Source organism: Terrabacter sp. FW104-15G4B (assembly GCF_058790095.1).
This window is the reverse complement of record NZ_JBYTCI010000018.1, coordinates 1-47634: the sequence shown is the minus strand read 5'-3', so window position 1 is coordinate 47634 and position 47634 is coordinate 1. Positions and strand designations below refer to the sequence as shown.

General features: G+C 72.3%; 42 protein-coding genes. 21 read left to right on the top strand and 21 right to left on the bottom strand.

Features of this window, described 5'->3' with window-relative positions; translation table 11 throughout:
• Window positions 1-1134, bottom strand: a 1134-nt coding sequence (locus tag AC3WRT_RS14295) for a hypothetical protein (RefSeq protein WP_492722972.1), incomplete at its 3' end; no start/stop codon positions are given.
• A 114-nt stretch (window positions 1135-1248) separates the two neighbouring features.
• Window positions 1249-2277: a hypothetical protein gene (locus AC3WRT_RS14290; RefSeq protein ID WP_492722971.1), complete on the bottom strand. Its 1029-nt coding sequence runs from the start codon at window positions 2275-2277 to the stop codon at window positions 1249-1251.
• 220 nt (window positions 2278-2497) lie between these two features.
• Here AC3WRT_RS14290 and AC3WRT_RS14285 point away from each other — a divergent pair, with 220 nt between their 5' ends.
• From AC3WRT_RS14285 to AC3WRT_RS14255, 7 genes are all read left to right on the top strand, one after another.
• Window positions 2498-2698, top strand: coding sequence for a helix-turn-helix domain-containing protein (locus tag AC3WRT_RS14285; protein WP_492722969.1), 201 nt, complete (start codon window positions 2498-2500; stop codon window positions 2696-2698).
• Window positions 2699-2771: 73 nt separating this feature from the next.
• Window positions 2772-4088 carry an SWIM zinc finger family protein gene (locus tag AC3WRT_RS14280; protein WP_492722967.1) on the top strand — a complete coding sequence of 439 codons (1317 nt, stop codon included), beginning with the start codon at window positions 2772-2774 and terminating at the stop codon, window positions 4086-4088.
• Entirely contained in the window at window positions 4085-5605 is a 1521-nt protein-coding gene (locus tag AC3WRT_RS14275) for a DUF5691 domain-containing protein (RefSeq protein ID WP_492722965.1), read from the top strand. Before AC3WRT_RS14280 ends, AC3WRT_RS14275 begins: the two co-directional genes overlap by 4 nt.
• Window positions 5602-6699, top strand: a complete 1098-nt coding sequence (locus AC3WRT_RS14270) for an ATP-binding protein (protein ID WP_492722963.1) — start codon at window positions 5602-5604, stop codon at window positions 6697-6699. The genes AC3WRT_RS14275 and AC3WRT_RS14270 overlap by 4 nt, the downstream gene beginning before the upstream one ends.
• Before the next feature lie 2 nt (window positions 6700-6701).
• A complete protein-coding gene (locus AC3WRT_RS14265; RefSeq protein WP_492722961.1) occupies window positions 6702-8924 on the top strand; it encodes a DUF5682 family protein in 2223 nt (740 codons plus the stop codon).
• Window positions 8921-10087 (top strand): VWA domain-containing protein, encoded by a 1167-nt coding sequence (locus tag AC3WRT_RS14260; RefSeq protein ID WP_492722959.1) that lies wholly within the window; start codon window positions 8921-8923, stop codon window positions 10085-10087. Before AC3WRT_RS14265 ends, AC3WRT_RS14260 begins: the two co-directional genes overlap by 4 nt.
• A gap of 43 nt (window positions 10088-10130) precedes the next feature.
• Window positions 10131-10790, top strand: a complete 660-nt coding sequence (locus AC3WRT_RS14255; protein ID WP_492722957.1) for a uridine kinase family protein — start codon at window positions 10131-10133, stop codon at window positions 10788-10790.
• On the opposite strand, the gene AC3WRT_RS14250 is transcribed toward AC3WRT_RS14255, so the two are convergent.
• The 3 genes from AC3WRT_RS14250 to AC3WRT_RS14240 form a co-directional block, all read right to left on the bottom strand.
• Window positions 10771-11277, bottom strand: a complete 507-nt coding sequence (locus AC3WRT_RS14250) for a DinB family protein (protein ID WP_492722955.1) — start codon at window positions 11275-11277, stop codon at window positions 10771-10773. The two genes, AC3WRT_RS14255 and AC3WRT_RS14250, sit on opposite strands and share 20 nt — an antisense overlap.
• The gene (locus tag AC3WRT_RS14245) at window positions 11274-11906 is read right to left on the bottom strand and encodes a thymidine kinase (protein WP_492722953.1); all 633 of its coding nucleotides are present in this window, start codon (window positions 11904-11906) and stop codon (window positions 11274-11276) included. Before AC3WRT_RS14245 ends, AC3WRT_RS14250 begins: the two co-directional genes overlap by 4 nt.
• A 155-nt stretch (window positions 11907-12061) precedes the next feature.
• On the bottom strand, window positions 12062-12514 hold the full coding sequence (locus AC3WRT_RS14240) for an SRPBCC family protein (RefSeq protein WP_492722951.1): 453 nt from the start codon (window positions 12512-12514) through the stop codon (window positions 12062-12064).
• Window positions 12515-12809: 295 nt separating this feature from the next.
• Between AC3WRT_RS14240 and AC3WRT_RS14235 the strand changes: the two genes are divergently transcribed.
• A complete protein-coding gene (locus AC3WRT_RS14235; protein WP_492723034.1) occupies window positions 12810-18347 on the top strand; it encodes an ATP-binding protein in 5538 nt (1845 codons plus the stop codon).
• 152 nt (window positions 18348-18499) lie between these two features.
• Window positions 18500-18658 carry a hypothetical protein gene (locus AC3WRT_RS14230; protein WP_492722949.1) on the top strand — a complete coding sequence of 53 codons (159 nt, stop codon included), beginning with the start codon at window positions 18500-18502 and terminating at the stop codon, window positions 18656-18658.
• 151 nt (window positions 18659-18809) lie between these two features.
• On the opposite strand, the gene AC3WRT_RS14225 is transcribed toward AC3WRT_RS14230, so the two are convergent.
• From AC3WRT_RS14225 to AC3WRT_RS14200, 6 genes are all read right to left on the bottom strand, one after another.
• Complete coding sequence (locus AC3WRT_RS14225) at window positions 18810-18947, bottom strand: hypothetical protein (protein ID WP_492722948.1); 138 nt, start codon at window positions 18945-18947, stop codon at window positions 18810-18812.
• An 82-nt stretch (window positions 18948-19029) separates the two neighbouring features.
• Window positions 19030-19875 (bottom strand): hypothetical protein, encoded by an 846-nt coding sequence (locus AC3WRT_RS14220; protein WP_492722946.1) that lies wholly within the window; start codon window positions 19873-19875, stop codon window positions 19030-19032.
• A gap of 100 nt (window positions 19876-19975) precedes the next feature.
• Window positions 19976-20545: an RNA polymerase sigma factor gene (locus AC3WRT_RS14215; protein ID WP_492722944.1), complete on the bottom strand. Its 570-nt coding sequence runs from the start codon at window positions 20543-20545 to the stop codon at window positions 19976-19978.
• A 51-nt stretch (window positions 20546-20596) separates the two neighbouring features.
• Complete coding sequence (locus tag AC3WRT_RS14210; RefSeq protein ID WP_492722942.1) at window positions 20597-20926, bottom strand: DUF6510 family protein; 330 nt, start codon at window positions 20924-20926, stop codon at window positions 20597-20599.
• Window positions 20927-20939: 13 nt separating this feature from the next.
• On the bottom strand, window positions 20940-21602 hold the full coding sequence (locus AC3WRT_RS14205) for an FAD-binding oxidoreductase (protein WP_492722941.1): 663 nt from the start codon (window positions 21600-21602) through the stop codon (window positions 20940-20942).
• Window positions 21603-21664: 62 nt separating this feature from the next.
• Complete coding sequence (locus AC3WRT_RS14200; RefSeq protein WP_492722939.1) at window positions 21665-22264, bottom strand: sulfite oxidase-like oxidoreductase; 600 nt, start codon at window positions 22262-22264, stop codon at window positions 21665-21667.
• A gap of 121 nt (window positions 22265-22385) precedes the next feature.
• Between AC3WRT_RS14200 and AC3WRT_RS14195 the strand changes: the two genes are divergently transcribed.
• Together AC3WRT_RS14195 and AC3WRT_RS14190 are read left to right on the top strand one after the other, a co-directional pair.
• Window positions 22386-23183: an enoyl-CoA hydratase/isomerase family protein gene (locus tag AC3WRT_RS14195; RefSeq protein WP_492722937.1), complete on the top strand. Its 798-nt coding sequence runs from the start codon at window positions 22386-22388 to the stop codon at window positions 23181-23183.
• Window positions 23180-24718, top strand: a complete 1539-nt coding sequence (locus tag AC3WRT_RS14190) for a fatty acyl-CoA synthetase (protein WP_492722935.1) — start codon at window positions 23180-23182, stop codon at window positions 24716-24718. Before AC3WRT_RS14195 ends, AC3WRT_RS14190 begins: the two co-directional genes overlap by 4 nt.
• 30 nt (window positions 24719-24748) lie before the next feature.
• Here AC3WRT_RS14190 and AC3WRT_RS14185 read toward each other — a convergent pair whose 3' ends face one another.
• Window positions 24749-25729, bottom strand: coding sequence for a YdcF family protein (locus tag AC3WRT_RS14185; protein ID WP_492722933.1), 981 nt, complete (start codon window positions 25727-25729; stop codon window positions 24749-24751).
• 79 nt (window positions 25730-25808) lie between these two features.
• Between AC3WRT_RS14185 and AC3WRT_RS14180 the strand changes: the two genes are divergently transcribed.
• Window positions 25809-27212 (top strand): alanine--tRNA ligase-related protein, encoded by a 1404-nt coding sequence (locus AC3WRT_RS14180; protein ID WP_492722932.1) that lies wholly within the window; start codon window positions 25809-25811, stop codon window positions 27210-27212.
• A gap of 16 nt (window positions 27213-27228) precedes the next feature.
• Here AC3WRT_RS14180 and AC3WRT_RS14175 read toward each other — a convergent pair whose 3' ends face one another.
• From AC3WRT_RS14175 to AC3WRT_RS14160, 4 genes are all read right to left on the bottom strand, one after another.
• Complete coding sequence (locus AC3WRT_RS14175) at window positions 27229-29193, bottom strand: acyltransferase family protein (RefSeq protein ID WP_492722930.1); 1965 nt, start codon at window positions 29191-29193, stop codon at window positions 27229-27231.
• A 198-nt stretch (window positions 29194-29391) separates the two neighbouring features.
• On the bottom strand, window positions 29392-31887 hold the full coding sequence (locus AC3WRT_RS14170) for a hypothetical protein (RefSeq protein WP_492722928.1): 2496 nt from the start codon (window positions 31885-31887) through the stop codon (window positions 29392-29394).
• 6 nt (window positions 31888-31893) lie between these two features.
• Window positions 31894-32682 (bottom strand): peptidoglycan-binding protein, encoded by a 789-nt coding sequence (locus AC3WRT_RS14165; RefSeq protein WP_492722927.1) that lies wholly within the window; start codon window positions 32680-32682, stop codon window positions 31894-31896.
• A gap of 631 nt (window positions 32683-33313) precedes the next feature.
• Window positions 33314-33781, bottom strand: coding sequence for a P-loop nucleotide/nucleoside kinase family protein (locus AC3WRT_RS14160; RefSeq protein ID WP_492723032.1), 468 nt, complete (start codon window positions 33779-33781; stop codon window positions 33314-33316).
• A 250-nt stretch (window positions 33782-34031) separates the two neighbouring features.
• Between AC3WRT_RS14160 and AC3WRT_RS14155 the strand changes: the two genes are divergently transcribed.
• Window positions 34032-34391, top strand: a complete 360-nt coding sequence (locus AC3WRT_RS14155; protein ID WP_492722925.1) for a YciI family protein — start codon at window positions 34032-34034, stop codon at window positions 34389-34391.
• Between the two features lie 69 nt (window positions 34392-34460).
• The gene (locus AC3WRT_RS14150) at window positions 34461-35570 is read left to right on the top strand and encodes an AI-2E family transporter (protein WP_492722923.1); all 1110 of its coding nucleotides are present in this window, start codon (window positions 34461-34463) and stop codon (window positions 35568-35570) included.
• Window positions 35571-35594: 24 nt separating this feature from the next.
• On the opposite strand, the gene AC3WRT_RS14145 is transcribed toward AC3WRT_RS14150, so the two are convergent.
• Together AC3WRT_RS14145 and pdxY are read right to left on the bottom strand one after the other, a co-directional pair.
• The gene (locus tag AC3WRT_RS14145; protein WP_492722921.1) at window positions 35595-36863 is read right to left on the bottom strand and encodes an ATP-binding protein; all 1269 of its coding nucleotides are present in this window, start codon (window positions 36861-36863) and stop codon (window positions 35595-35597) included.
• A 219-nt stretch (window positions 36864-37082) separates the two neighbouring features.
• Window positions 37083-37931 (bottom strand): pyridoxal kinase PdxY, encoded by an 849-nt coding sequence (pdxY, locus tag AC3WRT_RS14140; protein WP_492722919.1) that lies wholly within the window; start codon window positions 37929-37931, stop codon window positions 37083-37085.
• 53 nt (window positions 37932-37984) lie between these two features.
• On the opposite strand from pdxY, the gene AC3WRT_RS14135 reads away from it, so the two are divergent.
• The 4 genes from AC3WRT_RS14135 to AC3WRT_RS14120 all read left to right on the top strand — a co-directional run bounded on the left by AC3WRT_RS14135 (window position 37985) and on the right by AC3WRT_RS14120 (window position 40229).
• Window positions 37985-38341: a GntR family transcriptional regulator gene (locus AC3WRT_RS14135; protein ID WP_492722917.1), complete on the top strand. Its 357-nt coding sequence runs from the start codon at window positions 37985-37987 to the stop codon at window positions 38339-38341.
• Window positions 38338-39297, top strand: a complete 960-nt coding sequence (locus AC3WRT_RS14130) for a DUF1648 domain-containing protein (protein ID WP_492722915.1) — start codon at window positions 38338-38340, stop codon at window positions 39295-39297. The genes AC3WRT_RS14135 and AC3WRT_RS14130 overlap by 4 nt, the downstream gene beginning before the upstream one ends.
• A 133-nt stretch (window positions 39298-39430) precedes the next feature.
• Entirely contained in the window at window positions 39431-39754 is a 324-nt protein-coding gene (locus AC3WRT_RS14125; RefSeq protein WP_492722913.1) for a rhodanese-like domain-containing protein, read from the top strand.
• A 13-nt stretch (window positions 39755-39767) separates the two neighbouring features.
• Window positions 39768-40229, top strand: a complete 462-nt coding sequence (locus AC3WRT_RS14120; RefSeq protein WP_492722911.1) for a CD225/dispanin family protein — start codon at window positions 39768-39770, stop codon at window positions 40227-40229.
• A gap of 36 nt (window positions 40230-40265) precedes the next feature.
• Here AC3WRT_RS14120 and AC3WRT_RS14115 read toward each other — a convergent pair whose 3' ends face one another.
• Window positions 40266-40841, bottom strand: coding sequence for a hypothetical protein (locus AC3WRT_RS14115; RefSeq protein ID WP_492722909.1), 576 nt, complete (start codon window positions 40839-40841; stop codon window positions 40266-40268).
• Between the two features lie 380 nt (window positions 40842-41221).
• Between AC3WRT_RS14115 and AC3WRT_RS14110 the strand changes: the two genes are divergently transcribed.
• A complete protein-coding gene (locus AC3WRT_RS14110) occupies window positions 41222-42898 on the top strand; it encodes a phospholipase C (RefSeq protein ID WP_492722907.1) in 1677 nt (558 codons plus the stop codon).
• Between the two features lie 54 nt (window positions 42899-42952).
• Here AC3WRT_RS14110 and AC3WRT_RS14105 read toward each other — a convergent pair whose 3' ends face one another.
• On the bottom strand, window positions 42953-43813 hold the full coding sequence (locus tag AC3WRT_RS14105; protein WP_492722906.1) for an Fpg/Nei family DNA glycosylase: 861 nt from the start codon (window positions 43811-43813) through the stop codon (window positions 42953-42955).
• Window positions 43814-43825: 12 nt separating this feature from the next.
• On the bottom strand, window positions 43826-44929 hold the full coding sequence (locus tag AC3WRT_RS14100) for an App1 family protein phosphatidate phosphatase (protein WP_492722904.1): 1104 nt from the start codon (window positions 44927-44929) through the stop codon (window positions 43826-43828).
• A gap of 90 nt (window positions 44930-45019) precedes the next feature.
• On the opposite strand from AC3WRT_RS14100, the gene AC3WRT_RS14095 reads away from it, so the two are divergent.
• Both AC3WRT_RS14095 and AC3WRT_RS14090 read left to right on the top strand, forming a co-directional pair.
• Window positions 45020-45652 (top strand): N-acetyltransferase, encoded by a 633-nt coding sequence (locus tag AC3WRT_RS14095; protein ID WP_492722902.1) that lies wholly within the window; start codon window positions 45020-45022, stop codon window positions 45650-45652.
• Window positions 45653-45687: 35 nt separating this feature from the next.
• Window positions 45688-47613 (top strand): penicillin-binding transpeptidase domain-containing protein, encoded by a 1926-nt coding sequence (locus tag AC3WRT_RS14090; protein ID WP_492722901.1) that lies wholly within the window; start codon window positions 45688-45690, stop codon window positions 47611-47613.
• Window positions 47614-47634: the final 21 nt, after the last annotated feature.

The following is a 47634-nucleotide window of genomic DNA, read 5'->3' as shown; positions in this document are numbered from 1 at the left end:
GGGCACCGTCTGCCCGGCGACGAAGTTGAGGTTGGACGAGGCCGGCCGAGCCGAACCGCTGGCGTATGCCGTCACGAAGCCCTTCGTCGCGGGCTGGGTCACCGTGACGTTGAGGACCACCGCCGACACCCCGGACGACGGCACCCCACCACGACCGGCCACCTGCAGCGAGACCGTGGTGGACGGCGCGACCGCCGCGGCCGGAGCCCCGATGCCTGACCGGGTGTCGAGCAGCCTGGCGGGGGTGAGCGACCGGAAGGCTCCGGCCAGCGTCGGCGTCCCCGCGAGGTGGTAGCCGGAGACGTCGGCCAGCAGCTGGACCGTGCCCGCCGAGTCGTTGTAGAGCGCGACCTGGCCGTCGGCTCCGACCGGCGCCACGACGAGGTTGGGCACCGTCTGCCCGGCGACGAAGTTGAGGTTGGACGTCGCGGGCCGCGCGGCGCCGTCGGCGTAGACCGTGAGATGACCCTTGTCGGCCGGGTCGGTCACCGTGACGTTGAGGACGACCGACGAGACGCCGGATGCCGGCACCCCACCTCGACCGGCCACCTGCAGGCGGACCACGCCACGCGCGGCGACCCTCGCCGCCGGAGCGCCGACGCCCGACCGGGTGTCGAGGAGCCGCTGCGGTGCCAGCGACCGGAAGGCCCCGGCCGCCGTCGGCGTCCCCGAGACGTAGTAGCCCGAGACGTCGGCCAGCAGGTGCACCGTGCCGCCCGACCCGTTGTAGAGCGCCACCCTCCCGTCGGCCCCCACCGGCGCCACGACGAGGTTGGGCACCGTCTGCCCGGCGACGAAGTTGAGGTTGGACGAGGCCGGCCGAGCCGAACCGCTGGCGTATGCCGTCACGAACCCCTTCGTCGCCGGCTGGGTCACCGTCACGTTGAGGACCACCGCCGACACCCCGGACGACGGCACCCCACCACGACCGGCCACCTGCAGCGAGACCGCGGTCGACGGTGCCACCGCCGAGGCCGGCGCGCCGAACCCCGACCGCGTGTCGAGCAGCCTGGCGGGGGGCAGCGAGGTCAGGGTCCCTGGCGCGGTGGTGGCTGCTGCCGCCTCCAGGGGGGCGGCGGGCACGGCACCGGACGCTGCGGGGTCGAGGACCGGGAGCCCGATCAGCAGGGCCACGGTCAACAGCGAGGCGGGGAGGACGGCGCGAGGAGACCACGGGATTCGCATGACTGCACAACTTCCCTGGAAGGGCCGGGGTCGGCGTCACCGCCGCCCCCTTTCTCCCGAAAACTACCGGTTGTGGCAGTTCGCGTCCTGTTCAAGTGGAGGAGCGGCGGCCACCACGACGGGCTTCGTGCGGCCCGGCGGCTCCGCGGTGACGGGCCAGTGACCGAGCCAGGTGGAGCGGTCACTGACGTAGGGCGCGACCAGCTCGACGAGTCCTGGGTCTGCCGTCCCGGCAAGCGCCCCCGCGGCGATCCGGCGAGCGGCGCCGGCGAGGAAGTCGGCGAGCTGCACCCTTGGGTCGTCCTGGGAGTCGACGAAGCTGATGCCCTCGAGCAGGTGGGAGGACGCGTGGGCGGACGCGGCGACCGCGGTCCGGATCGCTGCGTCCGTGAGGGTGGCCTGCACGTCGTGCACGATCCAGAGCGGCCGCCCGACCGCTCCCCAGTGGCGCAGGACGTCCGTGAGCGCCGGCACGATCGGGTCCAGCCCGCCACGGCCGCGTGCGACGAGCGCCAGCAGACCCTCGGCGTCGGCAGGGACGGCGTGCGCCAGGACTGTGGCCACGCCGGCCACCCTCGCCAACCCCCGCCGCAGGGCTGCTGCGCTCGCCGTCGCCTGGTCGAGGGAGCGCGCTCGCACCAGGTCGTTGAAGTCCGCGAGGACGACCTCCCACGCCTCCCGACCCACCCGCTCCGTCGACCACCGGTGCAGCGCCTTCGCCTGCGCCTCGAGCTGCGAGCCCGGGGCCAGCCCGTCGAGGAGGGCGATCATCCGACCGGTCAGGTGGAGCGCCTTGTCCGTGAGGTGCACGTGGGCCCGTCCCAGCAGGGGGCCGTCCGCCCCCAGGAGCCACTCGAGCAGACGCCGGTTCTGCGGGCGGAGGACGACGCTGGCCTTGACCTCCGTCGCGGGCGACCGGGCCTCGAGGCGCACCCGCTCGATCGTCCCCAGGGCCGCCGTCGTGGACACGTCGACGCTCGCATGCGCGAAGGTGTCGGTGCTGCCCCGGACGAGTTTCTCGCCCTCCGAGCCCGACTCGTCGCACGCCACCTCCAGGAGGGTGTCGGGGTGCGGGAGGGCAGCGGGCGGCATACCCCCATCCTGCGTCGGGCGGGCCGAGGCGCAACCGACTTTGCCCGCGTGGCGATCCGGCACCCGGCCTGTGCCGTCGTGCGCCCGAAGGATCCGGCCGCAACGACCCTGCGACGCGCCCGGAGCCGCTAGGTTGGCGAGGACCGCGCGGGGGCGCGGGACAGGGGGCGACACCATGGCGGCGACAGGCTCATCCCGCAGCGACCGCGACAGCGAGCACATGGCACCGTACGAGGTGGCTCGGATCTTCCGGGTCTCGCCCGCCACCGTCACGCGCTGGGCGCGCGTCGGCCTGCTGCCCTCGACCCGCACGGCCGGCGGCCACCGCCGCTTCGAGCGGACCCACGTGATGGCGCACCTCGAGCGGCTCCTCCGCGAGGGCGACGCCGACCGCCTGCGCAGCGCGATCGGCGACGGCTGAGCGGGTCCGCGCCGACACCGCACACGCCGGTCGGCCCGTGAGTGTGGGACGTGTCGGTCATGATGTGCGAGTCATGACGCGATCGACCCGATGGACCGCAGCCCAGGTGGCCGGCCTGGCCCCCGACGCCTCGTCGCTGGCTGCTGCCCGCAGGCTCGCCCGCCCGGGTCCGTGGTCCGACACCGGGTCGACCGAGACGTTGCTCTGGGGCAAGTGCCAGGGGTCGGGCAAGACGCCCTACCAGGTGAGCATCGACCTCGCCGGGCCCGACTTCCGGTGCTCGTGCCCCAGCCGCAAGTTCCCCTGCAAGCACGGGCTGGCACTCCTGCTGCTCTGGGTCGACGGCGCGGGGTCGGTGGCCGATGCCGCCGAGGCAGCCGGCTTCGCGCAGGAGTGGGCGGCCGAGCGGTCGGCCCGCGCCGAGGCGAAGGCGGCGGGCGACGCCGCCCGCCCCACGCGTACGCCCGACCCCGCCGCGGCGGCCAGGCGGCTCGAGGAGCGCCTCGCCCTCATGGACGGCGGCATGGACGACTTCGCCCGCTGGCTCACCGACCTGGCCCGCAGCGGCACGGCGTCGGCGCGCTCGCAGTCCTACGCGTGGTGGGACGGCACCGCCGCGCGCCTCGTCGACGCCCAGCTGCCGGGACTGGCCGACGACGTGCGCTCGGTCGGCGGCGCTGTCAGCGGGCGACCCGACTGGGCCGAGCGGCTGCTTGTCGCGATGGGTCGCTGGTGGACGGCCACGCGGGCGTGGGCCGCGCGCGAGGTGCTCGGAGAGGCGCAGCTGGGAGACCTGCGGGCCTACCTCGGGTGGGCGATGACCACCGAGTCCGTACGCGCGGCCGACGCGGTCACCGACCGCTGGCTCGTTCTCGGCGCCCACCGCAGTGACGACGGGCGCCTGCAGCAGCAGCGCACGTGGGTGCGTGGCGCGGCGACCGGCGAGACACTCCAGGTGCTCGACTTCGCTGCGGGTGGGCAGGTGCTGCCCGTGGCGCGCGTGGTGGGTTCGAGCCTCGACGCGACGGTGGCCCGCTACCCGGGCGCCGCGGTGCGGCGCGCCCTGTTCGTCGACGAGCCGGCCGTGGCCGACGACAGCGTGCGTATGCCGTCCGGTGCGACCCTGCAGGACGCCCGGTCCGTCGCCGCGCAGGCCTGGGGCCTCAACCCGTGGGCCCGCCGGGTGCCGGTCATCCTGGACGACCTGTGCGTCGGCGTCGACCGCGTCGTCGACTCCGAGGGGTCGAGCATGGCGCTCACCGACGACGCCGACGTGTGGCCGCTGCTGGCCCTGACCGGCGGCCGGCCGGGCCGGGTCTTCGGCGAGCTCGAGGAGTCGCGGCTGCGACCGCTCACCGTGGTCGTCGACGACGAGGTGGTGGGCCTGTGAGCGACGTCGACACGTGGTGGCGCGACGTCGGCAAGGCCGCGCTGCTCGGCACGGGCCGCCGACCGGTCCCGCCCCTGCCCGACCTCGGCCGAGCCGGCGTCCATCAGCGGCCTTCCGAGGGGCAGCGGGAGCAGGCGCTGCTCGACGCCGCTGCCCTGGGCTGGGCGGCCGTTCGCGCCGGACGGCGACTGGACCGGGACGAGCCACCGGACCCGGCCCCCGACGACCGGCGTCCGGCCGCCCCGCGGCGCGCCGTCCAGCTGCTCGAGCTCGTCATGACGCAACCGCCGGCGGGGGCCCAGCAGCGCACGGCCCTGCTCGTCCACTGGCTGCGGGCCGCCGACGACGCCGTCTGCCGGGTGCCGCACCTCCTGCTGCCGACACTGCTGGCGCTGGCCACCGCGAGCCGCGAGCTGCGCCGGCCGACGGCGGCGGTGCTCGGAGAGCGCGGGCTCTGGCTCGCGGGGCTGCGCGCCGAGTGGTCGTGGGTGGCCGACGTGGCGTCGGGCGCCGAGGCGCGCACGGCGTCGCACGGCCACGGCACCGCTCCGACCCTGGAGGAGTGGGCTCGCCTGCCCTCGCAGGATCGTCTCGTGGTGCTGGCCGAGGTGCGCGCCGACGACCCGGCACTGGCCCGCCAGCTCGTGGCCGGCACGTGGTCCACGGACCCCGCGCGCGACCGGCGCGACCACCTCGAGGCCCTGCGCATCGGGCTGGGGCCGGAGGACGAGCCGCTCCTCGAGGCCGGCCTCGACGACCGCGCCGGGGCCGTGCGCGAGATGGCCGCGACGCTGCTCGACGCGCTGCCCGGCTCGGCCCGCGCCGCCCGGATGGCCGAGCGGCTGCGTCCCCTCGTCCGGCGCACCGGCCTGCTCGGTCGCGGCCTCGAGGTGGCCCTTCCGGACGAGCCCGACCCGAGCGGCGTCCGCGACGGCCTGGGCAAGCCGCCACCGCGGCGCTCGGCCCGCGGGTGGTGGCTCGAGCAGATCTGCGTCGGCGCCCCGCTCGAGACCTGGGCCGAGCTGGCCGGCGCCGAGCCGGCGGCCGTGGTCAAGCGTCTCACCGACGCGCAGGCGACGGACGCGCTGGCCGGCATACGACGTGCCGTGCGGGCCCGACGCGACCCCGAGTGGGCTGCAGCCCTGCTCGAGCGGGGCTGGGACCCGACGATCGTGCCCGCTCTCCCCCGCGAGTCCCGCGAGCGCGCCGTACTGGCCCGACTGGACGCGACGAGCCACCTGCCACCCCACGCCGCCTCCATCATCGCGGCCTTCGAGGCCCCGTGGTCCCCGGACTTCAGCGTCGCGCTCGTGTCCCGGCTGCGCTCCTACCAGGCCGGCTCGACGATCGTGAGCGGGACGATGCCCTACCTCGTCGCCGGACTGCACCCCGCGGCCCTCGACCCCCTCCAACGCTGGATCGAGTCGACCGGCGCCGACCAGACCCTCACGACCAACCTGCGCAACCTGCTCCAGTTCCACTCCGTCAAGCGATCGATCACCGAGGCCTTCAGATGAGCGATTCACCTTCTCCCACCACGGTTCTGCGCGCCCACGCCGAGGACGCGTATGCCGCCGAGCTCACCGCACTGGCTGCCTCCGACGACCGGCCGCGGCCCCCGCGCTGGCGTCTCTCGCCGTGGGCCGTCACGACGTACCTGCTCGGTGGCATCCTCGAGGACGGCACCGAGATCACGCCGAAGTACCTCGGGTCGCGCCGGCTCATGGAGGTCGCGGTGGCTTCGCTCGCCACCGACCGCGCCCTGCTGCTCCTCGGCGTCCCGGGGACGGCGAAGACGTGGGTCAGCGAGCACCTCGCGGCTGCCGTCAGCGGCTCGTCGAGGCTCGTCGTCCAAGGCACGGCCGGCACGCCCGAGGAGTCGCTCCGCTACGGCTGGAACTACGCGCGGCTGCTCGCCGAGGGCCCGACCCGGGGGGCCCTCGTACCGAGCCCCGTCATGCGAGCCATGGAGACGGGCACCCTCGTGCGCATCGAGGAGCTGACCCGGATCCCGGCCGACGTGCAGGACGCCCTGATCACGATCCTGTCCGAGAAGCACCTTCCGATCCCCGAGCTCGACTCGGAGGTGCAGGCGCAGCAGGGCTTCAACGTCATCGCCACCGCAAACAACCGCGACAAGGGCGTCAACGACCTGTCGTCGGCGCTCAAGCGCCGCTTCAACACCCTCGTCCTGCCGCTGCCCGACACCCTCGAGCAGGAGGTCGAGATCGTCCGCACCCGGGTCGACTCCGTCGGCCGCTCCCTCGAGCTGCCGCCCGGCCTCGAGTCGCTCGCCGAGATCGAGCGCGTCGTCACGATCTTCCGTGAGCTGCGCTCGGGCGTCACGGCAGACCAGCGCACGACGGTGAAGTCTCCCTCCGCGACGCTCTCGACGGCCGAGGCCATCTCGGTGATGACCAACGGACTGTCCCTCGCCGCCCACTTCGGCGACGGCGTCGTGCGGGCCGACGACGTCGCGGCCGGCCTCGTCGGCGCGGTCGTCAAGGACCCGGTCCAGGACCGCATCGTCTGGCACGAGTACCTCGAGACCGTTGTCAAGGACCGCAGCGAGTGGACCGACCTCTACCGCGCGTGCCGCGAGCTGGGCTGAGCGTGAGCAGCCCTCTCGAGCAGGTGCGGGTCGAGGTGCTCGGTGTCCGGCACCACGGACCGGGCTCCGCGCGCTCAGTTGCGCGCGCCCTCGACGAGCTGGTGCCCGACCTCGTCGTCATCGAGGGTCCACCCGAGCTCGACGCACTCGTCCCGCTCGCCGCCGACCCCGACCTCGTGCCCCCGGTGGCCGGGCTCGTGTATGCCGTCGACGAGCCGAGGAGGGCGGCGTTCTACCCCTTCGCCGCCTTCTCCCCCGAGTGGGTGGCGCTGCGGTGGGCCGTCGAGCACGGGGTCGACGTCCGCTTCGCAGACCTGCCGGCGACGCACTACCTCGCCGACGACCCCGAGCAGGCACCCCGCCGTCCGGGCCGGCGCGTCGACCCGATCACCGCCCTCGCCTCGGCCGCCGGCTACGACGACCCCGAGCGCTGGTGGGAGGACGCCGTCGAGCACCGGCGCACCTCGTCCCTCGCCCACTTCGCCCACCTGCGCGAGGCCATGGAGGGCGTACGCGGCAACCTCGAGGTCGACGACGACGACCGACGAGAAGCCTTCATGCGCAGGGTGATCCGCGCCGAGATGCGCGGCGGGCGCGAGCGCATCGCCGTCGTGTGCGGCGCGTACCACGCCCCCGCGCTCGACCCCGCGGCGTTCCCCCCGGTCAGCCGCGACAACGCCCTCCTCAGCAAGCTGCCCAAGGTCAAGGTCGCCGCCACGTGGGCACCGTGGAGCTCGGAGCGGTTGTCGTATGCCAGTGGCTACGGCGCCGGGGTCCGCTCGCCGGGGTGGTACCACCACCTCTTCGTCACGCCCGACGAGGAGGTCGTGCCCTCGTGGTTCGTCCGGGTGGCGCGGGCGCTGCGCGGCGAGAACCTCGACGCGTCGACCGCCTCGGTCGTCGAGGCGACGCGGCTGGCCGGGGCGCTGGCGGCCGTGCGCGGGCGCCCCTCCGTCGGCCTTGCGGAGCTGACCGATGCGGCGCGGGCAGTGCTGACCGAGGGCGCCGACCTGCCCCTGCGGATGGTCGACCGCACCCTCGTCATCGGCGAGGAGCTGGGCCGGGTGCCCGACTCGACCCCGATGGTGCCGCTCGCGAGCGATCTGGCGAAGCAACAGAAGTCCTTGCGCCTCAAGGCATCCGCCACCGCGGCCGTCGTCCAGCTCGACCTGCGCCGCGAGTCGCAGCTCGCCCGGTCGGTGCTGCTGCACCGGCTGACGGTCCTCGGCGTGCCGTGGGGCACCGAGGTCGACGCGGGCCGCACGACCGGCACGTTCAAGGAGGCCTGGGAGCTCGAGTGGACCCCCGAGCTGGCCGTGGCCGTCATCGAGGCGAGCCTCTACGGCACGACGGTCCGCGGCGCCGCCGAGTCCCGCATCGCCGAGGAGGCGCGAGAGGCCGCCGACCTCGGGGTGCTCGGGCGGCTCATCGAGGAGTGCCTGCTCGCCGACCTTCCGGAGGGGCTGCGCGCCGTCGTGGCGGCCCTCGCCGACCGCACCGCCCGGCAGCACGACACCCGGGCCCTGCTCGAGACGGTCGAGCCGCTGGCCCGCACCTGCCGCTACGGCGACGTGCGCGGCGTCGACGTCGCGGGCGTCGCCCACGTGCTGCATACCGTCGTCGTGCGGGCCTCGGTGGGGCTGCGCGCCGCCTGCTCCAGCCTCGACGACGACGGCGCAGCCGCCATGCGCACGGCCCTCGAGGCCGCCGACCGGGGCGTCGCGCTCCTCGACCGCGACGACCTGCGCACCCCTTGGACCGAGGCGCTCGTCGCTGTCGGCCGGGACGAGTCGATCCATGGCGCCGTGGCGGGGCGCGTCAACCGGCTGCTCCTCGACGGCGGCCAGCTCACGCACGAGCAGGCAGCGGCGCGGCTCAGCCGGCGCCTTTCACCCGGCACGCCGGCACCTGCTGCGGCGGCCTGGCTCGACGGCTTCCTCACCGGCGAGGCGCTCCTGCTCGTCCACGGCGACGACCTCCTCTCGATCATCGACGAGTGGCTGGTCGGGGCGACGGAGGAGGCGTTCGAGGACCTCCTGCCCCTCGTGCGCCGCACGTTCTCGCGCTACCAGCCCGCGGAACGCCGCCTCATCGGGACGCACCTTCGAGACCTCGCTAGCGGTACGCATTCACAAGCGGCGACGGGTAGCTCCCTCGACCTCGACAAGGCAGCCCCCGCGATCGCGGCGGTCGCCCGCCTGCTCGGCCTGGAGGTGGCGTCATGACCGACCGCGACCGGCTGACCCGGTGGCGCCTCGTCCTCGGCGGCGAGCAGTCCGACGGCATCGGCGAGGCGGCCGGGCTCGACGCCGACGACCTCAAGAGGGACGAGGCGCTGAGGGAGCTGTACGACGGCGAGCGCCGCAGCGGCCTCGGGGCGTCGGCACCCAGGGTCGCACGGTGGCTCGGCGACATCCGCGGCTACTTCCCGTCGTCGATCGTGCAGGTCATGCAGCACGACGCGATGGACCGCCTCGGGCTGACACAGCTGCTCCTCGAGCCAGAGCTGATGGAGGCCGTTCAGCCCGACGTCAACCTCGTCGCGACGCTGGTCGGCCTCGGCCGGGTCATCCCGGAGCGGTCCCGCGCGACAGCGCGCGCCGTCGTCCGCGTCGTCACCGACCAGCTCGAGGAGCGGCTGCGAGCCGAGACGGTGCAGGCCGTCACCGGCGCCCTCAACCGGGCGGCCCGCACCCGGCGCCCCAGGTCGTCCGACATCGACTGGAACCGCACCATCGCGGCGAACCTCAAGCACTACCAGCCCGAGCACGGCACCGTCGTGCCCGAGCGCCTCGTCGGCTACGCCCGGCGGGCCCACCGCGTCGAGCGGCGGATCATCCTCTGCATCGACCAGTCCGGCTCGATGGCCGAGTCGGTCGTCTACTCCAGCGTCTTCGGCGCGGTGCTCGCCTCGCTGCGGTCGGTCGAGACGAGGCTCGTCGTCTTCGACACGGCCGTCGTCGACCTCACCGACGAGCTCGACGACCCCGTCGACGTGCTCTTCGGCGTGCAGCTCGGCGGCGGCACCGACATCAACCAGGCTCTCGCCTACTGCGAGGGCCTGGTCGAACAGCCCGGCGAGACGATCCTCGTGCTCATCAGCGACCTCTACGAGGGCGGCATCGCCGAGGAGATGGTGCGCCGCGCGTCCTCGATCGTCGCGTCCGGTGCCACCATGGTCGCCCTCCTCGCCCTCAGCGACTCGGGCCGCCCGAGCTTCGACGCCGAGCACGCAGCGGCGCTCGCGGCCGTCGGGGTGCCCGCCTTCGCCTGCACACCCGACCAGTTCCCCGGGCTCATGGCGACCGCCATCGAGAAGGGCGACATCGCCGCCTGGGCTGCCTCCCACGACATCGTCACGACCCACGAGTCCGCCCCGGAAGGCTGACCGCGGCTCGTCCTCGCGAGCAGCCGGACGGCATACTCGCGCCATGCGACTGCACCCCGAGGAGCCCGAGGCAGGGCCGTGGCGCCCTGTCGACGACGACGAGCTCGGGGCGCTGCTCCGCCGGCTGCTGCCGGACGGGCGTGGCGTGGTGCTCGTGGACGGCAGGTCGGGCAGCGGCAAGACCACCTTCGCCACGCGGCTGGCCGACCTGCTCGATGGCGCCGTCGTGCACAGCGACGACCTGTCGTGGAACCACGACGCGGTCGCCTGGGACGACCTCGCCGTCGCCCACGTCATCGAGCCGTGGAGCCGGCACGAGGCGGTCGAGTTCCGTCCGCCGGCGTGGGTCGAGCGAGGTCGTGATGGCGCCGTCCGGCTGCCCGCGGGCGTACGCGTTCTCGTCCTCGAAGGGGTCGGCGCGGGTCGCGCGTCGCTCGCCGCCCACGCCGACGCGGTGGTGTGGGTGCAGTCGGACCGTGACGAGGCCCGCGAGCGCGGGCTCCGTCGGGACGTCGAGCTGGGTCGCACCCCCGAGGAGGCCGTGCGGTTCTGGGACGAGTGGATGGGCACCGAGGAGCCCTTCCTCGCGCAGGACCGTCCGTGGGAGCGGGCCGACCTGGTCGTGGGATCGAGCGATGCCGTGCCGGCGCCGGAGTCCACGACGGTGGCGCCCGGCCCGGCGGTCAGGACGCTTCGGCGCTGAGGATCTGCTCGCGCAGGATGTCGGCGTGCCCGCAGTGCTGAGCGAGCTCGCGCAGGACGTGCAGGTAGACCCAGCGCAGCGGCAGGGGGCCACGGCGGTTGCCGTGCAGCAGGTCGTCGAGATCCAGGGCTGCGACCGCCTGGCGAGATGCCTCGCACGCCTGCGCGTGCGCCGCCCGGACCGAGGCGATGGTGTCGCGGTCGTGCAGGTCGAAGGACTCGTCAGGACTGGCCACCAGGCCCAGCTGCTCTCGGGAGCGGCAGGTGACGGCCTCGTCGAACCACACCCGCTCGACGAACGTCGCGTGCTTGAGGAGTCCGAGCAGCGTGGTCTTCGACGGCACCAGCGAGCGGCGGGCCTGCTCCTCGGTCAGTCCTTCCATAGAGTCGCCCAGGGCGATGCGGTGCTCGTCGAGAAACGCCTCGAACTGCACCTTCGCCGGTGCGTCGATCACGGCCTCGAAGCCCGGTGCAGCGGAGTGGGTCACTCGCGGATCATGGCAGAGGTGGCCCCGGGTGCGGGCCGGACGAAGCACGAGCGGCATCGAGCCTCGTAGGTGAAGGTGCCGTCGTCGGGGAGCGCCTCCGAGCCACCGAGGTGCTCGAGGAACGGCTCTCCCGCGCGGAGCACCTGGGTGTGCGTGGCGCTGAAGTCGCGGCACTGGTCACACACCGCGCGCCGGTAGCTCACGGTGTCGGGTCCGAGCTCGAGGAGGGCTCGCACGGGCGCGAAGAGCTCACCCCGGTGGTCGAGATCGATGCCGGCCAGCACGACGCGGGTGCCGCGGCGCAGCAGCTGGCCGATGACCTCGACGTCGGCGAGGCCGAACATGTGCACCTCGTCGACGGCCACGACGTCGAGCTGCTCGTCGAGAGCGGCGTGCAGGCTGGCGACCTTCGTCGTCGCGAGCTCGCCACCGCTGCGGGAGGTGACGCCCGTGTCGCGCACGTGCCGCTCGGACTGGTAGACGCGGTGGCGCACCCGCGTGAACTGCAGTGGCGACAGCATCGAGATGAGGGCGAGGCTCTTGCCCGACTTCATCGGGCCGAGGACGACGTCGAGCGACACCTGCGAAGCGGTGCGGGCGGCTGGTCTGACGTCGTCGATCGTGGTCACGGATGGCAACGCTATCGGCCGCCGGTGTCAGTCCTGGCGGCCCGGGTCAGCGCCCGCAGCCGTTCCGGCCGCTCACACGCGTCGTGCCCGCCGGGTCTGCTTGACCCGACGGGCACGACGACTGGATGGAACGAGTACGCGGGGATCGCGCGTGCTCAGACTTCCCCGCGCCAGGCGCCGGTCTCGGTGCCGCGCTCCTCGATGAACCGCTTGAAGTCCTTGGCCGAGGCGTCGACCTGGCGCTGGTCGATGCCGGCGGCCGCGCCGGCTTTCTCGACGACGCCGGCCGGCTCCCAGCCGAGGGCGATGTCCACGCGGGTGCGGTCCGGGCCCAGGGGCTCGAACGTGACGCGACCGGTGTGGCCGTCGGTGTCACCGCCGGTGCTGCGCCAGGCGATGACCTGGTCCGGCACCTGCTCGGTGATCTCCGTGTCGAACTCGCGCTGCACGCCGCCGACCTTGACCACCCAGTGGGTCTGCGTGTCCGTGGTCTGGGTGATCGACTCGACGCCGTCCATGAAGTGGGGGAAGGACTCGAACTGGGTCCACTGGTCGTATGCCGTGCTCACCGGGACGTCGACCTCGATGGACTTGGTGACCGTGCTCATTCTGTGCTGGTCCTCTCCGTGCTGACGCGACGGGCGTGTCCCGTCACTCGTCATGCAATTCCCTACCCCGCCGCTTCGCGCCGTAGACGCAGCGCACCCAACGTTGGACAGCACCGTTCCGGAGCCCGATCGCACGCGGTCCGCGCTCCCCCCGCTGTCGGTCCGCGCATCGACCCCGGCACAATCGCAGCCACGTCTACTCGCGGGTCGCCACCTTTGAGTGGAAGGCTGCGGGTGTGGCGTGACGAAAGCCACTCGCCCACCGGGCGTCGGCACGACGAAGGAGACCTGCTCGATGATCTCGCGGATCGCGATCGTCAACCGCGGCGAGGCTGCCATGCGCCTCATCCACGCCGTACGCGACCTCAACGCCGCTGCGGGCCCGGACGGCCACCGCATCGAGACGATCGCCCTGCACACCGAGGGTGAGCGGCGGGCGATGTTCGTCCGCGAGAGCGACCACGCATACGACCTCGGGCCGGCATCGGCGCGGCCCTACCTCGACCTCGCGGTCCTCGAGCGGGCCCTGCGCGAGACGAAGGCCGACGCGGCCTGGGTCGGCTGGGGTTTCGTCGCCGAGGACCCCGCCTTCGCGGAGCTGTGCGAGCGCGTCGGCGTCACCTTCATCGGCCCGAGCCCGGACGCCATGCGCAAGCTCGGCGACAAGATCGGCAGCAAGCTCATCGCCGAGGAGGTCGGCGTGCCCGTCGCGCCGTGGAGCCGCGGCGGCGTCGACACCCTCGAGGACGCGAAGGCCGCGGCCGCTCTCATCGGCTACCCGCTGATGCTCAAGGCGACTGCCGGCGGTGGCGGCCGCGGCATCCGCCGCGTCGACTCCGACGCCGACCTCACCGACGCCTACGAGCGCACCCGCGACGAGGCACAGCGGGCCTTCGGCTCGGGCGTGGTCTTCCTCGAGAAGCTCGTCACCGGAGCCCGCCACATCGAGGTCCAGGTCATCGCCGACACCCACGGCACGGCGTGGGCCGTCGGCGTGCGCGACTGCTCGGTGCAGCGCCGCAACCAGAAGGTCATCGAGGAGTCCGCCTCCCCGGTGCTCACCCTCGAGCAGGCCGACGAGGTGCGGGCGAGCGCCGAGCGCCTCGCCGTCGCCGTCGGCTACGCCGGCGCCGGCACCGTCGAGTTCCTCTACCACCCGGGCGAGCAGTTCTTCGCCTTCCTCGAGGTCAACACCCGCCTGCAGGTCGAGCACCCGATCACCGAGGTCGTCACCGACACCGACCTCGTCAAGCTGCAGATCCACGTCGCGAACGGCGGGCGCCTCGACGAGCTGCCCGGGGGCCGGCCCACCCAGCGCGGGCACGCCGTCGAGGCCCGACTCAACGCCGAGGACCCCGACCGCGACTTCGCCCCGTCACCCGGTCGGATCAGCCTGCTCGACTTCCCTGCCGGCCCGGGCATCCGCGTGGACACCGGTGTGGGAGAAGGCGACTCGATCCCCGCCGACTTCGACTCGATGATCGCCAAGATCATCGCGCACGGCCGCGACCGCGACGAGGCGCTCGCCCGCCTGCGCCGCGCCATGGCCGAGACGACCGTCGTCATCGACGGCGGCTCGACGAACAAGAGCTTCATCCTCGACCTGCTCGAACAGCCGGAGATCATCGACGGCTCGGCGGATACCGGCTGGATCGACCGCGTCCGCGCCGAGGGCCGCCTCGTCCTGCACCGCCACTCGGGCGTCGCGCTCGTCGCCGCCGGCATCGAGGCCTACGAGGACGCCGAGGCCATCGAGCGGGCGCGCCTGTTCGAGTCTGCGCGCGGCGGCCGTCCGCAGGTGCAGCACACGGTCGGCCGCGCCATCGACCTCAAGCTGCGCGGCACGGCCTACAAGGTCATGGTCCTGCGCACCGCGTCGCACCGCTACCGGGTCGCCATCACCAACGGCGGCGAGGCGCACGTCGTCGACGCGACGCTCGACCGCATCGACGAGTATGCCGGCCGCATCGTCGTCGAGGGACGCGCGCACCGCCTCGTCACCGCCACGCACGGTCCCGTGCACCTCGTCGAGGTCGACGGCGTCACGCACCGCGTCTCCCGCGACGAGGGCGGCGTCGTGCGCTCCCCCGCACCCGCGCTCGTCGTGGCGACGCCCGCCCGGGTCGGCGACGAGGTGGCCGCCGGCGCTCCGGTGCTCGTCCTCGAGTCGATGAAGATGGAGACGGTGCTGCCGGCCCCGTTCCCGGCGCGGGTGCGTGAGCTGCTCGTTTCCGTCGGCAGCCAGGTCGAGACCGGAGCCCCGCTCGTGCGGCTGGAGCCGACCGGCGAGGGCGCCGAGGTCGCGGAGGTTGCCGCCACCGAGAGTGTCGACCTCGACCTGCCCGACTCGAGCGCCGGCCGCGCGACCGTGCGCGAGCGCGTCGACCGCGGCATCGATGACCTCTCCGCCAGCGTGCTCGGGTTCGACGGTGACCCGAGCGGCGACCGGCAGGTGCTCAACGGCTACCTGACGGCTCGAGACGAGCTGGCCGCCGGGGGCACGATCCCGCTCGAGGAGGAGATCGCGGTCCTCGAGCTGCTCACCGACTTCGCCGAGCTGAGCCGCAACCGGCCGGCCGCCGAGGAGCGCCACACCGAGCTGCTCGTGCACAGCCCGCGCGAGCACTTCCACTCCTACCTGCAGAGCCTCGACGTCGACCGGGCCGGACTGTCGGCGGACTTCCGCGACAAGCTCGCCCGCGTGCTGCGCCACTACGGCGTGGCGGACTTCGAGCGCACCCCGGACCTGGAGGAGGCGGTCTTCCGCATCTTCCTGGCCCAGCAGCGCACGGCGCCGGAGGTGCAGGTCGCGACGTCGGTCCTGCAGCGCTGGCTCGCCGAGCCGATCCCGGCGCCCCCGCTCGATGCCTCCGCCCGCGACGCGCTCGACCGTCTCGTCGTCGCGACACAGCTGCGCTTCCCTGTCATCGGCGACCTCGCCCGCAGCGTCCGCTTCCGCTGGTTCGACCAGCCGCTCGTCGACGAGGAGCGCGAGAGCGTCCTGGCCGGGGTGCGTGACAAGCTCGCCTCCCTCGCGGCCGAGCCGGATGCACCCGACCACGCCGAGCGGGTCGACGAGCTCGCCGCCATCCCGGAGCAGATCGTGCGCTTCCTCGCCGAACGGCTGCACGACGGCGCCCCGCAGCGCCTGCCCGAGCACGAGCCGATGCTCGAGGTGCTCATCAAGCGGCACTACCGCGAGCACGAGCTGCACGGCCTGCACACCTTCACCGAGGGCGGCCGTCCGTTCGCGACGGCCGACTACACTCTCGACGGCCGTCCGACCCACCTGACCTCGACCATCGGGGCCGTCGACGAGCTGGTGCCCGACAGCGCCCTTGACGCCGCGGTGTCCAACGACGTCTGGGCGCGCCCCGAGCGCCACCAGTCCGTCGTCGACCTCTACCTGCGTTGGCCGCAGGAGCCCGAGTCGCCCGACGTCGCGAGTGAGCAGCTCGCGGCGCAGCTCCAGCAGCTCCCCTTCGCCCAGGACGTACGCCGGGTGGCCGTCGCCGTGAGCGCCGGGCACGGGCGACCGGTCGGCTACTTCACCTTCCGTCCGGTGGGCGGCACGCTTGTCGAGGACCGGCTCGTCCGTGGCGTCCACCCCATGGTGGGGCGCCGGCTCAACCTGTGGCGACTGACGGCATTCGACGTCACCCGGCTCGCCGCTCCTGATGACGTCCTGCTCTACGAGTGCGTGGCCAGGGACAACCCCGACGACCACCGTCTCGTCGCCCTCGCCCAGGTGCGCCAGATCGTCGTGGTGCGCGACGAGTCCGGCCAGGTGACGGGGCTGCCGCACGTGGAGCGCGCGATCACCAACTGCCTGGAGGCGATCCGCCGCGTCCGGGCCGGCCGGGGCCTGCGGGCCTCCAAGCTCGACATGAACCACGTCTGGGTGCAGATCTGGCCGACCATCGAGGCAGACCTCGGCCAGCTGACGGCGCTGCAGGGCAAGATCGCCCCCGTCACCGCCGGTGCGGGCATCGAGGAGGTGCTGGTGCAGGCCAACGTGGCGGGCGCCCCCGGTGAGGCCCCGATGCCGATCGCGGGCCGCTTCTTCTACCAGCCCGGCTCCGGGGTCACGAGCACCCTCGGGACACCGCCCACCGAGCCGCTCAAGCCGCTCGACGACTACGCCTCCAAGGTGGTGCGAGCCCGCCGCCGCGGCCTCGTCTACCCCTACGAGCTGCAGTCGATGATCGCCGGCGACGGTGGCTCGGTCGTCGAGCACGACCTCGACGACACGGGCGCGCTTGTGCCGGTCGACCGTCCCCAGGGCCTCAACAAGGCCGGCATCATCGTCGCGGTCGTGAGCTCGCCGACGGTGCGCCACCCCGAGGGCGTCCGCCGAGTCGTGCTGTCCGGTGACCCCCTGCGCTCGCTCGGCTCGGTCGCCGAGGCCGAGTGCGCCCGCATCATCGCCGCCATCGACCTCGCGGAGTCGATGCAGGTGCCTCTTGAGTGGTACTCCCTGTCCGCCGGTGCCCGGATCTCGATGGACTCCGGCACCGAGAACATGGACTGGGTCGCTCGGGCCCTCAAGCGGATCATCGAGTTCACGCAGACCGGCGGCGAGATCAACATCGTCGTCGCCGGCATCAACGTCGGCGCCCAGCCCTACTGGAACGCCGAGGCGACGATGCTCATGCACACCAAGGGCATCCTCGTCATGACGCCCGACAGCGCCATGGTCCTCACCGGCAAGCAGTCGCTCGACTTCTCCGGCGGCGTCTCGGCCGAGGACAACTTCGGCATCGGCGGCTACGACCGCGTCATGGGCCCGAACGGCCAGGCGCAGTACTGGGCCAAGGACCTCGCCGGCGCCCGCGCCATCCTGATGGCCCACTACGAGCACGCGTACGTCAGCCCGGGCGAGTCCGGGCCGCGGCGCGTCTCGACGAACGACCCGTCCGATCGTGACGTGACGACCTACCCGCACACCCTGCCGGACTCGGGGTTCACGACGGTCGGCGACATCTTCTCGCCGCTGACCAACCCGGACCGCAAGAAGCCGTTCGACATCCGCACCCTGATGCGGGCCGTCTCCGACCAGGACCACGAGCCGCTCGAGCGCTGGGCCGGCATGGCCGACGCCGAGACGGCCGTCGTGCAGGACGCCCACCTCGGCGGCATCCCGGTGTGCCTCATCGGCATCGAGTCCAAGTCGGTGCCGCGCCGCGGCTTCCCGCCCACCGACGGGCCCGACACCTACACGGCCGGCACGCTCTTCCCGCGGTCGAGCAAGAAGGTGGCGCGCGCCATCAACGCGGCGAGCGCCAACCGGCCGGTCGTCGTGCTCGCGAACCTGTCCGGCTTCGACGGCTCACCCGAGTCGATGCGCAGCCTGCAGCTCGAGTACGGCGCCGAGATCGGCCGGGCCATCGTCAACTTCGAGGGCCCGATCGTCTTCACCGTCGTCTCCCGCTACCACGGTGGCGCGTTCGTCGTCTTCTCCAAGACGCTCAACCCGCGCATGACGGTGCTCGCCATCGAGGGGTCGTTCGCGTCGGTGCTCGGCGGCGCTCCCGCCGCGGCCGTCGTCTTCTCCCGTGACGTCGACGCCCGCACGGCGTCCGACCCGCGGGTGACCGAGCTCGAGGGCCGGCTCGCGGCGTCCTCGGGAGTCGAGCGCGCGCGCCTCGCCACCGAGCTGGCCGAGCTGCGCAGCTCGGTGCGGTCGGAGAAGCTCGGCCAGGTCGCCGCCGAGTTCGACGCGGTGCACAGCATCCACCGAGCCGTCTCCGTCGGCTCGGTCGACGCCGTCATCGACCCGCACGAGATGCGTCCGCGCATCATCGCTGCCATCGAGGAGCGGTTGAGGCCCTGACAACGCCGCACCGAGCGTAGGGCTAGCCCAACCCGTCGAAGACGTCCGTGAGCGTGGCCGCACCCGGATCCCGGGGCGGCCACGCGACTACCACGTCTCCCGGGCCATGACGCCCATCCACTCGTCGTCGGGCCGTCGGGGTCGAACATGACGTGACGCTGGCTCCGGTGCTCCTCGATGGCGGCGAGCATGCGCGGCAGGTCCTCGTGGGTGCGCACCGTGATGCCGATGAGCTCGTCGGGGATGCCCCGGAGATGATGGACGCGGGTCGGGTCCCCGGGCTCGAGGCCGGCACGGAGCGCCGACGCTGACCCAACGCGTACTCCCGCATGGGGACGCCGCCGAAAAGAAGGCGTCGGAGCCCCCGGCCTCCCTCTTCGCGCACGAGGCGGAACGCCTCGGCGGTCACCTCGCCGAGCACGACGTGGTCGGGGTGACCCGTGACCCCGTCCGGGCCGAACGTCACGACGACGGGCCGCTCGTCGCGCAGGAAGTCCGCGAGCGGAAACCCGGTGCGGCGGCGTGACGCGCCACCGTGCCGTACATCGCATAGCACTCGTCGTCCGGGTGCGCCCAGACCCCGGCCAGCGTCATGCCCATGCGTCGATGGTGACAGACCGGGTCCGGCGTGGCACCGGTTGCGGCACGAGGGGCAGAGCGGTCGGCGTCTCCCAGCCGCGTGTCAGCGCACGACGGTCTGGCTGGGGTCGGCAGTCGGCGAGGTCCCGGGCACCGGCGTACCCGTGCCGGGCACTGGGGTCGATGGACTCGTCGACGGCGACGAGGGCTGGTGGCTCGGTCCGCCGGTCGGCCCGTCCGACGGCTCGTCGTTCGCGTCGTCCGACGGCTTGCCGGTCGGGTGGCCGGTCGGGTGGCCGTTCGGTGCGTCGCTCTGCTTGCCCGTGGCGTGGTCCGTCGGCTTGCCGCCGGGGTGGTCCGTCGCCTTGTCCGTCGGCTTGCCATGACCGTTGCCACCACCCTTGTTGCCCTTGGCTCCCGGCGCGAGGACGTCGGCGCAGAACGCCGCGACGTGGTTCGCACCACCGGCGGCCTTGACGAGGTTGGTGAAGGCGACGGACGTGTCGGCGTTGCCCTGCGTGCCGGGATGCTTGGAATGTGCCTGCCAGGCCGTGCACAGGCCGTGCTTGGCCGGCCCACTGGCGTCGGGTCCCTCAGGCGTCGCGGTCGTGCTGACCTGAGGCGCCGCCACCGTGCTGACCGCAGCCGGTCGTGGCTGGACAGCACCGGGCACGCCGGAGCCCGCCGGGACCGCGCCGCCGTTCGGCACGTGGGCGGAGACCAGCACCACCGTGCCGACGCCGACGAGGCCGGCCGCCACTCCACCGAGCGTGGCGCCGAGCTTGGCGCCGAAGGCGGTCGCGAACATGGTGTGTCTCCTTGGTCTCGCCGGCTGGTGTGCGGCACGGGCCCGGAACTCGGCGAGCGCCGGGCCCATGCCGTCGAGCTCGCGCTCGCTCGGCGGGGCCGTCAGCGCCCGGGTCACCGGGGCGAGGGACGGGTCGCGCATCGGGTCGCGCCCCGGCTCGCCCCGGTGGTGCCCGGAGGGAGAGCCGGTAGCGCCGTCAGAGCGCCCTCGGACCCTCTCCTGCCGCCAGTACGTGCCCATGTCACTCACGAAGCGCAGCCACGTCGGCCAGCGTTACACCCGCAGGGGCGACCAGACTCGCCAGCGTGCGCAGGCCCCGGTGGGCGGCAACCCGGACGGCGCCGGGCGTGCGCCCCAGCACGTCCGCCACCTCGCCCACGGACAGGCCGCCCAGGACCCGCAGCAGCACCACCTCCGCCTGAAGCGGCGGCAGCCGGCGCACGAGGGCCACGGCCTCCTGCGTCGACAGCGTGTCGACGACGTCGTCCGCGCAGTCCCGGACCGTCGCGACCCAGCTCGTGGCATGCCGGCCGAGCCGAGCTTCGCGTTCCCGTCTTCGGGCAGCATCGACTGCCCTGCGACGTGCGGTCGTGAAGACCCAGGCCCGCCACGCCATCTCGTCACCCCGAAAGGTGCCGAGCCCTCTGACGACGGTCAACCACGTCTCCGCGGCCACCTCGTCAGCGGTGTCTCCCCCGAGACCCAGGTAGCGCAGCAGGGGTGGGTTGAGGTCGCGCCACAGCTGGGCGAACGCGGCCTCGTCACCGTTCTGTGCGCCGGCGAGGGCGGTCTCGAACTCCGCGCCGATCACGGCCCCAGTCTGGACCGCTTCGGTTCGCCGTGACCGGGTTTCGTCGGTATGTCAGGTCTGGGCGGAGGCGTCCTGCTGCTCCTCGCCTACCACGGGCGGAGCGGGCACGCGCAGCGAGGTGACGCCGCCGAGGTCCAGCCACACGGCGTCTGGGGTGCGCACGACGCGGAGCAGCACGTCGTCGCAGCCGGGGCACCGGCCGACCAGGCCGGGCTCAGGCCCGTAGACGTGCAGCGCAGCAACCGCGGTCGTCGAGCCGCACCCCCTGCAACGTGCCAGGGCGGCCGTGACGTCGAGGGCGAAGAGCTCAGAGAGCGGCCCGGCCATGAGGTTGCCGTCCCAGTCCGCAGGTGCGCGCTTGGTGTCGTCGGGATTGGTCATGGTGCGAGCCTCCTCACGGGCCGCTCGGCCCGAATCGCTCTGTCCTGATGTGGTCGGCCGGGTGGCCGAGCCCGACGAGCAGGTCCGCAGCGGCCTCGACGAAGCCGGTCGGTCCGCAGACGTAGCAGGTGGGCTGGTCCGCCGGGAGCCAGCCGGGCGTGAGGAGGTCGTCCTCGTGCAGCCGCCCGGCGGGTCGCGGGCCGGCCTCGGGCGCACGTCGCGTGTGGACGAGGTGCACGTCGACGCCGTCCGCCGCAGCAAGGGCCGCGAGCTCGTCGTGGTAGAGCACGTCGTCGGGCGCACGCACCGAGTAGACGAGCCGGAAGGGTGGCGCCGAGCCGTCCCGCGCGCGGAGCATCGACATCAGGGGCACGAGGCCGGACCCACCGGCGACGAGCAGCACCGGACCGGATTGCACTGTGCGCCAGACGAACCAGCCACCGACAGGTCCGCGCAGCTGCACCGAGTCACCGACCGCGAGACCGTCGGCGAGGAAGCTCGAGACCTCGCCGTCCCGGATACGCTGCACGGTCAGCTCGACGCGGTCGCCGAGCGCCGGGGCCGCGACGGAGTAGCTGCGGGTCGCTGTGTAGCCGTCCGGCGCGGTGAGCCGCACGTCGACGTGCTGCCCCGGCAGGTGCCCGGGCCAGCCGTCGACGTCGAGCACGAGGGTCACGGCGCTGTCCGTCTCGGGACGGCGCTCGACGAGCGTCGCCGCCCGCCATGCGCGCCGGGCGCTCAGTCCCCCTGGTACCGCTGCTCGCGCCATGGGTCGCCGTAGTCGTGGTAGCCGAGCTGCTCCCAGAAGCCGGGTGAGTCCTCGAGCGTCAGCTCGATGCCGCGCACCCACTTGGCCGACTTCCAGAAGTAGAGGTGCGGCACGAGCAGCCTTGCGGGGCCGCCGTGCTCCGGGTGCAGGTCCTCGCCGTCGTAGGAGTAGGCGATCCAGGCCCGGCCGTCGAGGAGGTCCTCGAGCGGGAGGTTCGTGGTGTAGCCGCCGTAGCTGTGCACCATGGCGAAGTCGGCGGCCGTCTCGACGTCCACGAGGAGGGTCTCGAGCGAGACGCCGCGCCACTCGGTGCCGATCTTCGACCAGCTCGTGACGCAGTGGATGTCGACGGTCACCGTGTCCGCCGGCAGCGCCAGCAGCTCCTGCCACGACCACGTGTGCCGTGTGCCGTCCTCCGTGGCGACCCACAGCTCCCACTCGTCGTGGTCGACCTGCGGCGTCGGTCCGGCCGAGAGCACCGGGAAGTCGCCGGTGAGGTGCTGACCGGGGGGAAGCCGTTCGTCACGGTCGCGTGGACGGCCTTGGAAGCCTCGCGTCACGAAGTCCATGCCCAGTGACTGTACGGGCCAACGGGCCCCGTGCACACGGCATACGCCACATGGGAGTCAGCGGCGACGCGACCTCCCACGGTTGTCCCCAATCCGGGGACTCGGGAGGCAGGATGAACTCGTGACGACGACGGTGCCGATGATGTCGGTGTCGGACGGCGTGGCCACGATCCGGCTGTCGCGCCCCGACGCGGGCAACGCCGTGGACCTGCCGGCCGCGATCGCGCTGCGCGAGGCGGTCGGTGAGCTCGCGAACGGCCTCGACCGGGTCCACGTCGTCGTGCTGCGGGCGGAGGGCCGGCTCTTCTGCGCGGGCGGCGACGTCCGAGCCATGGCCGCGGCCCACGACCGGCCGGCCTTCGTGACGGAGCTCGCCGGCGTCCTGCACGAGGCGCTCGAGGCGCTGCGCTCGCTGCCGGTCCCGGTGGTCGCCGTCGTGCAGGGTGCCACGGCTGGAGCGGGGATCGGTCTCGTCCTGGCTGCGGACGTCGTGCTGGCCGCCGACCGCGCGACGTTCGTGGCGGCCTACCCCTCGGTCGGTCTGTCTCCCGACTGCGGCGTCAGCGCGCTGCTCCCTGCGGTGGTCGGGGCCCGACGCGCCGCGCTCTTCCTCCTCACCGGCACGCCCGTCGACGCGGCCACGGCCCTCGACTGGGGGCTCGTGACCGAGGTGTGCCCGGCGGAGACCCTCGACGCCCGCGCGGGCGAGGTCGTCGCCGCCATCGCCGCTCTTCCGCGCCAGGCGGTCGGCGAGGCAGCCCGCCTGCTGCGCCGGTCGGGCGAGCGCACGTATGCCGCGCAGCTCGCCGACGAGGCCGACACCATCGCGCGCCTCTCCGGGGGCGCCGAGACGGGCGCCCTCCTCCAGTCCTTCCCCAGCCCAGCCCCCCGCCGGCCGACCAATGGAGCCACGCCATGAGCGTCACCACCTCGAGCACCGTCGACGGCATCGTCCGCCGCAGCGCAGCCCGTCACCCCGACCGGGTGGCGCTCGTCTTCGACGACCGCACGTGGACGTATGCAGCCGTGGACGACGCCGTGTCCCGTGCGGCCGCCCACCTGCTGGGTCTCGGGCTGGTCCGCGGTGACCGGGTCGCCACCGTGGGGCTCAACTCCGATGCCTACCTGCTCGCCTACCTCGGCTGCGCCCGGGCGGGACTGGTCCACGTGCCGATCAACTACGCACTCACCGGACCCGAGCTCACCTACCTGCTGCGCGACTCGGGGGCCCGGGTGGCGCTGGTGGACGTGGCGCTGCGGGAGTCGGTCGAGGCGGTCCGCGGTGACACCGCCCTCGAGCAGGTGCTGCTGCTCCACGGCGGCGACGACGCGGTGCTCCCCCTATGGAGCGAGGGAGACGTGCCGGCCATCGATGCCGAGAGCGACGACACCGACCTCGTCCAGCTGCTCTACACCTCCGGCACGACGTCGCAGCCGAAGGGCGCGATGATGACGCACCGTGCCCTCGTCCACGAGTACGCCTCGTGCATCGTCGGCCTCGACCTGCAAGAGGACGACGCGCCGCTGCACTCGATGCCGCTCTACCACTCCGCCCAGATGCACGTCTTCCTGCTGCCCTACCTCGCCGTGGGCGCGACGAACCACCTGCTGACCCGGCCCGACGTCGCGACCATCCTCGACCGCGTCGAGGAGGACGGCATCGGTTCGCTCTTCCTCGCCCCGACGGTCTGGGTCCCGCTGTCGAACCACCCGGCCCTCGAGACCGCCGACCTGTCCTCGCTGCGCAAGGCGTACTACGGCGCCTCGATCATGCCGGTCCCGGTGCGCGACCGCCTCCGGCAGCTGCTGCCCGAGCTCGGCTTCTGGAACTGCTTCGGCCAGTCCGAGATCGGCCCACTCGCGACCGTGCTGCGGCCGGAGGAGCACGCCGGGCGCCCGGAGGCGTGCGGCCGCACCGTGCTCTTCGTCGAGGCCCGCGTCGTCGACCCGGAGGGCTCCGACGTCGCGGCCGGCGAGCCGGGCGAGCTGCTCTACCGCTCACCGCAGCTGTGCACCGGCTACTGGAACAAGCAGGACGCCACGACCGAGGCGTTCCGCGACGGGTGGTTCCACTCGGGTGATCTCGTGACCCGCGACGACGCCGGCTACCTCACCGTCGTCGACCGCATCAAGGACGTCATCAACACCGGCGGCGTCATGGTCGCCTCCCGTGAGGTCGAGGACGCGCTGTACACGCACCCGGCCGTCGCCGAGGTGGCGGTCATCGCGACGCCGCACGAACGATGGGTCGAGGCAATCACGGCCGTCGTCGTGCTGCGCCCCGGGCAGACCGTGACCGACACCGAGCTCATCGACCACGCCCGCGCGACCCTCGCGCCGTTCAAGCTGCCCAAGGCGATCCACTTCGTCGACGAGCTGCCCCGCAACCAGAGCGGCAAGCTGCTCAAGCGGGTGTTGCGCGACGAGCTGGCGCATCCGGCCGCCACGCCCTGACCCAGCCGCTGGGCGTCAGCCGCTTGGACGTCAGCCCGGGACCGCGGCATACGCGAGCACGGCCGTGACGGCCGCCCAGGCGCCGAGGCCCGCGAGGTTCGTCCGCGGGTGGAGGGTGAGGGCCGCGATGAACTCGCGGAGGAAGGCGCTCGGCACGAAGTACCACGCCGTCGGGGCCCCGGTGACGTCGGCGTCGAGGCCCAGGCTGCGGGTCAGCAGCGCCGAGCGACCGGCGTGGTAGGCGCTCGTGACCACCCGCACGTGCCCGGCCTCGTCGGCGCCCCGGGCGCGCAGGATCTCACGGGAGAGCAGCAGGTTCTCCTCCGTCGTCGTGGCGCGGTCCTCCGTCGCCACGCGCTCCGGTGGGACGCCGTGGGCGACCAGGTATGCCGTCATGGCCACGCCCTCGGCCATCGGCTCGTCGTCCCCCTGCCCGCCGCTCGGGACGACGAGAGGGTCGTGCCCGCGGGAGCGTTCTCCGCGCCAGGCCTCGAGGGCCGCATCCAGGCGGTGGGCGAGCAGCCGCGGGACGGTGCCGTCCACCAGCCCCGAGCCGAGCACGATGACGGCCGTGGGCGCCGGCCGCGGACGACGACAGCCGTAGGCGAGGCAGTAGAGCAGGTAGCTGAGCGCGGCGAGGCCCGGGTAGCCGGGCAGCAGCAGGACGACGCCGGCCAGGACGCTCGGGCCGGTCGTGCCGGACCCGACGACGACCAGACCGGCGACCGTCGCGGTGATCGTGACGACGCCCAGCACGAAGGCGATCACGTTGATGCGGTTGCGGCCGGCCGGCCGCAGGAGCCGGAGGCCGTTGCCGAGGAAGAGCAGGCCCAGCAGCACGGCTCCCACGCTCGGCAGGACGAGCGGGTCCACGCCGGCAGCCGCGACTGCCGCCCAGAGGGCGCCGACGAGGAGGACCCCGACGCGCCATCGCCGCGGTTCGGTGCGTGCGGCGAGGATCGCGAGACCCAGGAGCGCCACTGCGAGGACGAGGTCGACGAGCGGGCGCATGCCACGAGCATGCACGCTCGGACAGTTCGTCGCGAAACCGGCTGGTAGCGAGACCACCTGGGGGTGTCGAATCGACGACATGGACGCAGACGAGATCCGCAGGGCGTTCCTCGAGCACCTCGAGGCCAAGGCACACGCGGTCATCCCGCGCGCCCGGCTGGTCCCGGACGAGGACCCGACGACCCTTTTCACGGGGAGCGGGATGCAGCCGTTGCTGCCCTACCTGCTCGGCGCGGAGCACCCCCACGGGCGGCGGCTCGTCGACAGCCAGACGTGTCTGCGCGTGCAGGACATCGAGGAGGTCGGCGACAACCGGCACACGACCTTCTTCGAGATGCTCGGCAACTGGAGCCTCGGCGACTACTTCAAGGGGGAGCAGATCCCGCAGTTCTGGGACTTCCTCACGCAGATCGTGGGGCTGGACCCCGCCCGGCTCTATGTGTCCTGCTTCATCGGGGACCCGGCACACGGCATACCCAAGGACGAGGATTCGGCGGCGATCTGGACGCAGCTCTTCGCGGCGGCCGGGGTCAGCACCGACCGGGTCGAGGTGGACACCGAGGAGCAGGCGGCTCGCGTCGGCACCGGCGGGGCGCGAATCGCCTTCTACGGCAGCAAGAACTGGTGGTGCCGTGAAGGGGCTGCCGAGAACATGCCCGTGGGTGAGCCGGGCGGCCCTGACACGGAGGCTTTCTACCTCTTCCCCCACGTCGAGCACGACCCGGCCTACGGCGAGCACTGTCACCAGAACTGCGACTGCGGCCGGTTCATCGAGCTCGGCAACTCCGTCTTCATGGAGTACCGCCGCACCGAGGACGGCTTCGAGCCATTGCCGCGCCGCAACGTCGACTACGGCGGTGGCCTCGAGCGGATCGCGGCTGCGGCGCTCGACAGCTCCGACGTCTTCCGGATCAGCCTGCTGTGGCCGATCGTCGAGCGGCTGCAGGAGCTGTCGGGGCGAACGTACGAGCAGGAGACGCTCGCGATGCGCGTCATCGCCGACCACCTGCGCGGGGCGACCTTCCTCGCGGTCGACGGCGTGCGGCCGACCAACAAGGCGCAGGGCTACGTCCTGCGGCGGCTCGTGCGCCGGGCCGTACGCTTCGCGGTCGACCTCGGCATCGAGGACAACTTCTTCCCGCACGTCGTGCCCACCGTCGCGGGGATCTACGCGCGCCACTACCCCGAGGTGTCGGCTGCCACCGACGAGGTCGTCGCAGTGCTCGCCCGCGAGGAGCACGTGTTCCGGCGCACCTTGCGGCGCGGGCTGGAACGGCTCGAGAGCCACCGGGTGAGTGGGCTCACGGGCGCGGACCTCTTCGCCCTGCACGACACCTACGGCTTCCCCGTCGAGCTGTCGGCGGAGGTGGCGCTTTCCGAGGGCATCCCACTGGAGCAGGGGTGGCGTGCGGCCTTCGAGGAGCAGATGGCGGCGCAGCGGGCGAGGTCGCGGGGGCCAGCGGTGCGCCGATCGGGTGGTTAGGGTCCGGTCGGTTGCGTCAGTCGCCGGAGCGCACGACGCATCCGGGCGCGGGCGACGCGCCGGCCGGGAAGGCCTGCGCCAGGGCGTCGGCGATGCGCCGGCCCCGCTCCACGTAGCCCTTCGTCGTGAAGTGGATGCCGTCGTCGATGAACCACGAGGGCCGCACCTCGGCCCGCCAGTCGTAGACGCGCATGGTGGGGTAGCGCGTGCACGCGGCGACGAGGGCGGCGTTCCACTTCTGCATCTCCTGGTCGTCGTACGGCCCGGACGTGTCGGTGGTGCGCACCGTCAGCCACAGCACGGGGTGGTTGCCGATGGGGCGCATGAGCAGGTCGATGCGCTCGGCGAGCGGCACGACGCCGCCGACGTACTGGTTCGCGACCTCGTTGGTGCCCATCGCGAGGACCCAGCAACCGGCATACCCCTCGCTTGTCCTCGACGTGACCGCGCTCTGGGCGTTCGGCTGGCCGTGGAACGTCTCGACGATCGAGCGCGCCCCGAGGATGTCGGGCACGAAGCGCGTGACGCCGACTCGCTTGTACTGCGCGGCGATTCCCGTGCTGGCACTGGGTTGGTATGCCGGGTCGACCAGCCCGACGGACGTCGAGTCCCCGACGTGGACGACTGCCGTGCACGACGTCCGCGTGGGCGCGTGCGAGGGCGTTGTGGTCGAGGGCGGCCGAGGGGTTGCCGGCGTGGGCGCAGGGGCGGCGCTCGGGGGCAGGGTCGGGTCGCCCGGGTCGAGCGTTTCCGGCCTCCCGCTGGTCCCGCCCCCGACCAGGGTGGCCGCGCTGAGCGAGGTGACGGCAACGGCCGCGAAGACGATCGACCCGGCGACGGCAGGCGCGGCGCGAGGCGGCTCCCCGGGTGCGGGGCGGGGCCGGCGGAGGGCGCGACGGAAGCCGCGGCGCCGGATCGGGTTCTCGATGAGGTTCCACGAGACCGTGGCGAGCAGCAGGGTCAGGCCCAGCTGCAGCAGGCTGCCGAGGAGGTGGCCGTGGCCGAGGACGCCGGCGCCGGCGAGGACCACGACGGGCAGGTGCCAGAGGTAGATGCCGTAGGAGCGCTCGCCGACCCAGCGCAGCGGCCGGGCGCCGATCAGGGGACCGAGCCGCGAGGCCGGGTGCGACACGACGGCGACGAGTACCGCGGTGGCGACCGCCAGCAGCAGGATGCCCCCGTGGTAGAGCGAGACGGAGTACTCGTCGGTGCTCGTCACGAGCGCGAGGATGACGGCGAGGCCCACGAGACCGGCGGCGTCGAGGGCCAGGCGACGCGACACGGCGAGCCGGCGCGGCAGCGCACCGGGGCGCCAGGCGAGAGCCACTGCCGCCCCTAAGAGCAGCCCTCCGGCGCGGGTGTCGGTCCCCTCGTACGCCCGGGTGTTGTCGAAGCCCGGGGAGGCGAGCAGCCACATCAGGACGAACGACGCTGCCGCGAGGACGGCGGTGAGGATCGCGACCCGGCGCAGCCGCCCCTGCATCAGCACCACGAGGGCGAGGAGGAGGACCGGCCACACGAGGTAGAACTGCTCCTCGACCGAGAGCGACCAGAGGTGGTCGAGAGGGCCGGGCCCCGAGAAGCGCTGGAAGTAGGACTGGCCCGCGGCGATCGTCTGCCAGTTGTTGACGTAGAGGAGCGCCGCCGCCACCTCCGCCAGGCGTTCGCCGCGTTCGTCCGGGCGGGTGAGGGAGGTGACGACTGCGACGACCGCGAGCAGCACCACGACGGCCGGCAGCAGTCGGCGGGCGCGATGCAGGTAGAAGCGACCGAGCCCCACCTGGCCGGTGTGTGCCCAGCCGGCGACCAGGACGCGCGTGATGAGGAAGCCGCTGAGGGTGAAGAAGATCCCGACGCCGAGCAGGCCACCACCGAGCCCCGGCACGCCGAGGTGATAGCCGACGACGGCCGCCACCGCGAGCGCTCGAACTCCGTCGAGCGCCGGGAGGTATGCCGTGTCGCGTTCTGTCGGTCTGGGCATGGAGGGGTCCGCGCAGCTCGCCGGGGCAACGGCCTCCCCGGATCCCAGCAGGCTAGGTCGACCTCGCGGTGACCCCGTGGAGGGTCGGCGCCAACCGGGTTTGGGCGATTCGACGCATACGCATCCGATGCGGACAACCCGTCCTTCCGGTGCCGGTGCGCTGCCCAAGCAAGGAGCAGGGGCGGTCGGGCTGGCGTCCTACGGGGACGCCTCGCCGGTGGCGGTGGCGATGGGACTCGCGCCTTCGCTGGGGGACGGCGCGGGCGTGGCCGCGTCCGAGCTGAGGTCCTCAGAAGTGGGCACGGCCGACCCCGTGGGTGACGGTTCGCTCGTGCTGCCCGGATCGGTTGCACCGCCTCCACCAGGCGAAACGGTGGTCGGTGAGACGGTGCCGACCGGCGTGGTGGCGCCGGTCGTCGGCGTGCCGCCGTCGGTGCTCTGGACGGTCGCCGTCGTCGGGCCGCCGGAAGGCGGGGTGGCCGGGTCGTCAAGGGTGAGCGAACCCCGCTCCTTCTCGATGATCTGGAGGATCTGCTCCTCGTAGGCAGTCAGTCGGTCCGCGATCTCACTGAGTGGCACCTCGGAGAGGTGGGTGCCGAAGTCCGCGATCTGCGCCCAGACAGCGGCGATCTCCTTGTTGCCTGCGTCGCTGAGTGGCCCGTCGAGCGTGACGAACAGCTGCGTCGCGAGCGCATACGACAGGCAGTTGACGCAGTCGTAGTTGACCGCGGCCGAGATGTTCTGCGGCACCGCGACGTGGTTGTCGCCGGTGACCAGCACGATCTGGAAGGCAACCGACACGGCGGCACAGTTGGTGCAGCTCGAGAACGCGTAAGCCTCGTTGGTGTTCAGCGCCGGGGAGTCGTCGTCGATCCAGATCAGCGCGAAGGCGACGTCGTACTGGATCGTGTTGTCGGTCGTGTTGACCGCCATCGCCTGGTTGTCGCCGACCCCCGGTGCCAGGGGCTTGTTGAACGGGAAGACCCAGGGCTGCGGCACCTCCGCAGCAGTGCCTTGAGGGGCGCCGGCAGCACCGCCCGCGTCTGCCCCGGTGCCCGTGGGTGTCGGCGTGGCGGTGTGGGTGCCGGTCCCACGGGGAACCAGGACCAGAGCCAGCTCCGGCTTCTCGCGAGTTGGCCGGGCATCGGCGTCCGCCCAGCCGGTGACGAGAGTTCCTCGCTGGCCTTCGACGAGACCGGTCGGCGCGCGGCGGACCGCCGCCGGCACGGGGATCGCGCGCGCCGCCTGCACGAGGGTGCCGCCCTCGTAGGGCTGGACCGGGCGGTATGTGTCTTCGTGCGGCCACCATGCCAAGGCCAACCCGGCGACGAGGGCTGCGGCGATGAGGCAGACGAGGCCGCGGTGCAGGGGCTTGCCCTCGGTGCGCCGGAGTGCCGAGGTGACGAGCTGGCGCAGCAGACGGGTGATGAGCACCGCGGTCGCCAGGATGGGGAAAGCCACTGCGAGGATGGCGAGTCCCCGCGCTGCGACCTCGAGCAGGTCGGCGTCGGACCAGGCTCGAGCGAGAAGAGTCGCCTGCGCGCCGACGCTGGCCCAGGCAGTGCCGAGCAGCCGCGGGAGCGTGATGACCATCGTGAAGATCGAGAACGCCAGCATGGGCACCACCACCAGCACCCACAGGGTCACGACGGCCCGGGCCCACGGCTTGAGGATGCGTGTCTCCGGGTGCTTCCACCGCCACGGCAGGACGCCGAGCAGGGTGGGCTTGATCCGGTGGAACAGGTCGGGGACTCCGGTGACGTCGGCGAGCACGTGGTAGCCGTCGAAGCGGACGAGCGGCGTCAGCTGGCGGACCATCTGGAGGATCTGCGTGGCCACGACGAGCAGCAGCGCGTCCCAGTGCGTGGCCCACCAGGCCCCGGTGATCGCGACGGTGACGATCGCGTTGAAGTACAGGCCACCGAGGTCGGTGCGGACGCGACCCGCGCGGCCCAGCCGGTAGGAGTCGGTGACGTCGGTGTAGAACGCCGGCCAGACGAGGTAGATGCCGGCACCCATGACACCGGGTGTCGCGCCGCCGCGTCGAGCCGCCGCGGCGTGGCCGAACTCGTGGAAGCCGGCCGACAGGATGGTGACCGCCACGACGACCAGCAGGAGGCCGGGCTTGTCGAATGCTTGGTGGGTCGCTGAGGCGAGGCCCTTGTGGAAGAGCACCCACCAGCTCACGCCCACGAAGCCGGCCAGCACCAGGGCCACGACGACCGGGTGGAAGAGCCGAGCGAAGGGTGAGGTCAGCCGACGTGTCTGCTCCGGGTCGCTGACGGCGTACTTGAACCTCAGGGCGAGCAGAGGGTTCGACTTCTTCACCTCAGGCTGAGAGCCGTCCTCCTTGGCCAGCAGTCCCAGCGGCCGCAGCTGCTGGTCCACCAGGCTGCGCACGTTGTCACCGGTGACGGTACGGCCGGATGCCGCGCTGACGCGCTCCCCGACCTCGTCGTAGGTGCGCCGGCCGTCGACCGTGGACAGCACGAGGTAGACCAGCGGGGTGAGCTGGAACGTCTGGCCGTCGCCTCGGCGGGCGAGAGCCGGCGGCTCGCGGTAGCCGGACCCCACCATCTCGCCGATGAGCTCGACGCCGTCCGCACGAACGGCCGCGCCCGACGCGGTGGCGACAGGACGCGACGACGTGATCTCGTCGTCGCGTCCTGTCGAAGCCCCGGGAAGGACCGCCATGAGCCCCTACTGCTTGATGTCGGAGGTCTGGTCCGACGTCGCCTCGGCGGAACCGGTGATGTCCTGGTTGATGATGGCGTCCTGCTGGGAGACCGCTATCGCGTCGCTGTCCACGGAACCGACATTCGCGCCGACCGCCGCGTCGATCGGAGCGGCCACGTTGGCGTTCGCCGCGACCGCGCCGTTGATGGGGGCCGCAACATCCGCGTCCGCGTCGACGTTGACGTCGACGTTCAGCAGGTCACCGTCCAGCAGGCCCCCACTGGTGACGCTGCCTGCCGTGTCGCCCACCGTGCCGGTGGCCCCGTCGACCGCACCACCGACGCCGTCCGTAGCCCCGTCGACGGTGTCGCCCACGGTCCCGCTGTCGACCCCGGAGGCGGTTTCAGCCGGCGCCGTGGTGGTCTCCGCGGAAGGAACCGCGCTGGTCGCGTCGCCGGCACCCGTCGCGGTGCCCGAGCCGACGACGTCGTTGCCCTGGTCGAGGCCGCTGTCCTGCACCGAGTGCGCGGTGGCGTCGGCGTCGATGCCTTGGTTGATCATGACGCCCTGGTCGCTGAGTGCCTGCGCGGTCGAGTCGGAGGACAGGATGTTCGCGCTGACCGCTCCGTCGATGGGAGCGGCAACATTGGCGTTAGCCGCCACGGCCAAGTCGATGGGGGCGGCCGCGTCGATGGCGAGGTTGATGTCCGCATTCAGGTCGAGGATCGAGACGACCTCCTTGTCCGGCAGGGCCGTCGCGCTCTCAGCGGCGAGCTCCTCGGGCGAAAGACCGACGGGCAGGTTGTCACTCATCGCGGATCTCCATTCTGGCGAAAGACCTTCAGGACGTCGGACGCGTTCATACCCCGACTCTTATGTCCGCGAACGCGCCTTTCCAGCGACAGCCGGCAGTCAGTCCAGAGGGCAACTTCCGCAAAGGCCGGCTCGGGTCATCAAAGACGACCAGAACCTTTGTGCCGCCGGTGGAGCAGCCCCAGATGGGCCCTACCTGCAGCGACGTAGCGGGTTCCAGAGAGGACTCTGGCAGGCCCGAGAGCCCCGCTTGGCGGCCTTTGAATCGCTGACATTCAGCCGCACGAAGTAGTCGTGGTCGTCGTCACGACATGCGGACCTGAGCGACAGCTACGCGTACTGCTCCTGGTGCAGCGGCTCGCGCCCTGATCGTTCGGGAGGAGCGCCGCGTTCGGCTCGGGTCCTGAGCCCGCGGAGCATCCCCGTTGCCATGACGTAGTCGGCGGGGACGACGGCTCCGGCGTAGAGGGCCGTGAGCCACCAAGGATCGGAGCGGCCCCGCGCCCGCAGGCGAACGAGTCCTCGCGCGCATCCAACCCGGTATGCCGGCTAGACCGTCTGGGCCGAAGGGCGCCCATGCCGCCGACTGCATGCACATGGAGTCTCCTGGCATCGCCACCAGCGCCCCGCGTCAGGTGACAGACGGCGGCCAGCGATGGCTGCGCCACTCGTCCCACGTCGTGAACCCCACCGGTGGCTCGTCAATGGGCTCACTGCCGTCCAGCTCACCGACCGTCGGGACGTCGATCTTCGCCGCCCACTCGACGAGCTCTTCATCGCTCATGTGCCAGGTGGTGTGTGCCGCCTCAGCCAAGCGCTGATCCAGTCGCCTCCGCTGCTCGGCCGGGGCCAGTTCGAAGTAGTGCATCTCCACGCGCGCGCCGAGGTCTGCTGCCGCCTGCCGCAACGCGGAGCGCTCGTCCCGGCCCCAGAGTCCGTAGTCGAGCACGACGCTGGTGCCGAGCTCGAGGACGCGCAGCCCGATCTGGACGAGCCGACCTTCGATCACGTCCTGGACCGACGGCGGGTTGTCGTGCCCGTACAGGGCCTTCACCCATTCGTCCTTCGTGAGGCGAAGTGCTCTGTGCTCGACCTCCATGCGCCGCGCAGCAGTGGTCTTCCCGGTACCCGGGAGCCCCACGGTCAGGAACAGCGTCGGTTGCCTCATCCTCACTCCCCATCCACAGCGAAGGCCTCATCTTCGCTGACGTGCGCGCCTGCAGCGCGCTCCCCCGCGATGCCGAGTCGGTGCCATAACGTGCGGGACGAGGGTGTCGTATTTGTCGGTCGCCGTTCGTGTAGTAGGCAAGACGCGGGCCAACGGGGTCCGACAGAGCAAAGGAGCAGTCGTGGCCGAGTATCTCCTCTACTTCAACCAGCAGTGGGTGGGCGACCACTCCGAGGAGTGGTTCCGTGGGCGCGGACCGCTCGCCATGGCGGTCGTCAACGAGATGAAGGCTGCCGGCGTGTACGTGTTCGCCGGGGGCCTGGAGGAGGAGGAGGACCCGGTCTACAACGCCGACCCCACCGGCGGTCCCGTGATGATCACGGACGGGCCCTACGTCGAGACCAAGGAGTTCCTGGGCGGGTTCGCCATCGTGGACGTGGCCGACGACGAGGCAGCCAAGATGTGGGCGGGCAAGATCGCTGAGGCGTGCGGCTGGCCCCACGAGGTTCGCCGCTTCAAGTCCCAGCCACGGGTCGACTGACCACCGCCGACAGCGAGGTCCGGGTCCGTCGGGTCGGCGCCGCATACGCCCAAGTGCTTGGCGCCTCCCGTGTACGGGTACTGGCTCGCCGTGCAACAACGACGCGTCCCGTATCGTCTCATCGCCACCACCATCGGCATGGTGGTGCTGACCGCCCTCGGTCTGCTCCTCGTCTACGAGGTCCGACGAGTCCTCGTCTGGATCGTCGTCGCCCTCTTCTTCGCGGTGGCGTTGTATCCGGTCGCGAACTTCCTGGAGCGTCGCTATCCCAGGGCCCCGCGGTCGGTGGCCACGCTGTTGGTCTTCCTTGCCGTCTTCCTCGTCCTTGCCGCTCTTGCAGCGGTTTTCGCCGTGCCACTGGCGCGCGAGGCCACCGACCTCGCCGGCCAGCTACCGAAGCTCATCGCCGATGCGCGCGCCGGCCGAGGACCCGTCGGCGGGCTGCTCGACCGGACCAACGCGCTCGAGTGGGTGCAGCAGAACCAGGCCCGCATCAGCCAGTACGGTCGCAGCCTGGCCACCCCGGCACTGGGCCTCGCGAAGGCGGCAGCCACCACGGTGGCGGCGGTCGTCACGATCTTCGTCCTGGCGTACCTCATGGTCCTGGAGGGGCCCAAGGCCGTCGACGGTGCGCTCGGGCTCCTGGGTGACCAGCGTCGTGCCGAGCGGGTCCGAACCGTGGGCCACGACTGCGCCAAGACCGTCACCGGCTACCTGTCCGGGAACCTCTTGATCAGTGTCATCTGCGGGGTCCTGACCTACATCGTGCTCAAGGTCCTCGGCGTCCCGTTCGCGGGCCTCATCTCGCTCTTCGTCGGGATCGCGGACCTCATCCCGCTGGTCGGCGCCACCCTGGGCGCGGTCGTGGCGCTGGCCGCTGGGTTCCTGCACTCGGTCACCGCCGGGATCGTCGTGCTCGTCTTCTTCGTGCTCTACCAGCAGCTGGAGAACCACCTGCTCCAGCCGGTCATCCTGTCGCGCACTGTCAAGCTCAACCCCTTGACCGTCCTGCTGGCCATCCTCCTCGCCGTGGAGCTGGCCGGGATCCTCGGCGCCCTGCTCGCCATTCCGGTGGCCGGCATCATCCAGACGATCGCCCGGGACGTGTGGGATCACCGCAACGGAGGAATCAAGGCCGAACCCACCATCGGGGAAGACCGTCAACCTGCGGACGCCTGAAGCGCCCAGGGCTCGGCGGATCCGCTAGGACTGGGTGCGCAGGTAGCGGCCGAAGTGCGGCACGGTGAAGGCGATGAGGCCGCGCTCCCCGGAGTAGATGAGCCCTTTCTTGATGAGCGCGTCGCGGGCCGGCGAGAGGGACTGCGGCTTGCGCCCGAGCACGTCGGCGACCGCGGAGGTCGGCACCGCCTCGCGCTCGGTCACCCCGTCGCGGACGTATGCCGTCGCGTCGCCGTTCGCAGCCCCCGCCTCCAGAGCGTCGCCCCCCATGCCGGACGGGTCGACGAGGGCCGCGTCGGCCATGGCCCGGAGGTACTCGCGCTCGGCCGGCGTGGCCCGCTCGAAGCGGGACCCGAAGAAGCCGACGGCCAGCTCCGACTCTGCCTCCGGCACGGCGACGCGGATGTCCTCGGCGGTGACGGGCGAGGTGGGTGCGACGTCCCAGACGACCTTGCCGTACGCCTGGATGAAGTAGGGGTAGCCGGCGGTCACGGCATACATCTCGTCGAGCGCCTCGCGGGTGAACTCGCACCCCTCCTCCGAGGCGGGCCCGACGAGCGCGCGGTCGGCGGCCTCACGCGGGAGCCGGTCGATGCGCGAGTAGCGAAAGAGCCTCTCGGAGTAGGACTTCGAGGCCGACAGCACCGCCGGGAGGTGTGGCAGACCCGCGCCGACGACAATCACCGGCAGGCCCGACTGCGAGATCTCGTGGCAGGCCGCGCAGAGCGCCGACACGTCCTCGGGGTCGAGGTCCTGCATCTCGTCGATGAAGAAGGCGACGCCCTTGCCGACGTCGGCCGCGAGGCCGCCGATGTCGGTGAAGAGCTCGACGAGGTCGATCTCGATGTCGCCGGAGTCGGCCCGACCGGTGAGCGCGGGGACGTCGATGCCGGGCTGCCACCGGTCGCGCAGCTTGGCGCCGGTCGGTGCGTCACGCAGCACGAAGGCCTTGATGATGCCGAGCACCTGATCGACGTCCTCGGGGCGCGGGTGGCCGAGCTCGCGCACGGCCTGGTGCGCGGCCGCAGCCAGCGGCCGGCGCAGCCGCTGGTCGGGTCGGGCCTCGAGCTTGCCGGTGCCCCAGTCCGCGCGCACGGCCGAGCTGCGCAGGGCGTTGAGCAGGACGGTCTTGCCGACGCCGCGCAGGCCCGTCAGCACGATCGAGCGCTCGGCCCGGCCGCGCGCGATCCGCTCGAGCACCACGTCGAAGGTGCGCAGCTGCTCGTCACGACCGGCGAGCTCGGGCGGCCGCTGCCCGGCGCCGGGGGCGTAGGGGTTCGTGATCGGGTCCACGCTCGGAGGCTATACGGCTCTCTACCGTCGATCCGAGACATCCGGTCGGCGCCGCTTCGGCGCGTCGCGCCAGCGCACCGACATGCCGGTCCTCAACGGAGAGAGAACATTTGACTCGCATTCCACCGAATCACGGCATGAAAAACGCCGTTCCGCACGGTCAGGGGTGGTCATGCGGAACGGCGCGTTGCGACTATAACGCGCCGCAGACTGTCCGCGTCAACTGATGGCCGAGATCTCGAAGACTTCGTCGGGGTGCGCGATCGCGTCCTGCTCCGCGACGAGCAGCATCTCCTCGGACCCGCTCGCGTGCGTCCGCTCGAGCACGGCATACATCGTGGCGGCCGTCCGGCTCAGCGCCACCTGCGGACCGTCGGTCAGGTAGTGCGCGAGGAAGACGGCGGCGGTCACGTCGCCCCCGCCGCGGACCGTCATGGGCAGCATCGGCGTCGTGACGACCCACGCGTCCTCGGCCGTGACGCACGCCATCTCGATCGACTCCGCCGGGGTGTCGGACGTCAGGGCGCTCGTCACGAGCACGACCGACGGCCCCTGCGCCACGAGCTCCCGGGCGGCGGTGACGAGGTCGCCTTGCGTGGTGACCTCGCGCCCCACGAGGAACTCGAGCTCGAACTGGTTCGGCGTGACGATGTCGGCCTTGGGCACGACGTGGTCACGCATGTACTCGGGGATGCCCTCGCGGACGAAGAAGCCGCGCCCCACGTCACCCATGACGGGGTCGCAGCAGTAGACGGCGGCGGGGTTGGCCGCCTTGACGCGAGCAACGGCGTCGAGGACGACCTCACCGACCGCCTCGGCGCCCTGGTAGCCGGACAGCACCGCGTCGATCGCGGGGAACGCGCCGCGCTCCTGCACCCCGTCGATGACGGCGGCGACGTCGGCCGGCGCGATGAGCGGACCGCGGGTCGTGCCGTAGCCGGTGTGGTTCGAGAAGGTCACCGTGAGCACGGGATACACCTCGTGGCCGAGCCGCTGGAGGGGGAAGACCGCGGCCGAGTTGCCGGCGTGGCCGTAGGCGACGTGGGACTGGATCGACAGGATCTTCACGGACCCACCCTAATGGGTTGCCAACACAGCATAGTTCTAGTCATAATCGAACTATGTTGTGGCAGATCGACCCCACCTCACGCACCCCCCTGCACGTCCAGGTGGCTGCCTGCGTGCGTCGCGAGATGGCGTCCGGACGCCTGTCGAAGGGCGACCGCCTCCCGTCCGCGAAGGAGGTCGCCGGCATCCTCGACGTCAACCTCCACACGGTGCTGCGGGCCTACCAGGCGCTGCGCGACGAGGGCCTGATCGACCTGCGGCGTGGCCGCGGCGCCGTCGTCACCGCCGCCGACCCGGCCGGTGACGCGCGGCTGCGCTCGATCGTCGCCGAGCTCGTCGCCGAGGCGCGCCGCACCGGCACGACCCCCACCGACCTCACCCGACTGATAGAGAGCGAGTTCCAGCGATGACCATCGACCGCCGACCCACCCACGCCCTCGTCGCGAGCGCGGTGCTCGCGCCCGCCGTGGCCGCGTTGGGCACGGCCATGGCGTATGCCGTTCGCGACCGTCTGCCGGAGCAGCTGGCCGTGCACTGGGGCGCGGACGGCCAGCCGGACCGCTGGCAGTCCTTCACGCCGGCCGTGCTCACCGCCGCCGTCATCACCACGGTCATGCCGCTCGCCCTCGTCGCCCTGGCCGCCTTCATGCACCGCTCGGCCCGGGGCCCTGTCGCCGCCGTCGCCGGAGGCCTGGCGGTGTTCCTCGGCGGCCTCCTCTTCGGCGGGCTGCTCGCCCAGCGACCGGGGCAGGTCCCGCAGGCGTTCCCGCCCCAATGGACGGTGCCGACCCTCGTCCTGACCGCGCTCGTCGGGGTGGGGCTCTGGCGCTGGGGGCGCACGACACCACCCGAGGTGACCGGCGCCCGCCAGCCCCTGCCCGCCGATGCGGCACGGCTCGACGTCGCGCCGACCACCCGCCTCGCGTGGACCGGTCGTGCGAGCCTGCCGGTGGGACCGACGACGGCTCTTGCGGTTGTCGTCGGCCTGCCGCTCGTCTGGGTCGCGCTCGCCGGGTTGCCCTGGGTGTGGCTGCTGGCCCTGGGCCTCGGCGCCCTGCTGGCCATCACCCTCTCGGCGCGCGTGACCGTCGACGCGTCGGGCCTGCGCGTCTCGAGCGCCGGGTTGTCGTGGTCCCGTGTGCCGCTCGAGCGCGTGGCCTCGGCCGGGACGACGAGCGTGTCGCCGCTGCGCGAGTTCGGCGGGTGGGGCTGGCGCCTGGCCATGGACGGACGTCGCGGCTACGTCACGCGCGCCGGGGAAGCCCTGGTCGTGCACCGCATCGGCGAGCCCGACGTCGTCGTCACCGTGGACGACGCCGACGAGGCGGCGGCCGTCCTCAACACGCTCGCGGCCCGCACTCCCTGACCCGACACTCGCTCACCGACCGGCGACTGTTGTTCGCCACGGCGCGCCTCGGGCGACGTTTCCCCCGCGTGCCACGGGCCTTCACCGACGAAGGGTCGTCGGTCGACGTCGCCGCCGTGTCAGGATGGAAGCCATGAGCACCATCCCCACGACGACCGTGTCCGAGCTGCCCGACGACGCCGTGCTCGTCGACGTCCGCGAGGCCGACGAGTGGGCCGCGGGTCATGCGCCCAACGCCATCCACATCCCGCTCGGCGAGCTGCCCTCCCGCATCGACGAGCTGCCCGAGACCGACGACACCGTCGCCGTCGTCTGCCGCATGGGCGGCCGGTCGGCGCGCGCCGTCCAGTGGCTCGTGCACCAGGGCTACGACGTGGCCAACGTCGAGGGTGGCATGGTCGAGTGGCAGCGCGCCGGCAAGCAGCTGAGCGGCAACGGGCAACCCAGCGTGATCTGACCTGCGAGGGACCATGAGCGACAGGAATCCCGGGGACGTCCCGGACCAGCCGGACCCCATGACCGACACCTGGTCGGCCTGGCTGCCGCGTCTCGACCCTCCGACGCCCCGGCTCCCGCAGGCCGCCGGGCCGCCCGAGCCCGTGATTCCTCAGCCCCAGCCACCACCGACCAAGCCTGCGTATGCCGTGTCGCCGCCGTGGGCGCCGCCCGTGCCGCAGGCGTACCGGCCTCCGCCGCCGACCCGCCTCCTGGCCGCCATCCTCTGCACGCTGTTCTGCTTCATGCCGTTCGGCATCGTGGCCATCGTCCGGGCGATCTCGGTCCGCCCGAAGTGGGCCCAGGGCCGGTGGGACGACGCCTACCGCGCGTCACGCTCGGCGAAGACCTGGTGCGTGCTCGCCGCTCTCGTCTGGCCGGGCAGCGCGCTGTTCTTCGCGTGCTCGGGGATCGTCGGGTTGGCGTTCCATCACTGAGCGACCGCCGCCCGGACTCGCCTTGAACAAGCCTCGTCAGGTCACCGGGATGGTCGCGGGTCGGGTGCAGATGAGGGCGTCACCCTCCGGAGCCGTCGAGGGTGCCTGGACGACCCCGCCACCGACAGCCGCCGGGCGAGCCTGAGCAGCACCACGGTCGTCGACCTGCACGCAGAACTGCCACCGCTTCACACCACGGTCGATCGCGGCCCGGGGCGCCGTGAACGAGTCGCCCGGCACGTCCAGCGTCAGCGGCCACGCGGCATACGCACTCCCGCTGATGCTGGCCCCGGCAGCGATGACGTGACCGCCCATCGCCGGGGCGGCCGCGAACCGGACGTTCGGCGCCGGCGCGAAGCCCTGCTTGCTCACCCGCAGCACCCCGGACTGCTCGTAGACCCAGGCATGCTTCGGGTCGACATCGTTCGGGAGGACGGCGCTGCCGAGCTCGGCCGGGACCACGTCGTAGGCGAGCACGGGCTTCGTGCCGGTGTTGGTCAGGGTGTAGTGGAGAACCTGCCCCGGGGTGGCCGCGATGCCGGCACCGGTGGCCGGGACCTTCGGCGGGGCCGGCGACATCGTCACCTCGAGGCGCACGCCCCCCTGCGTCACGACCTGCACCGACGAAACCGGCCCGTCCGCGGAGGTGGGCGTTCCCGGTGAGGGCTTGGCCTCCCCGCAGCCGCCAGTGAGAACCGCTCCAAGAGCAAGCGCGGCAAGAGTCATCGGCTTCAGTGGCTTCATGGTCGGGAAGACAATCACGGCGGGCGGATCGTTGCAGCCCGAGCCGTATTCGGGTGTTTCTGAGCGTCACCTGCACGTTGCCATGGAGCCCGCTGGAGGTACTGCCAAGCCGGGGCGCGTTTTGGGCAAACACTGTTCAAACCACCCGTGCGGGCCTCCCGCGCCGCCGTCCGCGGGCGTATTTTGGCCCCAGCCCTGGAGGCGATGCGCCAGTCACGCCCGGCCGCCCGATGGTCAGAGGAGACCTGATGAAACGTTCCGTCCGCCTCGCGCTCGCCGGCGCCGGCGCCGCCGCCCTTCTCGTCCCGGTCGTTGCCACCGCAGGTACCGTGAGTGCCCACCCGGCGCCGCACCGTCCCAGCCCCGCCTCATCCCGGACCTCGACGCCGATAAAGCACGTCGTCGTCATCTTCGGCGAGAACGTGTCGTTCGACCACTACTTCGCGACCTACCCCCAGGCCGCCAACATCCCCGGGGAGACGTTGCAGGGTTCGACGACACCCGCTCCCCGCTTCACCGCGTCGCCGCGCACCCCGCGGGCCATCGCCACGCTGGCGCACGACCGCCTGCTCGCGCCGAACAACCCCAACTCGATCCAGCCGCAGCGCCTCACCCCGGGCCAGGCCGTGACCTGCGACCAGGACCACACGTACACGAATGAGCAGAAGGCCTACAACTCCGGCGCCATGGACAAGTTCGTGGAGTTCACGAGCAAGGACGAGTGTGCCGCCCCGACCTACGGCCGCCCCGGCCTGACGATGGACTACTACGACGGCAACACCGTCACGGCGATGTGGAACTACGCCCAGCACTACGCGATGAGCGACCACGCGTTCAGCACGACCTTCGGTCCGTCGACGCCCGGCGCCATCAACCTCGTCTCCGGACAGACCCACGGCGTCAAGGAGTACAACGCCGACGGCACCCCGGCGACGACCCCGGCCGCCGGCGACTACACGGTGCGCTTCCCCGATGCGAAGGGTGTCGGCACCATGACCGGCGACCCTGACCCCGTCTACGACGACTGCTCCAACAACAGCCACACGAAGAGCTTCACGCTGGCCGCGATGACGGGCCGCAACATCGGCGACCTGCTCAACGCCAAGAAGGTGTCGTGGGGCTGGTTCCAGGGCGGCTTCACGCCGACGACGGCCGCATCCGGTGGTGCCCCTGCAGCCTGCATGACCTCCCACACGAACGTCGCCGGGGTCGCCTCGACCGACTACAACCCGCACCACGAGCCCTTCCAGTACTACGCGTCGACGGCGAACCCGCACCACCTCCCGCCGGCGAGCGCGGCCGAGATCGGCCATGACGGGCAGGCGAACCACCAGTACGACATGACGGCCTTCGACCAGGTCGTGGGCACCGACAACCTGCCGGCCGTCAGCTTCCTCAAGGCCCCGAACTACCAGGACGGGCACGCGGGCTACTCCGACCCCATCGACGAGCAGCACTTCATCGTCAAGGAGATCAACGCCATCCAGAAGTCGAAGCACTGGAAGGACACCGCGATCGTCCTGGCCTACGACGACTCCGACGGCTGGTACGACCACGTCGCCGCCCAGGTGAAGAACGCCTCCAACACCACCGACGACGCCGCCTTCTGCACCGACGCGGCCGCCTCCGGGGTGCCGATCGCGCAGGGCTACCAGGACCGCTGCGGCCCCGGCCCGCGCCAACCGCTCGTGGTCATCTCGCCCTTCGCGAAGACGAACTTCGTCGACCACAGGCAGACCGATCAGGCCTCGATCCTGCGCCTCATCGAGGACAACTGGAACGTCGGCCGCATCGGTGACGGCTCGGCCGACGCCTGGGCGAACTCGATGCGCCACCTCTTCTCGTTCGACGCGTCGCCCGCACCGCAGGTGATTCTCGACGAGACGCGGGGCACGGTGGTCTCGGTCAACCGCAAGCACCGCTGAACCGCACAAGGAGGGCGCGCCGGGTCACCCGGCGCCCCCTTCTTGCGTCCGGGCCTACTTGAGCAGCCGCGACATCCGCCGGTCGGCGAGCGGCTTGCCGCCCGTCTGGCACGTGGCGCAGTACTGCAGGGACGTGTCGGCGAAGGAGACCTCGCGCACGGTGTCGCCGCACACGGGGCACGCCTCGCCGGTGCGGGCGTGCACGCGCATGCCGGCCCGCTTGGCGTCCTTGAGCTCCTTGGCCGGCTTGCCCGACGCCGTCGCGACCGCGCTCTCGAGCGTGTCGCGCAGGGCGGCATACAACCGGTCGACGACCTCGGGCCCGAGCGAGCCCGCGATCGCGAAGGGGCTGAGCTTCGCGACGTGCAGGATCTCGTCGGAGTAGGCGTTGCCCACGCCGGCGATGAACTCCTGGTCGCGCAGCAGCCCCTTGATCTGGGTGCGCCGGCCGTCGAGCATCGAGCGGAACTTCTCGAGCGTGAAGTCGTCGGCCATCGGGTCGGGGCCCAGGCGCGCGATGCCCGGGACCTCGGCCGGGTCCTTGACGATGTAGGCCGCCAGCGACTTCTTCGTGCCGGCCTCGGTCAGGTCGAAGCCCGAGCCGTCGGACAGCCGGACCCGCAGCGCGATGGGCGACTTGCCGGGGCGGACCACGGTGGTCGGCAGCTGTTCGGACCACCGCAGCCAGCCGGCCCGCGCCAAATGGAAGACGAGATGGGTGCCGTCGGCGTCGATGTCGAGGAACTTGCCGTGGCGGTGGACCCCGTCGACCGGCGCTCCCTCGAGGGCCTGCGGCGGCGGGTCGAACGTCTTCAGGACGCTGAAGGACGCGAGCTCGACCTTGATGACGGCGAGCCCGGCCGTCCGCTCGGCGAGGAAGTCGACGAGCGCCTGCACCTCGGGCAGCTCAGGCATGCGGCCAGTCTGTCATCCCGCGCCGACCGAACGGCCCGGACGCGAAGGCTGCTCCTCGTCGGCGACCGGCTCACCGACCTTGCCGGACTCGTCGAGGATGCGGAGCATGGCGTGTCCGTCGGGCGCCGAGAAGGTGGGCACCGACCGGGCCGCCCACGGGCGGCTGGGCGCGTCGAGCTTGATCGGGTTGGAGAGCACCTGCTCGGTGGGCGAGAGGTGCCGGATGCAGATGGCGTCGACGCGGTCGGGCCGCGCCTCGGCGAAGTCGGCGTAGATCTGCGGGTCGTGCTGGCCGTCGTCGCCGACGAGCAGCCACGTGATCTCGGGGAAGTCTCGGGCCAGCCGGTCGAGGCTGGCCCGCTTGTGCGCCTGGCCGCTGCGGAACCACCCGGTGTTGGTGGGTCCCCAGTCCGTCATCAGCAGCGGGCCGAGCGGGAAGCCGTTCTCGAGGAGGAACCGGGTCAGGGTCGAGGCGGTGTTCCACGCCCCGGTGGAGACGTAGACGATCGGCGCACCGGGGTGGGCCGAGAGGAAGCGGCGGTACATCGGCGCCATGCCGAAGACGGCCCGGCGGGCCTTGCCGCGGCGCACGAAGGTGTTCCAGGCGGCCAGCATCGGCCGCGGGAGCATCGTCGTGATGACGGTGTCGTCGATGTCGCTGACGATCCCGTGCCTCACGCCGTCGGCCACGATGAAGACGTCCGCCGGCACCGGCTCGGCGCCCCGGGCCCGCACGACGACCTGCTGCCAGCCGGGCTCGAGGCCGTGGTCGTGGGCGACGAGGTCGATGTAGCCGCTGCGGTCGGAGCGGCCGAACACCTCGCGCTCGCCGATCGTCACGCTGACGGGCACGCCGCTGGCGTGGGCGGTCAGGAACACCCGCCAGCCGCGCTCGTAGTGCGCGGGCACGAGGGCGCCGGTGGCGTCCTGCCGGCTCGGCGGGCCCGCCTGCCCCTTGCGCTGCAGCAGGATCCGGGCGAAGACCCGGACGAAGGACGTCGACCCGTAGCCGATGTGGGTCACGACCTTGTTGCTCCACCCACGGCCACGCAGGACGCGCTCCACCTGTCGGTTGACCGAGTCCTCGACGATGGCGGCCGCGTGCGGTCGTGACATGGCCACAACCTACCTGCCGACGCCGCGGGCGGGTGTCAACAGGCGGACCCCATCAGGCGGCGGTCGGGGTCGGCGGGTTTGATGGACGGCGTGCATCCCATCGGCGACGTCCTCAGCAAGGCCGCGGCAGGCGACTTCCCCGCCGTCGACGGCGGGTGGCAGCGTGTCGGGCCCTGGCGGCCCGGGGTCGAGGGCGTCGTCGCCTTCACCGGCCACGCGTACCTCGCCGTCGACGACGACGTGTCCGACGGGACGCTGGGCTCGCTCGGGCCCGACGGCTTCGGCGGCGCGAGCAACCCGCGGGTCGTCTCGCGACTCGCCGGCTCCGGGTGGATCGACGCGCTCGACATCGTCCTCGTCGCCCGCGGGACCGGCGGCGAGCCGGCCCTCGTGCCGCGCAGCGACCTGCGCAACCACCCGCGTGCACAGCACGCGACGTCCGTCCGCAGTGACGTCACGGCGTTCGGGTATGCCGCCCCGGACGACCACACGCTCGTGACCCTCTCGACGGGGCTCGGCGCACTCCCCGAGGTGGGGCTGGAGACCGACCCGGCCAAGGAGCACGTGGGCGCCGACGTGGTGCGCGACGCCCTCACCCTCATCCCGGAGGGCGACGTGGTGGTGGCCGCGTGTGCTCCCGGCAACGCCCGCGCCCTGCGCGCCTTCCTGTCGGCTGGCTTCGAGCCCGTCGCCTCCGTGCAGCTCTGGCGTCCCGACCGCTAGCCGGCATGCCTCACGGGGGCACGTACGGTGGGGCCATGCTCAGGGGATCTCGCGCCAGGACTCTCGTCGCCGTCTCGCTCTCCGGTGTGCTCGTCAGCACGCTCGGCGCCGGCTGCTCGCTCTTCTCGTCGCCACCCGTGCCGGACGACACCGCCCGGGCGCTCGCCGCGGGGCTGTCCACCGCCGACCTCGGCGCCGTCACCTTCAAGGGCACCACCCCGGCCAGGGCGACCGCCTTCGTCAAGGCGGCCTACAAGGACCTCGGGATCCTGCGGCCACAGGTCACGCTGGGCAAGGTCAGCCACGGCGAGGGCTCCGACCGCGCCACCGCGACCCTCGAGACCCGCTGGGACGTCTCGAAGTCCCCCACGGACTGGACGTACGAGACGACGGTCGACCTGAGGCTCGTCGACGACCGCTGGCAGGTGGCGTGGACGCCCGGAGTCGTCGCGCCCCAGCTCACCGCGGACGAGACGCTCGACCTCGTGCGCAAGTGGCCCCAGCGCGCCGACATCGTCGACGCCTCGGGCGGCAGGATCATGACGGAGCGCGAGGTGGCCGCCGTCGGCATCGACAAGACCCGGGTCCCCGGCGCCGAGGCCACGGCCTCCGCCAAGAAGCTTGCCGCCCTGATCGACATCGACCCCGCCCGCTTCGCCGCGAAGGTGGCCGCGGCCGGCTCGAGGGCCTTCGTCGAGGGCGTCACCCTGCGCGAGAGCGACCCTGTCCTGCAGAAGAACGGCGCGGCGATCGCGAAGGTCAAGGGCGCGCTGACGGTGCCGGCGATGCAGGTGCTCGGCCCCAGCCGTACGTGGGCGTCGCCGATCCTCGGCACGGTCGGTCAGGCCACCGCCGAGCAGATCTCGGCCTCGAAGGGCACGCTCCAGGCCGGCGACACCGTCGGCCAGACGGGCCTGCAGTACCGCTACGACGCGCGCCTGCGCGGCACGCCCGGCCTCGCGGTGCAGGCCGTCAAGCGCGGGGCCGACGGCAGCGCGCTCGACAAGCGCGAGCTCTTCGCCGAGGCCTCCACCGACGGCGAGCCGCTCACGATCACCCTCGACCCCAAGGCCCAGAGCGCGGCAGAGGCTGCGCTCGCCACGCAGACCGCACGGCCGACCGCCCTCGTCGCGGTGCGCGTGTCCACCGGCGAGGTCCTCGCGGCCGCCGTCGGACCGGGCGCGAAGGGCTCGACCCTCGCCCTCGCCGGCAAGCAGGCCCCCGGCTCCACGTTCAAGATCGCCAGCTCGCTGGCCAACGTGCGCAAGGGCGCCACGGCGGCGACCAAGCTGCCGTGCACCGAGAGCCTGACCGTCAACGGGCGCCGGTTCAGCAACTACACCGACTACCCCAAGGACAAGCTCGGCGACATCCCGATGCAGACCGCCCTCGCCTACTCGTGCAACACGGCCTTCATCAGCCAGTACTCCAAGGTGAGCCAGGCCGACCTCGTCGCCGCGGCGCAGTCGCTCGGCATGGGCGAGAAGCTCGACCTCCCCTTCACCGGCTTCCTCGGCTCGGTGCCTGCCACCGACGACGTCGTCGAGCACGCGGCGTCGTTCATCGGCCAGGGACGCGTGGAGGCCTCACCCCTGACGATGGCCCTGGTCGTCGCCTCCGTCATGAAGGGCCAGACGGTGCGCCCCCAGCTCGTCGCGGGCGCCCCTGCCCTGCCCGAGCCGGCGACGCCGCTCGCCGCGTCCGAGGCCGACGTGCTGCGCCAGGAGATGCGCGCCGTCGTGCAGGAGGGCTCCGGCAAGGTCCTCAAGCCTCTCGGCGTGGAGTACGCCAAGACCGGCACCGCCGAGTTCGGCACGAAGAACCCGCCGGACACCCACGTCTGGATGGTCGCGGGCCGCGGCGACATCGCGATCGCCGCCTACAACGAGGTGGGTGACAACGGCGTGACGGGCGCAGCGCCCTTCATCATCGGCTTCCTCAAGGCCTACGACCTCCGCTGACGGGGGGCGCCCCACCCCACC

What these genes read in the sequence shown, in the direction of transcription:
- AC3WRT_RS14290 (WP_492722971.1), bottom strand. Translation starts at nt 2,277, where the DNA reads ATGCCGCCCGCTGCCCTCCCGCACCCCGACACCCTCCTGGAGGTGGCG.
- AC3WRT_RS14285 (WP_492722969.1), top strand. Translation starts at nt 2,498, where the DNA reads ATGGCACCGTACGAGGTGGCTCGGATCTTCCGGGTCTCGCCCGCCACC.
- AC3WRT_RS14280 (WP_492722967.1), top strand. Translation starts at nt 2,772, where the DNA reads ATGACGCGATCGACCCGATGGACCGCAGCCCAGGTGGCCGGCCTGGCC.
- AC3WRT_RS14270 (WP_492722963.1), top strand. Translation starts at nt 5,602, where the DNA reads ATGAGCGATTCACCTTCTCCCACCACGGTTCTGCGCGCCCACGCCGAG.
- AC3WRT_RS14260 (WP_492722959.1), top strand. Translation starts at nt 8,921, where the DNA reads ATGACCGACCGCGACCGGCTGACCCGGTGGCGCCTCGTCCTCGGCGGC.
- AC3WRT_RS14255 (WP_492722957.1), top strand. Translation starts at nt 10,131, where the DNA reads ATGCGACTGCACCCCGAGGAGCCCGAGGCAGGGCCGTGGCGCCCTGTC.
- AC3WRT_RS14240 (WP_492722951.1), bottom strand. Translation starts at nt 12,514, where the DNA reads ATGAGCACGGTCACCAAGTCCATCGAGGTCGACGTCCCGGTGAGCACG.
- AC3WRT_RS14235 (WP_492723034.1), top strand. Translation starts at nt 12,810, where the DNA reads ATGATCTCGCGGATCGCGATCGTCAACCGCGGCGAGGCTGCCATGCGC.
- AC3WRT_RS14225 (WP_492722948.1), bottom strand. Translation starts at nt 18,947, where the DNA reads ATGGGCATGACGCTGGCCGGGGTCTGGGCGCACCCGGACGACGAGTGC.
- AC3WRT_RS14220 (WP_492722946.1), bottom strand. Translation starts at nt 19,875, where the DNA reads ATGCGCGACCCGTCCCTCGCCCCGGTGACCCGGGCGCTGACGGCCCCG.
- AC3WRT_RS14210 (WP_492722942.1), bottom strand. Translation starts at nt 20,926, where the DNA reads ATGACCAATCCCGACGACACCAAGCGCGCACCTGCGGACTGGGACGGC.
- AC3WRT_RS14200 (WP_492722939.1), bottom strand. Translation starts at nt 22,264, where the DNA reads ATGGACTTCGTGACGCGAGGCTTCCAAGGCCGTCCACGCGACCGTGAC.
- AC3WRT_RS14190 (WP_492722935.1), top strand. Translation starts at nt 23,180, where the DNA reads ATGAGCGTCACCACCTCGAGCACCGTCGACGGCATCGTCCGCCGCAGC.
- AC3WRT_RS14185 (WP_492722933.1), bottom strand. Translation starts at nt 25,729, where the DNA reads ATGCGCCCGCTCGTCGACCTCGTCCTCGCAGTGGCGCTCCTGGGTCTC.
- AC3WRT_RS14180 (WP_492722932.1), top strand. Translation starts at nt 25,809, where the DNA reads ATGGACGCAGACGAGATCCGCAGGGCGTTCCTCGAGCACCTCGAGGCC.
- AC3WRT_RS14175 (WP_492722930.1), bottom strand. Translation starts at nt 29,193, where the DNA reads ATGCCCAGACCGACAGAACGCGACACGGCATACCTCCCGGCGCTCGAC.
- AC3WRT_RS14170 (WP_492722928.1), bottom strand. Translation starts at nt 31,887, where the DNA reads ATGGCGGTCCTTCCCGGGGCTTCGACAGGACGCGACGACGAGATCACG.
- AC3WRT_RS14165 (WP_492722927.1), bottom strand. Translation starts at nt 32,682, where the DNA reads ATGAGTGACAACCTGCCCGTCGGTCTTTCGCCCGAGGAGCTCGCCGCT.
- AC3WRT_RS14160 (WP_492723032.1), bottom strand. Translation starts at nt 33,781, where the DNA reads ATGGAGGTCGAGCACAGAGCACTTCGCCTCACGAAGGACGAATGGGTG.
- AC3WRT_RS14135 (WP_492722917.1), top strand. Translation starts at nt 37,985, where the DNA reads ATGTTGTGGCAGATCGACCCCACCTCACGCACCCCCCTGCACGTCCAG.
- AC3WRT_RS14130 (WP_492722915.1), top strand. Translation starts at nt 38,338, where the DNA reads ATGACCATCGACCGCCGACCCACCCACGCCCTCGTCGCGAGCGCGGTG.
- AC3WRT_RS14125 (WP_492722913.1), top strand. Translation starts at nt 39,431, where the DNA reads ATGAGCACCATCCCCACGACGACCGTGTCCGAGCTGCCCGACGACGCC.
- AC3WRT_RS14120 (WP_492722911.1), top strand. Translation starts at nt 39,768, where the DNA reads ATGAGCGACAGGAATCCCGGGGACGTCCCGGACCAGCCGGACCCCATG.
- AC3WRT_RS14110 (WP_492722907.1), top strand. Translation starts at nt 41,222, where the DNA reads ATGAAACGTTCCGTCCGCCTCGCGCTCGCCGGCGCCGGCGCCGCCGCC.
- AC3WRT_RS14105 (WP_492722906.1), bottom strand. Translation starts at nt 43,813, where the DNA reads ATGCCTGAGCTGCCCGAGGTGCAGGCGCTCGTCGACTTCCTCGCCGAG.
- AC3WRT_RS14100 (WP_492722904.1), bottom strand. Translation starts at nt 44,929, where the DNA reads ATGTCACGACCGCACGCGGCCGCCATCGTCGAGGACTCGGTCAACCGA.
- AC3WRT_RS14090 (WP_492722901.1), top strand. Translation starts at nt 45,688, where the DNA reads ATGCTCAGGGGATCTCGCGCCAGGACTCTCGTCGCCGTCTCGCTCTCC.